Source organism: Pantoea sp. Cy-639 (assembly GCF_011752525.1).
In the GTDB taxonomy this organism is placed as follows: Bacteria; Pseudomonadota; Gammaproteobacteria; order Pseudomonadales; family Pseudomonadaceae; genus Aquipseudomonas.
The window spans coordinates 1-56,370 of record NZ_VWXI01000021.1; the positions used below are offsets into that span (position 1 = coordinate 1).

Genomic DNA, 56,370 nt, shown 5'->3' on the forward strand with positions numbered 1-56,370 from the left:
GACCATGACCTGGTCTTCGTGGCCTTCCTGGTAGGTGTTGCCCACCGAGTCGGCGGTGAAGGCGCCAGCGGTGATCAGACCTTGTTTTTCGCCGGTGACGGCCATGTAGGCGGGAGTTGCCATGTGTCGCTCTCCTTGCTTGAGAAATAGTCGCCGGGTGGCAGGAATTTGCCACCTCGGGGCGACTAGGTAATACAAAGGGCGTGCCAGTTTTTATTTATCAATTAAAAACAGATAGTTACAAAGCACGCACATCCATTTAGATGCTCTTTTCAACTTGAACCATTCAAAAGTTGCGCAACTTCTTGCGCAGTGGTGGCAAAAAGTTGCGCAGTTGGCTGTACATGACGATTACCAAGGGCTGCATCGAACTATCCACACACTTATCCACATTTGAGTGCGCAACTTCTTGCGCAGTTGACCCAAAGTTCAGGATTCCCGTCTTGCGCCAACGCGATCACCGTAGCCAGTCCCAGATCCCGTAGCGTTTCCACGTTACCGCCCGAACCTCGCCCAGAATCCGCGCGCAGCAAAGGCGTCGCGCAGTTGCCCGGCGCCGATGTCGCGCTGCCCAGGATCGAAGGCCAGGGCCTTGCGCAACGCCGACCAGGCCTTGCCCGGCATGCCCTCCGGCGTGCGCAGGCTGTGTTGCAGGCCTTGTTCACGCGCCTTGAGCGACAACACCCGGTCGAACGGATGACGCCCGGTAACCAGCTCGTACAGCACGCAAGCCACCGCATACAGGTCGCTGGCCGTACTCGGCGTGCCGCCCTCGAACAGCTCGGGCGCGGCATAGGCCGGGGTCCACGCCTCGAAACGGCCATGGCTCAGGTGCGGCAGGCCGGCCAACGGTCCTTCCAGGGCCATGCCCAGGCCGAAGTCGAACAGCCGCAGGCCATCGTCGGTGAGCATCACGTTGCTCGGCTTGAGGTCGCCATGCACCACACCTTGCCCATGCACGCAGGCCAGGGCATCGAGCAGCGGCACGGCGATCTCGCATACCTGGGGCCAGCCCAGCCCCAGCGGCTGGTCGCACAGCAGGCGGTCGAGCGAAGTACCGCGCATCAACTCCATGGTGATGAAGCCGCGCTCGGTCTCCGGGTCGACAGCAAAGCCCTGCAGGCGCACCAAGTTGGGATGACGCAGGCGGCTGGTCAGGGCGTACTCGTTGAACAGCAGCGCATTGGCATCCGGCGCCGTGGCCAGCTGGTCGCTCATCAGCTTCAGCGCCAGCAGCGGCTGCGGATCACCGAAACGCTCCTGCAGCAGGTCGCGGGCCCGGTATACCCGGCCCATGCCCCCCGCCCCGAGCAGACGCTCGAGGCGATAGCGGCCGGCCAGCACCTCGGGCAGTGGCGCCAGCGCGCGTACCGGAGGGCTCGCCGGCACCGCCACGGCAGGTTGCCCACGGCCCTTGCCCCGCCGCTTGCGGCGGGGCTTGCCGCTGCGCGCGGGCTCAGGCTCGCTGGCCTGGGTGAATGCGAAGTAGGTCGACTCGTTGTCCTGCTCGAGGGCTTCGAGCACATCCAGCGCATCGCCGCTGCCAGGGTTCATCGGTGGATCACCACTGCGGTCAGGTTGTCTTTCGCCGAACCGCCCAGGGCGGTATCGAACAGGCGTTGCAGGGCTTCGCCGGGCGAAGCCAGGTCCAGGGCGTGGCCGAGGCCGCCGCTTTCCAGGCCGTCGTAGAGGCCATCGCTGCACAGCAGGAACACATCGCCCGGTTGAGCCTCGAACTCCAGCACTTCCAAGGTCAGGCTGGGGCTGGCGCCCACGGCACGGGTCAGGGCCCGGGCCGAGGGATGTACACGGGCCTGCTCGGCGCTCATGCGCTCCTTGTCGATCAGTTGCTGCTGCAGCGAATGGTCGCGGGTCAGCTGGTACAGACGCTGGCCGCGCCACAGGTAGCAGCGGCTGTCGCCGGCCCACACGCAGGCGCCGCGGCGGCCTTCGAGCAACAGGGCGACCACGGTGCTGCCGATGATCCGCGCCTGGCCCTCGACGCTCACCGTCAGCTCCTGGCCAAGGCGCCGGTTGATCCAGTGCAGGCACTGGCGCACGGCGACCACGCGCTCGTCGAAGCTGCTGCTGGCCGGCAGTTCGGCCAGGCTCTCGACGATCATCTGGCTGGCGACATCGCCGGCCTCGTGCCCGCCCATGCCATCGGCGACCGCCCACAGCCCTTGCTGCGGACAATCGAGAAAAGCGTCCTCGTTGCGCGCCCGGACCTTGCCCGGGTCGGTACGCGCCGCGCTGCGCCAGGGGGTGGCGGCTGGCATCACAGCTCCCCTGGCAGGCGGAAGCCGCGCAGCACGCTCATGTCGAACGGGTTCGGCGCGCGCTGGCTGGTCAGCAGGTAATTGGCGCGCATGCCGCCGACATTGGCCTTGAGCACCATGGTGTCGCGGCCCTTGAGGTACTCGGTCTGCATCAGGTCGAGCAGGCGGAACAACGACCACGGGCCACCGTTCTTCTCCAGCGCCATCGGTCGGCCGCTGAGTTGCTCCAGGGTCAGGCTGCTGTTGCCGTCCTGGGCCTCGGTCGGCCACTTCAGGCTGGTCGAGACGATCGGGCCATGGCGATAGTCGATCACCGTGTCGCCGAAGCGGAACTCGGCGCGGCTCACCGACGGATCGAGGGTGTATGGCTCGAGCTTGAACTGCACCTGCGGCTCTTCCGGGTTCTGCGCGAAGAAGCTCTGGCGGATGGTCTGGGCGGTGCCCATCTGTTCGAGGAACGCCCGGGCCATCGGCAGGCTCTGGCCGTCGAGGCTGCGCAGGCGGTAGGTGCCGGCCTCACCGCTGACGAACGGACGCATGTAGGTGTCGAAGAAGCGATCCGCCACACCCTGGGCCTTGAAGAATTCGCGGAAATCGCTGATCGCCACATCGCTGGTGCCATGGGCGTTGAACGGATAGCGCGACTCGATGGCACGGCCGTAGAAGCTGTACAGCTCGTTCTGGTAGCGCTGGTTGAGGTAGCTGTAGGCGTCGTTGAGCACCATGCGCCAGATGTCGTCGGACAGCAGGTTGAACCAGCCGGCCACCGGACGCGGCAGGCGCGCGGTGCCGTTGCGCAGGCTGCTCAGGGCATCACGCTGCCCCGACATGCGTGCCTTGGCCATCTGGTACGAGGCTTCCTCGGCCTGGTTGGAACGGGCCAGGCTGGCCAACTGCTGCTGCAGGTCGTTGAGCGCCTGCAGCGTCGGCGCCAGGTCGGGGCCCGGGCCGTTGTTGTCGTCGAGCAGCCGGTGCAGCGGCTCGAAACGCCGTTGCAGGGCCATGCGCGCGGTGTCCGGCAGCGGCTTCTTGGCCAGGGCGTCGCGGGCCTTGCCGGCCACTGCGCCCGCCACGGCCGCACCGTTCTTGCCGAGCTTCTTGGTCGCGGCCTTGCCTGCGGCGGCCTGCGCCGCCTCGGTGCCCTCGTCCGGGGTTTCCGGCAGCACCGGGAAGCGGGTGTTCTCGCGTACCTCGGTGAGCAACAGCAACAACGGCGAGTTGGCGGCGGTCAGTGCCGACAGCTGGTCGGCGCCTTCGCCGGCATCGTTGAACGGGATCAGCCCGACCTGGTTGACCGCCTCGCCCCAGTAGTTGGCGTAGTCGCGGAAATACAACTGCTCCAGCTCGACCATCAGCCGGCGCATGTCCATGTCGCTGATGCCGCTGCCCTCGCCCAGTACCCAGTTGTCGCGCAGGATATCGTTGACCAGGTTGGCGCCCTGCACCGAGAAGTACTGCTGGTAGCCCTGGGAGGTATAGAAACCGGGGATCGGGTAGTCGATGCCGACGAACTGACTGGCCTGCGGGCCGAGCTGCTGGCTGAGGCGGTACTCCGGCAGGCTGCGGGCCTGCTCGCGCAATACGCGGTAGACCACGCTGGCCAGCGACTCGGCACGCAGCACCTGGCGTGCCTGGGCCACCAGGGCGTCGTTGAGCGGATAGGTGAACGGCTGCTCGAGCAGGCGCCCGAAGTGCGCGTTCAGGCCTTCCTGCACGGCGGTGTTGCCGGTATAGCGCTGCGACCAGCCGTTGGCCACCCAATCCTTGAGCCAGTCCTGGTCACGGCGCTCGGGCAGGCCGAGCATCAGGTAGGCGCGCAGGCTGTTGAGCAGGCGCTCGCGGTTCTTCAGGTTGCTGCGGATCTGCCCTTCGACCATCTGCGCCACCCGTGGCAGCAGGACGTTCTCCAGCTCGCGCTGGTAGGCCGGCTGCAGCACCGCGTTGGCCGGCTCGCCCTGGTACAGGCCATTGCGTTGCAGCAACGAGACATCGCCACTGGCAGGGAACACCTGGGCGGCCTGCCAGGCCGTGTCCAACGGCTTGAGCGCGGCCAGGGCGTCGTCGCGGGCATCCAGGCCCTGGTGCTGGCGCTGCCACTGGCGACCCAGCTCGCGCACCTGTTCGAGGCGCTCGTGGTTGCCAGAGAAACTGCCCGCCCAGAGCATGCCGAACAGCACCAGCGCACCCAGTGCGCCCAGGTAGACCGCACGCTGGCCCCAGTGGATGCGCCGGCGTTCACGCTGGTCGAGACCGGCCAGGTCGTATTCGGGGAAGATCACCCGGCTGAACAGTTGCAGGATGAAGCGCGAGCGCCCCTGGGGCGCGCCACGCCCAGGCTGGCCGGGGTTGAAGCCGTTGTCGCTGTCGACCCGCGGCGCCTGGTGTGGCGCGCTGGTCAGGTAGAAGCCGCGCAACTGGCTGGCGCGTTGGTAGCGGTTGCCGGTGAAGGCGGCGTCGACCAGCAGGCACAGCTGGTCGCCGATACGGCCCAGCTGGTGCGGGAAGTCGAGGATCCGCGCCCGGCGCAGGGTGTTGCGTTCGTGGTGCATGCGCTGGGTGACCTGGTCGCCCAGGCGCTGCAGCAGCCCCTGGAACTCCTTGGCCAGCAGCTCGGTGTCGGCGCCGTTCTGGCCCTTGCCGAAGGTGATGCCGAACACCTGCTCGTTCTCTTCCCGCGACTGCTGGTCGAAGAATGCGTCGAAGCCCTGCAGGCGGTCGGTCTTGCTCAGCACCAGGTATACCGGCACCTCGACGTGCAGACGCTGGCGCAGCTCCTGCAGACGCGAGCGTACCTTCTGCGCCAGATCGCTGACCGCCGCCTCGCCACCGAGCAAGGTGTCCAGCGGCACGGTGATCACCACGCCGTTGAGCGGACGGTTGCGCCGACGCAGGCGCAGCTGGTCGAGCAGCACGCGCCAGGCATGGCCGTCGATCTCGCTGTCGGACTGGTTGAGGAAGCGCCCGGCGGTATCCACCAGCACGGCCTGTTCGGCGAAGTAGAAGTCGCAGAAGTCGCCACTGGCCGGATCACGGGAGAGCTTGCGCTCCAGCGCGTTGATCGGGAACTCCAGCCCGGAATGGTCGATCAGGCTGGTCTTGCCGGCGCCCTGCGGGCCGAGCACCAGGTACCAGGGCAGGTCGCGGCGCCAGCGTTCGCTGCGGCCACCGTAGAGGCTCGAGTGCTTGAGGGTGGACAAGGCGTGCCTGAAGCGGGCCTTGATCTCCTTGCCCTCCTCTTCCTTGCGTTCCTCGCGCTCCAGGCGCTCGCGGCCGTCCTCGCTCTCCAGCTCGACCTGCTTGCGGTTGTTGGCGCGCCAGCTGGCGAACACCATCCACAGGCCCCAGACCAGGAACAGCACGCTGATGGTCAGCAACCGCGCGGCGGCCTCTTCCCAGAACTTGTTTTCGGCCACCGCCAGCAGCGGTCCGGCGAACCACACCAGCAGCGCCAGGGCCAGCACCAGCAGCAGGCTCCAGACCCAGGTGCGGGCGAGGAAGGCGCCGACTTTCTTGAAAAAATTCTTCATCACAGGTCCTTGTGTCACGGCCGCGGCTGGGCCGCACTCTGCTCAAGCGTCTGGAAGGGTTGCAGGACGGTCGCGCGCTGTTCCCCCAGCACCCAGGCGAAACCGGAATACATCACCACCAGGCAGACCAGGGTGAACAGCGCCACCGTCCACCACGGCACGATGCGCACCGGGCTGTTGCGCAACTGGTCGAGGCCTTCCCAGCGTGGCGACAGCTCGCGCGGCACATCGCCGCGCAGCTGACGGATCTGCCGGAACAGCGCGTCGCGGATGCCTTCAAGCTCGGACATGCCACGGTCGATGACCCGGTACTTGCCCTCGAAGCCCAGCGACAGGCACAGGTACATCAGCTCGAGCATCGGCAGGTGCTTGACCGGGTTCTTCGACATGCGATCGAGCAGCGCGAAGAACTTCTCGCCGCCGAAGGTCTCGTTGTGGAAGGCACTGAGCAGGCTCATCTGCGACCACTGGCTCTCGTTGCCCCACGGCGTGGTCACCACTGCTTCGTCGACCACGGTGCACAGCAGGTAACGGGCCACGGTGACCTGGCTGTTCTCCACGCCCTCGTAGTGGGTGCGTGCCTCGAAGGTGCGGATGCAGCCGCTCAGGCGCTCCTTGAGAAGCTGCAGGTCCTCGGCGGTCTCGCTGTGCTTGAGTCGCACCACCTCCGAAAGCAGCTCGCCGGCGGCGGCCACCAGCGGGTTGAGGCCGACGCTGAAGCTGCCACTGGACGGCAGGCGCGCCGAATAGACCACGCGCTGCTCCAGCGGCTCGGCCCGTGCCGAGCTGCCCAGGGCCGTCAGTGCCTGACCTTCCGGTGCCGAGCCATCCTGGTTGAACAGGACGGTCTTGTCGTCCTGGGAATGTTCCATGTCCTTGCTCATGCTCAGTTCCTGATGGCCCAGAATTTCAGTTCGAGATCGGAGAACTCACTGGTGACGTGGAAGGCGAAGCCGCCGGAGCCGTCCATCTTGGCGCGATCGGCGGCATCGAGTTCGACGATGAAGTAGGTCTTGTTGGCGTGGAACGGGATCTGTCGCGGTGCCACCGGCAGCGGTTTGACCTTGAGCCCCGGCAGGTGCAGGTTGACCAGCTGGCGGATGCGCTCCACCGGGCCGACCTTGAGGTGCGACGGCAGACGCTGGCGCAGCTCTTCGGACTCGCAGTTGGCGCTGGCGGCCAGCACGAACGAGGCGGTGGTGAGCAGGCCCGGGTCGTGCAGCGGCGAGACCAGAATGCCGTACTGGCGCTGCTGCAGTTCCAGCTCGATGGCGTGCTGCTCGAGCACCATCGACAGCACCTGGCGAATCGACTCCATCAGCTTGCGGAAGCTCGCGCCCTGGTCGCTGTGCTGGTAGCGCGCGTCCAGGCGCGGGCGCTTGGTATCGCTGGAGAAGGTCGACAGGTCGCCGAGCATGATCAGGAAGGTGCGGTACAGCTCCTCGGGGTGCACCTGCTCCAGGCTCAGGTAGTGACGCAGCAGCAGCTCGGTGCGGTTGATCAGTTGCAGCATCATGAAGTCGCCGACTTCGGCGCCGCCGACCTTGCCGTTGGAACGGATGCGCTCGGCCAGGGTGTCGCCGCGCAGCGCCAGCATGCTGATGACTTCCTTCAGGCACGACAGCAGATACACCGACGAATGGGTGCGGATGAAGGTCGGCACGAAGTCCGGGTCGAGGCTGATGACCCCGTCCGGCGAAGTGTCGAGGATCTCGCAGACCTTGAGCTTGACGTAGGCCTGGTCGGTCTGCTGCTCGCCGAGCAGCAGGCGGAAGTCGGGCCGCGCGCAGTTGATCTGGCTGCTGTTGTCGTCGCCGGCGTTGGAGTCGGACACGTCCAGCTCGTAGGTGGTGTAGCGGGTCAGCACATCGGACTGCTCGGGGCGACGCGCCTCGATGTGGTTGCCGGTGACCAGCGGCAGGGCCATGAAGATCGGCGTGGCGCCGGTGTTCGGCGGCACGTCCAGGGCCAGCGGCTCGCTGCTGCCGTCGAGCTCGAACAGGCTGCCGTCGGGCAGGATGCCGGCGGCACGGCTGATCACCAGCTTGCCCATGCTGAGGAACTGCAGGTCGATCTCCAGGTTGATGAAGCCCCAGGTGTAGGTGCCCAGCAACTGGGTGCGGGTCTTCATCTGGCTGTCGTAGTAGCGGTCGTTGTGCTGGAAATGCTGGGGACGCAGCAGCATCCCCTCCTGCCAGACTACCTTGTGCACATTCATCGACGATCACCCGCTTGTGCCACTGCCGGCACGCCATTGTGGATACCGGCCTGGTCCAGGTAGAGGTTCGCCGTCACCCGCTCGCCGGCGCGGATCACCTGCAACCGGCGCCATTGCGCCTGGTCGAGGTCACGGTAGGCGGCCATGACGCCGACGAAGCGGCTTTCAGGGTCGATGCTCAGCTTGAGGGTCAGGGTCTCGCCCGGACGCAATTCGTGCTCCTCACTGGCCACCATGTCCTGCGCCAGGATTTCCTTGGGCCGCTGGTAGAGACTGAAGAAGTCGGTGCTCTCGAAGGCCACCGGACGCTTGAGCTCGTACAGGCGCACCACCACCGGCGATGGCCGGCCGTTGATGTCCGGGTTGAGCTGGTCGGTGGCGACCAGGGTGAGGTCGAGCTTGGTCATGGTCGAATACGGCGACAGGGCGCTGCAGCCGGTCAGCCAGAACAGGGCAGCCAGGGCCCACGTCGCCCTGAGCATCGTGCGGGAGATGCGCGTCATGAAGATCATCCTTGCGAATCGTGATTGAGCGAGGCGATCAGGCGCACCTGCTCCTCGTAGGTTCGGGCGAAGTCCTTGGCCAGCAGGCGCTCGCTCCAGTCCCCGTTGCCGACCAGGGCCTGGTGGTAGCGCACGTAGGACTTCCAGCGGCTGGCGAACAGGCCCTTGCGGCCCTGGCGCTCGAACTGCAGCACCAGCTGTTCCGGGGCGAAGTGCTCCAGGGTGCTGCGCAGGGCGTGGCGGCTGGCACCGAGCATGGCCACCTGGTGCGCCTGCAGGTCACGGAACGCCTGGGACACCGCCTGCTCACCGGACAACTGCCCGCCACGGCGCGGCTTGAGCAGTTCGCCAAGCACCTGGTCGGCCTCCAGCGGCGCCTTGATCGGGTTGCGACTGGCGCCTTGCGGCGTGGTCAGCGACAGGCGCAGCTCGTTCTTCAACTCGCTGCGGGTACGCAGGCTCTGCTGCAGGCTGGCGACGCTGTGGCGCAACAGCCCGGCGGCCTGCACCGCGAGGTCTTCGCGGGCCTGCTCGTCGAGGTCGTCCAGGTCGATGCCCAGGGCTGCGCCGAAGCGCTGCCAGAAGGCGTCGTCACGGCGCTCGCGCGGCGCCGGAGCAGGTACCGGCTCGGGGGCCACGGCCGGCACCAGGGTCGGCACGATCAGGCTCTCGCGGTCGATCTGCGCGTAGTCGGCACGCTGGCGTGCCGGTGGCTCGGGCATGGCCATGGCGGCCAGCTCGTCCATCGGCTGCAGGCGTGTCTCTTCCTGGTCCAGCGCGGTGATCGGGTCGAGTTCGAGGAAGGCATCGTCGGGGATGATGTTGGCCCCCGGCATGCCCAGTCCGACGTCGACACCCGGCTCACTGTCGATCAGTCGCGCGCGCACCTCGATGTCGCCCATCCGATAGATCGCGCCCTGCTCGATGCGGTAGGCCTCGCCCTTGTGCAACTGGGCGCCGCTGCTGGCCAGGCGGATGCCGTTGCTGCTGGTGTCGGTCAGGAAGAACGCGCCGTTCTCGTAGGTGACCTGCGCGTGGTGGCTGGACAGGTGGCGCTTGTCGTCCTCGATGCACCAGTGGCAGTCCTTGGCCCGGCCGATCTGGCCACCGGCGCGGCTGAATGTCTTGTTCGGCGAGTCGGTGCGGCCGTGCTGGCGCCGGTCGAGCAGTTCGAAAACCAGTTCCATGGTCAGGGTTCCTTGTGCTCAGTTGTCACGTTCGAGGGCCTGGGGATCTCCCAGGGGGCGGTAGCTGTCGTCGTCGAACTTGTAGTTGCCAGCGCAACCTGCCAGGGCGAATGCGGTAACCAGGGCCAGCAACGTGACCCGCCAGTGACGGTGAAACATCGGAACGACTCCATGTACGGATGAGGCATGCGCCGCCATGGGCGCGCCTGGGGTGAAGTGGGTAGGTGTCGGGGTCATGCCGGTCATGCCTCGCAATCGCCGATCTGGATGTTCAGGCGCCCGAGCCGGTACAGCAGGGTGCGCCGGGGCAGCCCGAGCTCACGGGCGGCCAGGGTCTGGTTGCCGTCGTGCTTGCGCAGGCAATCGAGCAGCAGGCTGCGCTCGACCTTCTCCAGGCGCTCGCGCAGGTTCAGTTCGCTGTCGTCCGGCGGTGGTTCGGCCAGGCTCAGCGAGAAGTGGTCGATCCCCAGTTCGTCGCCCTCGCACAGCAACACCGCCCGCTCCACCAGGCCCTTGAGCTCGCGCACGTTGCCGGGGAAGGCGTAGCCCTCGAGGTGATCGAGGGCGGCCTGCGACCAGCCCACCGGGTTGCGCTGGAGGAAGGCACAGGCTTTGTCGCAGAAGTGCCGGGCCAGGGTGATGACGTCGCCGGCGCGCTGGCGCAGCGGCGGCAGCTCGATGGGGAACTGCGCCAGGCGGTAGTACAGGTCTTCGCGGAACAGGCCGTCGCTGACCATCTGCGCCAGGTCGCGGTGGGTGGCGGCAATGATGCGCACGTCGATCTTGTGGGTGACGTTGGAACCCAACGGACGGATCTCGCCCTCCTGCAGCACGCGCAGCAGCTTGGCCTGCAGCGCCAGGGGCATATCGCCGATCTCGTCGAGCAGCAAGGTGCCGCCATCGGCGGCGTCGAACAGCCCGGGGCGGTCGCGGTCGGCACCGGTGAAGGCGCCTTTGCGGTAACCGAACAGCTCGCTCTCCAGCAGGCTCTCGGGGAAAGCCGCGCAGTTCTGCACCACGAACGCGCCGGAACGGCGCGGGCCATAGTCGTGGATGGCGCGGGCCACCAGTTCCTTGCCGGTGCCGGTCTCGCCGCGCAGCAGCACGGTGTAGGGGCTGTGCAGGACCTTGCTGATCATCTGGCAGGTCTGGCGCATGGCCGGGCTCTGGCCGATCAGGCCGTAGCTGCTGGCGGCCACCGGGACGCTGCGGGAGGACTGGGGCTGTGGCTCAGGCTGGCGCAGGCGGCGCAGCAGTTGCACCTGGCCCATGGCGAAACTGCCCAGCTGGCCAAGGGAGTCGGCGAACGCCTCCAGCCCGCCACGGTTGCGGTTCACGCACAGCATCACCCCGGCCACGCGCTGCTGCGAGGTCACCAGCGGCACCGCCAGCAGCGCCTGCCAGGGGGTGGCCTCACACGGCAGGAAGCTGGTGTCGAACAGGCTGCCGGAGAGATCGGCGATGTTCACCACGCGGTTCTGGCACAGGGCGAACTGCAACAGCTGCTCGCCGTTGTAGTCGGCCGGCAGGCTGGAGCAATCGCGCGCCAGCAGGCGCCCGTCGAGCCAGCCGGCCTCGAACCCGAGCCGGGTATGGGTCGGGTCGAGCAGGTACACCTGCACCAGCGAGCAGCCGCTGAGCCCGGCCACCGCCGGTACCAGCGCCTGCAACAGCGCCTGCTCGTCAGTGGCCCGGGCCAGCTCGCTGAAGGTGTCCAGCAGCGACTCGGCATAGGCCAGCGGTTGCGGCACGTGCGTGAACATCACTCCCACCTCAGGCGAACTCGCAAGTCACGCCGGCGTCTGCGTCCAGGGTGGCATGCACACGGCTGACCGCTTCGCCGCTGGCCATGGCCTCGAGCAGGCGATCGGCCACCTTGGGCAGCACATGGGTGTCGATCAGGTGATCGATCAGGCGCGCGCCGCTTTCGCTCTGGCTGCAACGCTCGGCCAGGTGGTCGACCAGCGGCTGGCAGTGACTGAACGCCAACTGGCGACGCTGCAGACGCTCGCCCAGACGGCCCAGCTTGATCTCGATCAGCTCGCGCAGCACCGGGCCACCGACCGGGTAGTACGGCACCACGCGCATGCGCGCCAGCAGCGCCGGCTTGAAGTGGCGGCTGAGCACCGGGCGGATCTGCTGCTCGAGCAGCTCGGCGTCCGGGCGCTCGCCGTTTTCGCATAGCGCGCTGATCTGGTCGCTGGCCAGGTTCGAGGTCATCAGGATCAGGGTGTTGCGAAAATCGATCTGGCGCCCTTCGCCATCGTTGGCCACGCCCTTGTCGAAGATCTGGTAGAACAGGTTGAGCACGTCCGGGTCGGCCTTCTCCACCTCGTCCAGCAGCACCACCGAATAAGGCTTCTGGCGCACCGCCTCGGTGAGCATGCCGCCCTCGCCGTAGCCGACGTAGCCGGGCGGCGCGCCGATCAGGCGCGAGACGGTGTGCTTCTCCTGGAACTCGGACATGTTGATGGTGGTGATGAAGCGGTCGCCGCCGTACAGCAGGTCGGCCAGCGCCAGCGCGGTCTCGGTCTTGCCGACGCCGCTGGGGCCGACCAGGAGGAACACGCCGACCGGCGCATCGGGTTTGTTGAGGCCGGCGGCGGTGGCGCGCATGGCGCGGTTCAGCGCATGCACGGCCTGCTCCTGGCCACGGATACGGGCGCGCAGGTCGTCGGCGAAACTGATCACCTTGGCGTTGTGCTCGCGGGCCAGCTGGCTCAGCGGCACGCCGGTCCAGGCGCTGATCACCTCGGCCACCAGGCGCGGGCACACCTCGGCGCTGACCAGGCGCTCCTCGGCCTGGGCGTCGAGCAGGGCATGGTGGGTTTCGGCCAGGCGCTGTTGCAGTTGCGCGCGGGTTTCGACCGCGCCGCCCTCTTCACCTTCTTCGCCTTCTTCGATGACCGCCTCCAGCGGGGCATTGGCCACTTGCTGACGCAGCGCCAGCACTTGCTCGGCCAGCTCGCGCTGACGGCTCCAGCGGACGTTCAGCGCCTGCTCCTGTTCGGCCGCTTCGGCCAGCCGCGCAGTCAGACGTTCGAAGGCTTCCTGGTCGATTTCCAGGCCCGCTTCGGCGTCACGCTGCAGGGCGTTGCGCTGACGCTCGCCCTCGGCCAGCTCGGTGCGCAGGCGCTCGAGGCTGTCCGGCGCCGCGGCCAGGCTGATGCGCACTCGGGCGCAGGCGGTGTCGAGCACGTCGACGGCCTTGTCAGGCAACTGGCGACCGGTCAGGTAGCGCGCCGACAGCTCGGCGGCGGCGACCACCGCGTCGTCGCGCAGGTAGATGCCATGGCTCTTCTCGTACAGCTGGGCCAGGCCGCGCAGGATGGTCACCGCCTCGCCGACGGTCGGCTCATGCAGTTGCACCGGCTGGAAGCGCCGGGCCAGCGCCGGGTCCTTCTCGAAGTACTTCTTGTACTCGGCCCAAGTGGTGGCGGCGATGGTGCGCAGCTCGCCACGCGCCAGCGCCGGCTTGAGCAGGTTGGCAGCGTCGGAGCCACCGGCATTGCCACCCGCGCCGATCAGGGTGTGGGCTTCGTCGATGAACAGGATCACCGGCCGCGGCGCGGCCTTGACCTCGTCGATCACGCCCTTGAGACGACGCTCGAACTCACCCTTGACGCTGGCGCCGGCCTGCAACAGCCCCATGTCCAGCGCCAGCAGGTCGACGCCCAGCAGTGCCGGTGGCACCTCGCCGGCGACGATGCGCGCGGCCAGGCCCTCGACCACGGCCGTCTTGCCCACGCCGGCCTCGCCGACCACGATCGGGTTGTTCTTGCGACGGCGGGCGAGGATATCGATCATCTGGCGGATCGAGGTGTCGCGGCACAGCACTGGGTCGAGCTTGCCGTCGCGCGCCTGCTGGGTCAGGTTGTGGGTGAAGCGCTGCAGCATCGACTCGCCCTGGGGCGCGCCGGCGGCCTTCGGCGCGGCCGGTTGCTGGGCCAGGGCATAGCCCTTGAGGCGTTCGATATCCAGGCCGCCGAGCAGCTTGTGGTAACGGCTGCCGGCATAGCGCAGCGGGTTGCGCAGCAGGCCGAGGATCAGCGCGGCCTGGTCGACCTGGCTCTGGCCCAGTTCGAGGTTGGACACCAGCAACGCATCCTGCAGCCACTGCACCAGCTCCGGGGCAAACACCGGATTGCGCGTGGCGCTGTGCTCGACATTCGGCTGCAGCGCGGCGCTGAACTCGCCGACGTCCACCGCGGCGTCCTGCAACGCCCGTTGCAGCAGGCTGTCAGGGCGCTCGAGCAGGCCCAGCAGCAGGTCCTCGACGAGGATCTTGCTGCCGCCGCGGGCGACGCAGCGCTCGGCGCAGCGCTCCAGGTCGCGGCGGCTGTCGGCGTCCAGTGCCTGGACGAGTTGTTGCAGGTCTACGTTGATCATGGCCATTGGTCCTTAATGAATTTTGCTTCCCAGGGTCACCACGCCATCGGCGCGCTCGCGACCCAGCCAACTGGTCCAGCCCAGGTGGCAGACGTTCTGTTCGCCGATGCGCAGTTCGCGGATCTCCTCGCGGCGCAGCTCCAGGCGGATGTCGTAGTCCAGCGGGTCGCGCAGGGTGAAGCGGGTCAGCGCGCACAGTGGCTGGTAGCCGAAGCCGATCGGCAGGAACTCGTGAAAGCGCTGCCAGTCCAGCTGGGTGATATGGATGCGGAACTTGCCGCTGCGGTCGCGCACCCGCTCGCCAAGCACCGCGTCCTCGCCCAGCAGGCTGTTGGCCAGGCCCAGGCGGTTGCATTGCTCCTCGAGGATGTCCACGCGGCGCTCGAGGCACTGCTCGATGACCAGGTCGGCATGCTTGAAGTAGTAACGCAGCACCGCCTCGATCAGCGCCGCCGAGTGGGCGCGCAGGCTGAGCACGCCGAGGTACGGCAGCAGGCGTTTCCAGTTCAGCTCCTTGGCCCGGCGGATCTCCTCGCCACCCAGGCCGATCAGGGCGAACAGGTGCGACGAGAAGCCGTCCAGCGCGCCACTTTCGAAACTGGCGCGGTAGCGGTACTTGCGCCAGATCGGCAGCAGCAACCGCTGCAGGCGATGATGGAACAGGTCGAGGAACATCCGCGTCGGGTTGCCGTCCTCGTTGTCGCCCAGCGCCTGCTCGCCGTAGAACGCCGGCAGCGGCGAGCTGGAACCGACCAGGCCGATCAGGTTGAAGCGCATGCGCGCGCGCAGTTGTCCGTGCTCGTGGAAGAACTCGATACGGTCGACGTCGCTGCCGGGGAAACCCAGGCTGGGGTTGGCCTGGAACTCCACCAGGTCGTAGAGCGCCTCGTCCTCCAGGTACGGGTAGGCCTCGCGCAACTGCTCCATCACCAGCAGCACCGCCTGGAACAGCGAGTACTCGCGGATGCTCCGGCTCAGCCGGCTTACAGCAGCGGTTGCAGGCCCATGCGTGGTGTCCATTGGTACACCTCCCCCTGTGTGCTTTTCACCCGCAACTCGTGGTACGAGTTGAGGCTGGCGTAGAGCGCGAAGAATTCATTGAGCACCGAGGCGAAGACGAACAGGTCGCCCTCGCCGATGTAGCCCTCCGGGTCGATCGTCAGCTCGGTGCGCAGGCCGCGCAGCGGCAGGCCCCGGTGCAGGCGGTCAACATGCTGGTGGCGAATCGACTTGAGGCCGCCGAGCAGGCGCCGGCTGACCTTCTCGGCATGCTGGTCGTAGTAGCGCGGCAGGTCGTAGGTCTCGAGGATCACCTTGAGCGCGTCCACGTCTGCCAGCGACAGGTAGTTCAGCGACATGTTGCTGATCAGCTTCCACAGGAAGTCGCGGTTCAGCGGCGGCGCGTAGCTGGCGGTGACCGGGGTGATGTTGCGGAAGGTGAGGAACTCCGGGGTCTCCTCGCTGAGCATGCAGATGTCGCCAAGCTTCAGGCGCCGTGGCAGGTTCTGGTTGGTGCAGGTCAGCTCGATCGACAGGGTCTCGTGGGACTCGGCCTGGTGCACGCCGAAGCTCAGGTAGGTATCGAGACCGTCATGCAGCAGCGAGGAGCGCTGGCGGATGCTGTAGTGCGGGCGGTTCTCCGGCACGTCGAAACTGGCATCGTGCTCGAACGACTCGAACGGCACGTAGTTCTGGTAGCCCAGGCCACCGGGGCTCCAGCCGGTCACGCCGTCCACCGAGAACACCCCGCAGTGCTCGGGGTCGAGTTCGGCCGGCAGCAGCAGGTACTCGTCCTGCTTGCCGTCCAGGCGGATCGGCAGGGCATCGTGCTTGAACAGGTTGGCGATCGGCGTGCAGTACAGCTTGACGTTGTCCAGGGTCGGGCGCAGGCGCTGGGCCTCGCCGCGGCGGATGTCGAAGCGCAGTTCGACGCCGTGCACCTGCTTGAGGGTCTCCTCCGGCAGGCTCTGCAGCACGTCCAGGCCGGTGACGTCGACGAACAGGAACTTGTCCTGGAAGGCGAAGTACTCCTGCAGGAAGCGGTAGCCGCGGAAGGTGTTCAGCGGATAGGGAATCAGCGCCTCTTCCTCGGCGAAGCCCACCGGCTGCACCTTGGCCGCCGGCGCGCGCAGCAGCAGCGGTTCGCCCTTGGCGTTGAGCAGTGGCTTGCCGTGGCTGTCCAGCGGCATCAGCTCGACCCCGGCCAGGCTGCGCAGCAGGCTCAGGTAGAGCATCTGGCTGATGTAGCGCTCGCCAGCCAGGTGCAGGCGCAGCTTGCTCAGCTTCACGTCGCCCAGGTTGCCGTCGCAGTTCATCTCCAGACGCAGGCTGAGCAGCGCGCCCTGCCCGTTGAGCGAGTAGTTCAGCGCAGCCAGGCGCAGGGGCAGCACTTCGGTCGGGTAGCAGGTGCGGAAACGGCAGCTGACACCGTCGATCGGCCGCCCTTCCACCGGGGTATCGCGCTCGACGCGCAAGGCCGGGCCGGACTGGCGCAGGGGATCGAACTGCAGGATGCTGAAGGCCGGCAGCGGGCGCATGTAGTTCGGCCACAGCAGGTGCATCAGCGAGTGGGTCAGCTCGGGCAGTTCGTCATCGAGTTTCTGCCGCAGGCGGCCGGTGAGGAAGGCGAAACCTTCGAGCAGGCGCTCGACATCCGGATCGCGGCCGGCCTGGCCGAGAAACGGCGCCAGCGCCGGGCTGCGCTCGGCAAAGCGCCGCCCCAGCTGGCGCAGCGCCGTCAGCTCGCTTTGGTAGTAGTAGTTGAAGGACATCCGTCGTTCCGCCTGATTTCAGATCTCGATACCGCCCAAGGGGTCGGTTTGACACATGCGCCGTGCCTGGCCAGGCACTCGGTCGGGCAACTTGCCGCGCAGGGATTCGGGGATCTCAGGCTATGCGCACCGCAACATCGCTAGTCTCCTTGACTGACTCTGACTTGCCCGCTGCCATCCAGGCGCGCGGCAAAGCTGACGTGGCGCTTGATACCGTCCACCTCAAGCTGGCCTTCGATACTGAAAGCCAGCTTGAGCTGATCGTGATCACGCGGGCGGGATATCACCCGGACATCGGACATGCGCGGTTCGTAGGCCTCGATGAAGTACTCGATGGCCCGGCGCGCCTGGCTGAGCGCATCGTGCAGGCTCAGGCGCATGTCGTTGAGGTCCGGCAGCCCGTAGTCGGCGAGCGTCTGCACGCTGCCGGCCCGGGTGCTGAGCATCTTCGCCAGGTGAACGGCCACGGAAGCCATGGCAGCGTCTTCACGCCGCCAGTTGGCACGCTGGTCGGCTTCGCCGCTCAGGCGTTCGAACAGGCTTCCGTAGCCATCCCTCATCGACGCTTACTCCTTGTCCAGCTTGCCGACCAGCGACAAGGTGAAATCGGCGCCCATGTACTTGAAGTGCGGACGCACGTTCAGGCTCACGCGGTACCAGCCCGGCTCACCTTCCACGTCGCTGACGATCACCTGGGCGGCACGCAGCGGACGACGGCCACGGACTTCGGCGCTCGGGTTCTCCTGGTCGGCGACGTACTGGCGAATCCACTTGTTCAGTTCCAGCTCCAGGTCGGTGCGCTCCTTCCAGGAGCCCAGCTGCTCGCGCTGCAGGACCTTGATGTAGTGGGCCAGGCGGTTGACGATCATCATGTACGGCAGCTGGGTGCCCAGCTTGTAGTTCAGCTCGGCGGTCTTGCCTTCGGCGCTGATGCCGAAGAACTTCGGCTTCTGTGCCGAGTTGGCCGAGAAGAACGCCGCGTTGTCGCTGCCCTTGCGCATGGTCAGGGCGATGAAGCCCTCTTCGGCCAGCTCGTACTCGCGACGGTCGGAGACCAGCACTTCGGTCGGGATCTTGGTCTCGATCTCACCCATGCTCTCGAAGTGGTGCAGCGGCAGGTCTTCCACCGCGCCACCGCTCTGCGGGCCGATGATGTTCGGGCACCAGCGGAACTTGGCGAAGCTGTCGGTCAGCTTGGTGCCGAAGGCGTACGCGGTGTTGCCCCACAGGTAGTGCTCGTGGCTGTTGGCCACGTTCTCCTTGTAGACGAACGACTTGACCGGGTTCTCTTCCGGATCGTACGGGTTGCGCAGCAGGAAGCGCGGTACGGTCAGGCCGATGTAGCGCGCGTCCTCGGACTCGCGGAAGCTCTGCCACTTGGTGAACTGCGGGCCTTCGAAGTGATCCTTCAGGTCCTTCAGGTCAGGCAGGCCGGTGAAGCTTTCCAGGCCGAAGAACTTCGGACCGGCCGCGGCGATGAACGGCGCGTGGGACATGCAGGAGACGCTGGAGACGTACTGCATCAGCTTGACGTCGGGCGAGCTCGGCGACAGGAAGTAGTTGGCGATGACGGCGCCAACCGGCTGGCCACCGAACTGGCCGTACTCGGCGGTGTAGATGTGCTTGTACAGGCCAGCCTGCATGACTTCCGGCGAGTCCTCGAAGTCGTCCAGCAGGTCCTGCTTGGAGACGTTGAGGATCTCGATCTTGATGTTTTCGCGGAAGTTGGTGCGGTCGACCAGCAACTGCAGGCCACGCCAGGCCGACTCCATCGACTGGAAGTCCGGGTGGTGCAGGATCTCGTCCATCTGGCGGCTAAGCTTGGCATCGATCTCCGCGATCATGCGGTCGACCAGGGCCTTCTTGACCGGCTCACCGTCGTTCTGCGGCTTGAGCAGTTCTTCGATGAAGGCCGACACGCCGCGCTTGGCGATGTCGTAGGCTTCGTCGTCCGGAGTCAGGCGGGTTTCGGCGATGATGCTGTCGAGAATGCTGAATTCGCTGTTCTCGGCGCTCTGTTGTTGTGCGGCGGTGCTCATGACAATTGGCTTCCTTGACTAGGGGGATCAGGCGTCCGGCTTGGCGTTCAGGCCCAGCTCGCCGAGCACGCGCTCACGAGACTCATCGTCGGCGAGCACGCCTTCGATGGCCTTGCGGAAGGCCGGGGCGTTGCCCAGCGGGCCCTTCAGGGCGACCAGGGCTTCACGCAGTTCCATCAGCTTCTTCAGCTCCGGTACCTGCTCGACCAGGCTGGCCGGGTTGAAGTCCTTCATGGTGTTGACGCGCAGATTGACCGCCAGCTCGTCGCTTTCAGCACCTTCCTGCAGGCGGTTCGGCACGGCCAGGGTCATGCTCAGTTCCTGCTTGGCCAGCACTTCGTCGAAGTTCATCTTGTCGATGCTGATCGGCTTGCGGTCTTCGATCTTGCGATCGTCGGCACGCAGGGTGTAGTCACCGATCGCCAGCAGCTTCAACGGCAGCTCGATCTCTTCCTGAGCGCCACCGGTGGCAGGTTTGAAGGTGACGTTGATGCGTTCCTTGGGGGCTACCGAGCCTTCTTTGGCCATTGGTTTTCTCCTTGAGGGTTATGGCCCTTGGGCCTATTCGAGTACGACTTCGAGATCGAGATGGCACAGTCGGCGGTAGATCTCGTCCTTGCGTTCGCGCACCACATGATTCTGCGGCAGCAGCTCGCAACAGGTATGCAGCAGGTGCAGCACCTGCAGCGAGAGGTCGGGCTCCCAGGCATCCAGGCCGGATTGGCGCAGTTGCTCGTCGAGGGCTTCGAGTTGGGTTCTGGCCAGTTCGTACTTCTTGGCCGTGTAGCACAGACGCGCCTGGCTCAATTGCCAGAAGAAACGCTCGCGTCCGCCATGGACGCCCTGCATCTGTTGCTTGAGGGTTTGCACCGCGGTCTTCAGGCCTTCCTTGCGCAGCACCGGGAGCACCGCGTCCAGGGCCTCCTCCCAGGGTGCCTGGCGCAGGCCGGGCTCGGCCACGGTCTGGGTCACCGCGTCCTGCAGGTGCGACACCACATGACCGGCGATCCAGGCGCGGGTCTCGGGGTCGGCAAACGGGGTGCCATCGTGAAATTTCAGCTCGATCACACTGGGCAGGCGCTGCAGCAGCGAGGCGAAGTTCATCTCCACTTCGCGCATGCCGGCCTCGACGCCCAGCGCCTGGCAGCACTCCCACACCAGGCGTTGGCCATCGAACCAGAACGGCGCCTTGGCCACGCTGTTCTCCAGTTCCACCAGCAGGTCGGCGTACTGGCCCTGGTCGAAGCGTTCCTTGTAGCTCTTGAGCTTGTCGGCGGGCAGCCCGCGCAAGGCCGTGACGTTCTCGGCGTTGCGCTCGGGCATCGCCTCGATGGGCAACCACAGCAGCGTGCGGTTCAGGCGCAGGGCGCGCAGGTCGGTGGCCTTCTGCCGCTGCCACCAGACGCACAGCTGACGGCCCTGCTCCTGTTGCGAGCGCAAGGCCTTGGTGGCGTCCTTCTCGTTCTCGATCGGCTCGCCGGGGCTGAACAGCTGGGTGGCGGCCTGCTTGACCTGGGCGACGATGGCACCGACAGCGCCGGGCTGTGGCTCGTTGTCGGCGGAGCGCTGGACCTGGTTCTTCAGCGAACGGCAGATCGGCAGCAGCAGTGGCGCATCGTCCCCCAACCGGGCGGACAACACGGTCTCGAGCCCCGACAGATGCTCGACCATCTGCTGGAACAGTGGCAGTTGCTCCTTGATCGCAATGTCGCTGCCCAGGGCCTGTTCGAGGCGCGGCACCAGCCAACCGATGGCAGCCGAGCGCGTACGCGCCTTGGCCGGGTGCAGGTCGTCCCAATGGTGTTCGCAGAGCTCGCGCAACAGGCCAAGGCCAGCCAGCAGGCCGGCGTAGGATTCGCGCTGGTAGAGGGCCCAGGTCATCCATGCGGTGACACGCAGGTCCTTGGACTGGTCGCGCAGCAGCGCTTCGCTGTTCTCGAGGATCCTGAGCCAGTCTACCTGGCCACTGGCGTGGATCGACTGGGCCTTGGTCAGTTCGCTTTCGAGGGCTTCGAACTCGCCGGAAAAACGTACGTCCTCACCGCCGAACGAACCCGCGGTAATAGCGTTCTTGCCAAGTTCAAGATAGCGCGCAGCCAGCTTCGAAGAATACGACATCCATATCTCACAGTTAGAACTTGCAAATTAAAGCTGGAGACCTAGTCTTCCTAACTTAACGCGGGAAAGTTCTATTGAGTCAGTCCACACTCCGGTGGACAGTTGATCAAGCGGTTGGATAGCCTAATGCCATTAATGGCGCATTGCAACCACTCATAAGGATAGAAAACACAAGGACAAACAATCATCTAGGGGTTTCCCTGATGTCGCCTAATATATACCCCTAGATAAACAGCGAAGTTATAGTGGAAACAAAACAAACAATCGCCGATAAGATATTGAAAAATATAACGCCCATAAAAAACCGCCGCTTTCTGCAAAGCGGCGGTTTTTTTTGACGCGCGAAACGAAAAAATCGATCAGAACGGAATGTCGTCGTCGAAACTGTCGAAATCGGCGGCCGGTTGCGGTGCTGGCTGCTGCGGCGCCGGACGCTGAGGGGCCTGCTGCGGACGCGGCGCCTGTTGGCGAGGTGCCTGGTTGTACTGCTGCTGGCCACCACCCTGGTTGTAGTTGCCACCGCCCTGGTTGTAAGGATCACCGCCCTGCTGCTGGCCCTGCGGACGACCGCCGAGCAACTGCATGGTGCCGTTGATGTCGACGATGATCTCGGTGGTGTAGCGCTTAATGCCGTCCTTTTCCCATTCGCGGGTCTGCAGCTTGCCTTCGATGTAGCACTGCGAGCCCTTGCGCAGGTACTCGCCGGCGATCTCGGCAACCTTGCCGAACAGCGCCACACGGTGCCACTCGGTGCGCTCGACCTTCTGGCCGGACTGCTTGTCGGTCCACTGCTCGCTGGTGGCCAGGCTCAGGTTGGTCACGGCGTTACCGTTGGGCAGGTAGCGGACTTCGGGATCCTGACCGCAGGTGCCGACCAGAATGACTTTGTTAACCCCACGGGCCATAACGTTCTCCTAGGCTTCGCACGCCGAAGAGGCTGGGTTCACCAGACGCTCGAGGGTCGCACGGTCCAAAATTTTCGTATCCAGTTTGATATAGATGGCGGCCTCTTCTGCCACCACCACGGCGTCGGTCACACCCGGCACGGCCATCAGGCGCTCGGTCAGCCCGGCTTCCCGGACCGCCTCCGGCGTCAGCGGCATGCGCAGGCTGGTCACATAGGGCGGCTCGTTCATGCTCAATGCAGTGACCAGCCACAGGGCACACAGCCCCGCGCAACCCAGGAACACCATGCTCAGGCCACCGTGCTGGAACAACCAGCCACCGATGATTCCTCCCAGCGCGGCGCCAAGGAACTGGCTGGTGGAATACACCCCCATTGCCGTCCCCTTGCCGCCGGCGGGCGACACCTTGCTGACCAGCGAAGGCAAGGATGCCTCCAGCAGGTTGAAGGCAGTAAAGAATACCACGGTGCCGACCACCAGTCCGTGCAAGTTGTCAGCCCACTGCCAGAAGAACACCTCCACCAGCAGCAAGACACTGACCGCGCCGAGCAGGACGCGTTTCATCTTGCGCTTCTTTTCGCCGTAGATGATGAACGGGACCATTGCAAAAAATGAGACCAGCAGCGCGGTCAGGTACACCCACCAGTGCTGCTCCTTGGGCAGCCCGCCGCGCTCGACGAACGCCAGCGGCAATGCCACGAAGCTGGCCATGAGGATCGCATGGAGGATCAGGATGCCCACATCCAGGCGCAGAAGGTCCGGATGGCGCAGGGTCGGGCCGAGGGCCTGGCGCGCCACGCCGGATTCACGATGCTGCAGGGCACCGTGGGCGCTGGGCACGACAAAGGCAATCAGCAGGATGCCGACCAGGGCAAGTCCTGCAGTGGCAAGGAACAATCCTGACAGGCCGAAGGCGCGCGTCAGCAATGGCCCCACCACCATCGCCACGGCGAACGACAGGCCGATGCTCATGCCGATCATGGCCATGGCCTTGGTCCGGTGCTGCTCACGGGTGAGGTCGGAAAGCAGTGCCATGACCGCCGCAGAAATCGCCCCGGCCCCCTGCAGGATACGCCCGGCGATCACGCCCCAGATCGAGTCGGCCTGGGCCGCCAGCACGCTGCCGAGGGCGAAGATCAGCAGCCCCAGGTAAATGATCGGGCGACGGCCGATACGGTCGGAGATCATCCCGAACGGGATCTGCAGCACGGCCTGGGTCAGGCCGTAGGCTCCGATGGCCAGGCCGATCAGCGCCGGCGTGGCACCCGCCAGGTCCATGCCATAGGTGGCGAGCACTGGCAGGACCATGAACATGCCCAGCATACGAAAGGCAAAGACCAGAGCCAGGCCACTGGCGGCGCGGGTTTCGCTGCCACTCATGCGCTCGTTGTGGGTGTCGTGCATGGATTAACCTCGTGTGAACCGGCGGCGATTCTATCAGTCCGACGCCTTGACGGCATATACGCGACGCTTTGCCGCGTGGTGGTGGCGCGCCGTATACTCCTGGGTTTATGCCCGCCGAGCGAGGCTGCAGTGGACAAGATCCTGATCCGTGGGGCACGCACCCACAACCTGAAGAACATCGACCTGACCCTGCCGCGGGACAAGCTGATCGTGATCACCGGCCTGTCCGGTTCCGGCAAGTCGTCCCTGGCGTTCGATACCCTGTACGCCGAAGGCCAGCGCCGCTACGTGGAATCCCTGTCGGCCTATGCCCGGCAGTTCCTGTCGATGATGGAAAAACCCGACGTCGACACCATCGAAGGCCTGTCGCCGGCCATTTCCATCGAGCAGAAGTCGACCTCGCACAACCCCCGCTCGACCGTCGGCACCATCACCGAAATCTACGACTACCTGCGCCTGCTCTATGCCCGTGTCGGCACGCCACGCTGCCCGGACCACGACATCCCGCTGGAAGCGCAGACCATCAGCCAGATGGTCGACCTGGTGCTGGAAAAGCCCGAAGGCAGCAAGCTGATGCTGCTCGCCCCGGTGATCCGCGAACGCAAGGGCGAGCACCTGGCGGTGTTCGACGAACTGCGGGCCCAGGGCTTCGTCCGCGCCCGGGTCAACGGCAAGCTCTACGAGCTCGACGAACTGCCCAAGCTGGACAAGCAGAAAAAGCACAGCATCGATGTGGTGGTGGACCGTTTCAAGGTCCGTGCCGACCTGCAGCAACGCCTGGCCGAATCGTTCGAGACCGCGCTCAAGCTGGCCGACGGCATCGCCCTGGTCGCCCCGATGGATGGCGAGGAAGGCGAAGAGATGATCTTCTCCGCACGCTTCGCCTGCCCGATCTGCGGTCATGCCATCAGCGAGCTGGAGCCCAAGCTGTTCTCCTTCAACAACCCGGCCGGCGCCTGCCCTACCTGCGACGGCCTGGGAGTGAAGCAGTTCTTCGACACCAAGCGCCTGGTCAACAACGAACTGACGCTCGCCGAAGGCGCGATCCGTGGCTGGGATCGGCGCAACGTCTATTACTTCCAGATGCTCGGCTCACTCTCCGCGCACTACGGTTTCAGCCTCGAGGAGCCGTTCGGCCAGCTCTCGGCCGAACACCAGAAAGTCATCCTGCACGGCAGCGGCAAACAGAGCGTCGACTTCAAATACCTCAACGACCGCGGCGACATCGTCAAGCGCTCGCATCCGTTCGAGGGCATCGTGCCCAACCTCGAACGCCGCTACCGCGAGACCGAGTCGGCCACCGTGCGCGAAGAACTGGCCAAGCTGCTCGGCACCCAGCCCTGCCCCGATTGCCGCGGCACCCGCCTGCGCCGCGAGGCACGCCATGTATGGGTCGGCGAGAAGACCCTGCCGGCGGTCACCAACCTGCCGATCGGCGAGGCCAGCGACTACTTCGGCGCCCTTACCCTCAGCGGCCGACGTGGCGAGATCGCGGCGAAGATCCTCAAGGAGATCTGCGAGCGCCTGCAGTTCCTGGTCAACGTCGGTCTCGACTACCTCACCCTCGATCGCAGCGCCGATACCCTCTCCGGCGGCGAAGCCCAGCGCATCCGCCTGGCCAGCCAGATCGGTGCCGGCCTGGTGGGGGTGATGTACATCCTCGACGAACCGTCCATCGGTCTTCATCAACGCGATAACGACCGCCTGCTGGCAACCCTCAACCACCTGCGCGACCTGGGCAACACGGTGATCGTCGTCGAGCACGACGAGGACGCCATCCGCCTGGCCGACTACGTGGTCGATATCGGCCCCGGCGCTGGCGTTCACGGTGGGCAGATCGTCGCCGAGGGCACACCGCAGGAGGTCATGGCACACCCAGACTCGCTGACCGGCAAGTACCTGTCGGGGCGCAAGAAGATCGTCGTGCCTGCCAAGCGCACACCGCGCAACAAGAAATTGTCGCTCAAGCTCAAGGGCGCACGCGGCAACAACCTGCAAAACGTCGACCTGGAACTGCCGATCGGCCTGCTGACCTGCGTCACCGGCGTCTCCGGCTCGGGCAAATCGACCCTGGTCAACAACACCCTGTTCCCGCTGGCCGCCACCGCCCTGAACGGCGCAAGCAGCCTGGAAGCGGCGCCGCACAGCAGCATCGACGGCCTGCAGCACCTGGACAAGGTCGTCGACATCGACCAGAGCCCGATCGGCCGCACCCCACGCTCCAACCCAGCGACCTACACCGGCATCTTCACGCCGATCCGCGAGCTGTTCGCCGGCGTGCCAGAATCCCGCTCGCGCGGCTATGGCCCGGGACGTTTCTCGTTCAACGTCAAAGGCGGACGTTGCGAGGCCTGCCAGGGTGACGGCCTGATCAAGGTGGAAATGCACTTCCTGCCGGACATCTACGTGCCCTGCGACGTGTGCAAGAGCAAGCGCTACAACCGCGAGACCCTGGAGATCAAGTACAAGGGCAAAAACATCCACGAGGTGCTGGAGATGACCATCGAGGATGCCCGCGAATTCTTCGACGCGGTGCCTGCCCTGGCGCGCAAGCTGCAGACACTGATGGATGTGGGGCTGTCGTACATCAAGCTGGGGCAGTCGGCGACTACCTTGTCCGGCGGCGAGGCGCAGCGGGTCAAGCTGTCCCGCGAGCTGTCCAAGCGCGATACCGGCAAGACCCTGTACATCCTCGACGAACCGACCACCGGCCTGCACTTCGCCGATATCCAGCAACTGCTCGACGTACTGCACCGCCTGCGTGATCACGGCAACACCGTGGTGGTCATCGAGCACAACCTGGATGTGATCAAGACTGCCGACTGGCTGGTGGACCTGGGACCTGAGGGTGGTTCGAAAGGTGGGCAGATCATTGCCTGCGGTACGCCCGAGGAGCTGGCCGATAACCAGCGCTCCCACACCGGGCATTACCTCAAGCCGCTGCTGGAGCGGGACCGAGCGTAAGGCCATGGGGGCGCTTTGCGCCCCTTTCACGGCACAAGGCCGCTCCTACAGGCCTGACTTCGCGCAGTCCTGTAGGAGCGGCCTTGTGTGGCGACAGGGCTACAAAGCAGCCCCAGGCTTTTACATCTGCGATTGCAGGTAGTTTTCCAGGCCAATGGCCTTGATCAGCCCCTGCTGCTTCTCCAGCCAGTAGGTGTGATCTTCCTCGGTATCGGCCAACTGTGCACGCAGGATGTCGCGGCTGATATAGTCCTTGTGCAGCTCGCACAGCTCGATGCCCTTGCACAGCGCGGCGCGGACCTTGTACTCGAGCTTGAGATCGGCCTCGATCATCTCCGGCACGGTGCTGCCGACTTCCAGGTCGTCCGCACGCATGTCAGGGGTGCCTTCGAGCATGAGGATACGACGCATCAGCGCGTCGGCGTGCTGCGTCTCTTCTTCCATTTCATGGTTGATGCGCTCGTAGAGCTTGCCCAGGCCCCAGTCTTCGTACATCCGCGAATGGATGAAGTACTGGTCGCGCGCCGCCAGTTCGCCCTTCAGCAGCGTGACGAGGTAGTTGATTACGTCCGGGTGACCTTGCATCGCCCTGTTTCTCCCTGTGAAAACGTCAATGGGCATAGTGTGAACCAGCTTTTGCTCGTGGTCACTGAAAAACGCGCAATTCGATGCAAAAAATCGGCTAAACAGTAGTGATATTCATTGAAAAACCGCCCAAATGAGGGCGGTTCTTCTTATCACTTCGACTTAGGCGATATTCATGCCCAAGGCCTTGGCAATCCCTTCTCCGTAGGCCTGATCGGCCTTGAAGAAGTGCTGCAACTGACGCTGGATCACGTCCTCGCTGACACCCGACATGGTGCCGGCGATATTGCTGATGAGCAGTGCCTTCTGTTCATTGCTCATCAGTCGGAACAGCGCACCAGCGTGGCTGTAGTAGTCGTTGTCCTCGCGGTGATCGTAGCGATCTGCGACACCGCTGAGGGCCAGCGCAGGCTCCGCATGGCGTGGCGATTGCTTGGGCGCATCGGCGTAGCTGTTCGGCTCATAGTTTGGCGAGCCGCCATAGCTGCCAAGGGCCATCGAGCCATCGCGCTGGTAGCTGTTCACCGGGCTGCGCGGCGCGTTGACCGGCAGTTGCTGATGGTTGGTGCCCACACGGTAACGGTGAGCATCGGCGTAGGCAAAGACCCGACCTTGCAGCATACGGTCAGGTGAAAGGCCAACACCTGGAACCATGTTGCTCGGGCCGAAAGTGGCCTGCTCGACTTCAGCGAAGTAGTTGAGCGGGTTGCGGTTGAGTTCCAGGACACCAACCTCGATCAGCGGATGGTCCTTCTGCGACCAGGTCTTGGTTACATCGAAAGGGTTCTCTTCACGCGCTGCCGCTTCGGCCTCGCTCATCACCTGGATACACACCGTCCAACGTGGGAAGTCACCGCGCTCGATGGCCTCGAAGAGGTCACGCTGAGCATAGTCCGGATCACTGCCAGCCAGACGCGCCGCGTCGGCCGGAGCCAGGTTCTTGATGCCCTGCTGGGTCTTGAAGTGCCATTTGACCCAGGTACGCTCGCCATTGGCGTTGATCAGGCTGTAGGTATGGCTGCCGAAACCATGCATGTGCCGGTAGCCATCTGGAATCCCACGATCGGAGAACAGAATGGTGACCTGGTGCAAGGCCTCAGGCGAATGCGACCAGAAGTCCCACATCATCTGAGCATTCTTCAGATTGGTCTGCGGGTGGCGTTTCTGGGTGTGGATAAAGTCTGGGAACTTCAGCGGATCACGGATGAAGAACACCGGGGTGTTATTGCCAACGATGTCCCAGTTGCCTTCCTCGGTGTAGAACTTGACGGCAAAGCCACGTGGGTCACGTTCTGTATCGGCGGAGCCGCGCTCACCGCCAACCGTGGAGAAGCGCAGGAAGGTTTCGGTTTGCTTGCCGATGGCATCGAAAAGACGGGCGCTGCTCAAGGCAGTAATGTCCCGGGTGACCGTGAAAGTGCCGTAGGCCCCCGAGCCCTTGGCGTGCACACGACGCTCAGGGATGTTTTCACGGTTGAAGTGGGCCAGCTTCTCGACCAGATGGAAATCATCGAGCAGCAATGGGCCACGCGGGCCGGCGGAACGCGAGTTCTGGTTGTCGGCTACAGGTGCACCGCTGGCGGTGGTCAGGATCTTGCTCATGGGCTCTCCTTATCGGTCTCGAATGGCCGGCTAGACGGCATGGAGAGAGTATCGACGAAGCCTGTTACAAGATCTAATTCATTGAAAAACTAATTACGATAGATATTTTTAATTATTACAGGCACAAAAAACCGGGCACTAGGCCCGGTTCTTTGCAGCAGACAGAACGTCTTACTCGGCAGCTTCTACAGCACCACCGACCGGACGATCAACCAGCTCGACGTACGCCATAGGCGCGTTGTCGCCAGCGCGGAAACCGCACTTCAGGATACGCAGGTAGCCGCCCTGACGGGTGGCGTAGCGCTTGCCCAGGTCGTTGAACAGCTTGCCAACGGCAGCTTTCGAACGGGTACGGTCGAAAGCCAGACGACGGTTGGCGACGCTGTCTTCCTTGGCCAGGGTGATCAGCGGCTCGGCAACGCGGCGCAGTTCCTTGGCTTTCGGCAGGGTGGTTTTGATCAGCTCGTGCTCGATCAGCGACACTGCCATGTTCTGGAACATAGCCTTGCGGTGAGAGCTGGTACGGCTCAGGTGACGTCCACTTTTACGATGACGCATGATTCATTCCTTACCAAACACTACGTTCGGTGATTACGACGATCAGGCAGTCGCCTTGTCGTCTTTCTTAAGACTTGCAGGCGGCCAGTTGTCGAGGCGCATGCCGAGAGACAGACCACGGGAGGCCAGGACGTCCTTGATTTCAGTCAGGGACTTCTTGCCCAGGTTCGGAGTCTTCAACAGCTCTACTTCGGTACGCTGAATCAGGTCGCCGATGTAGTAGATGTTCTCCGCCTTGAGGCAGTTGGCCGAACGTACAGTCAGTTCCAGGTCGTCAACCGGGCGCAGCAGGATCGGATCGATCTCGTCTTCCTGCTCGACCACGACCGGCTCGCTGTCACCTTTGAGGTCGACGAACGCGGCCAGCTGCTGTTGCAGGATGGTCGCAGCGCGGCGAATGGCCTCTTCAGGATCCAGGGTGCCGTTGGTTTCCAGATCGATGACCAGCTTGTCCAGGTTGGTACGCTGCTCAACACGGGCGTTCTCGACCACATAGGCGATACGACGCACCGGGCTGAACGAAGCGTCCAGCTGAAGACGGCCAATGCTGCGGCTTTCGTCCTCGTCGGTCTGACGGGAGTCGGCCGGCTCGTAACCACGACCACGAGCTACAGTGAGCTTCATGTTCAGGGCGCCGTTGGACGCCAGGTTCGCGATTACGTGATCGGGGTTGACGATCTCGACATCGTGATCCAGCTGAATATCGGCAGCGGTAACCACCCCCGAACCCTTTTTCGACAAGGTCAGCGTAACTTCGTCACGACCGTGCAGTTTGATAGCCAGGCCTTTCAGGTTCAACAGGATTTCAATGACGTCTTCCTGTACACCTTCGATCGCGGAGTACTCATGGAGTACGCCATCGATCTCGGCCTCGACTACTGCACAGCCAGGCATGGAGGACAACAGGATGCGGCGCAGCGCGTTGCCCAGGGTATGGCCGAAGCCACGCTCGAGAGGCTCGAGCGTGATCTTGGCGCGGGTTGGACTGACAACCTGCACATCGATGTGGCGGGGTGTCAGAAACTCATTTACCGAAATCTGCATGGATGCACCTATTTTCTAGCCCTTACTTGGAGTAGAGCTCGACAATCAGGTTTTCGTTGATGTCGGCGGACAGGTCGCTGCGAGCAGGAACGTTCTTGAAAACGCCCGACTTTTTGGCAGCATCCACGTCAACCCACTCAACGCGGCCACGCTGGGCGCACAGTTCAAGGGCTTGAACAATGCGCAGCTGGTTCAGCGACTTCTCGCGAACCGCGACCACGTCACCCGGACGAACTTGGTAGGATGGAATGTTTACGGTCTTGCCGTTTACGCTGATCGCTTTGTGCGAAACCAGCTGACGGGACTCGGAACGGGTAGAACCGAAGCCCATACGGTAAACGACGTTGTCCAGACGGCTCTCGAGCATCTGCAGCAGGTTCTCACCGGTGGCGCCTTTCTTCGAGGCAGCCGCTTGGTAGTAACCGCGGAATTGACGCTCCAGTACACCGTAGATACGACGAACTTTTTGTTTCTCGCGCAGCTGGGTACCGTAGTCGGACTGACGGCCACGGCGCTGGCCGTGGATACCTGGGGCTGCTTCGATGTTGCACTTCGATTCCAGAGCGCGAACGCCGCTCTTCAGGAACAGGTCAGTGCCTTCACGGCGAGACAGTTTGCATTTTGGACCAATGTAACGTGCCATTTATCTGTCTCCTGATTACACGCGACGCTTCTTCGGCGGACGGCACCCGTTATGCGGGATTGGCGTCACGTCGGTGATGCTGGCGATCTTGTAGCCGCAGCTGTTCAGTGCACGAACGGCGGATTCACGACCTGGACCTGGACCCTTGACGTTGACGTCGAGGTTCTTCAGACCATATTCCAGCGCAGCTTGACCAGCACGCTCAGCAGCGATCTGAGCTGCGAACGGGGTGGATTTGCGCGAACCACGGAAACCCGAACCACCGGAAGTAGCCCAGGACAGTGCGTTGCCCTGACGGTCGGTGATGGTCACGATGGTGTTGTTGAAAGACGCATGGATGTGGGCGATGCCATCAACCACTGTCTTTTTGACTTTTTTACGAGGACGAGCAGCAGGTTTTGCCATGTCTATATTCCTGGGCGATTACTTGCGGATCGGCTTACGCGGGCCCTTACGGGTGCGTGCGTTGGTCTTGGTGCGCTGACCGCGAACCGGCAGACCTTTACGATGACGCAGGCCGCGGTAGCAACCCAGGTCCATCAAGCGCTTGATCTTCATGTTGATGTCACGACGCAGGTCACCTTCGGTGGTGAACTTCGCGACTTCGCCACGCAGGGTTTCGATTTGCTCGTCGCTCAGATCCTTGATCTTTGCGGCTGGGTTGACACCAGCGTCTGCACAGATTTTCTGTGCAGTAGTGCGACCGACACCATAGATGTAGGTCAGCGAGATAACAGTATGCTTGTTATCTGGAATGTTGACGCCTGCAATACGGGCCATTCAGTGGGACTCCAATTGACAGCTACCTACGCCCCGGAAGCCAAGAAATAGGGCGCGAGATAATATCGCTGTAGAAACGAATAATCAACCCAGCAGCACACTAGCTGCTGGGTTTGAAGCGCGGATCACACTCAGCCTTGGCGCTGCTTGTGACGCGGTTCCGCGCTGCAGATCACGCGCACGATACCTTCGCGACGAATGATCTTGCAGTTGCGGCACAGCTTTTTCACCGATGCACGAACTTTCATTACCGACTCCTCGAACCTTAAGGGGCTAGATCAGCGCAGCAGACCGCTGCCGCCGTAGCCTTTCAGGTTGGCTTTCTTCATCAGGGATTCGTACTGGTGCGAAACGAGGTGCGATTGTACTTGGGACATGAAGTCCATCACAACCACTACCACAATCAGCAACGAGGTCCCGCCAAGGTAGAACGGCACGTTTGCTGCCACCACCAGGAACTGGGGCAGAAGGCAGACGGCCATCATGTAAAGAGCACCGAACATGGTCAGACGAGTCAGAACGCCATCAATGTAGCGTGCCGACTGCTCACCAGGACGGATACCCGGAATAAAGGCACCGGACTTCTTCAGGTTTTCCGCTACGTCTTTCGGGTTGAACATCAACGCTGTGTAGAAGAAGCAGAAGAAAATGATCCCTGCACTAAACAGCAGAATGTTCAACGGCTGACCAGGAGCGATCGACTGCGAGATGTCCTGCAGCCAGCCCATACCTTCGGACTGACCGAACCAGGCACCCAGCGAAGCCGGGAACAGCAAGATGCTGCTCGCGAAAATGGCTGGGATTACCCCCGCCATATTCACCTTCAGCGGCAAGTGGCTGGTCTGCGCAGCGAAGACCTTGCGGCCCTGCTGACGCTTGGCGTAGTGAACGGCGATACGACGCTGACCACGCTCAATGAACACCACGAAACCGATGATCGCTACTGCCAGCAAACCGATAGCGACAAGGGCGAAAATGTTGATATCGCCTGTACGCGCAGACTCGAAAGACTGCCCGATTGCTCTCGGAAGACCGGCAACGATACCTGCGAAGATCAACATCGAGATACCGTTGCCCACACCGCGCTCGGTGATCTGTTCGCCGAGCCACATCATGAACATCGCGCCCGCCACGAAGGTGGAGACGGCGACGACATGGAAGCCCAGGCCAACAGAAAACGCCACGCCCTGGTTGGCCAGGCCAATGGACATGCCAATGGCTTGAACCAGCGCCAGGATAACGGTGCCGTAGCGGGTGTACTGGCTGATCTTGCGACGGCCAGCTTCACCTTCCTTCTTCAACTGCTCCAGCTGCGGGCTTACAGCAGTCATGAGCTGCATGATGATCGACGCCGAGATGTACGGCATGATCCCCAGTGCAAAGATGCTCATGCGCTCCAGCGCGCCGCCGGAAAACATGTTGAACAAGCTAAGAATGGTCCCCTCATTCTGCCGGAACAGATCCGCGAGACGGTCCGGGTTAATGCCTGGCACTGGGATGTGCGCGCCGATCCGGTAGACGATGATCGCCATGAACAGAAAGCGCAGACGAGCCCAGAGTTCCGACATCCCGCCCTTACCGAGCGAAGAGAGAGCACCTTGCTTAGCCATTTATTCCTCGAACTTGCCGCCAGCTGCTTCGATAGCCGCACGTGCACCTTTGGTGACGGCGATACCCTTGAGGGTGACTGCGCGAGTGACTTCGCCCGACAGCATGATTTTCACACGCTGTACGTGCTGGCCGATCACGTTGGCGTCCTTCAGGGACTGAACGGTGATCAGATCGCCTTCCACCTTGGCCAGCTCGGACAGACGCACTTCGGCGCGGTCCATGGCTTTCAGGGAAACGAAGCCGAACTTCGGCAGGCGACGGTGCAGCGGCTGTTGACCGCCTTCGAAGCCTGGAGCGATGGAGCCACCGGAGCGGGAGGTCTGACCTTTGTGACCACGGCCACCGGTCTTGCCCAGACCGCTACCGATACCACGGCCCGGACGGTGCTTCTCGCGACGGGAACCCGGCGCTGGACTCAGATCATTGAGTTTCATCGATTAACCCTCGACCTTCAGCATGTAGTAAGCCTTGTTGATCATCCCGCGGTTCTCGGGAGTGTCCAGGACTTCTACAGTGTGACCGATGCGACGCAGACCCAGGCCTTTAACACACAGTTTGTGGTTAGGCAGGCGGCCGGCGGTGCTCTTGATCAGCGTTACTTTTACGGTTGCCATGATCAGATGATCTCCTCAACAGTCTTGCCGCGCTTGGCAGCAATGGACTCAGGGGATTGCATGGCTTTCAGACCCTTGAAGGTGGCGTGAACCACGTTCACCGGGTTGGTCGAACCGTAGCACTTGGCCAGAACGTTCTGAACGCCAGCAACTTCCAGGACGGCACGCATTGCGCCACCGGCGATGATACCGGTACCTTCCGAGGCAGGCTGCATGTAAACCTTCGAGGCGCCGTGGGCGGCCTTGGTGGCGTACTGCAGAGTGGTGCCCTTCAGGTCAACCTGAATCATGTTGCGACGAGCAGCTTCCATGGCTTTCTGGATCGCAGCAGGTACTTCGCGCGATTTGCCACGGCCAAAGCCAACACGACCCTTGCCATCACCAACCACGGTCAGTGCGGTGAAGGTGAAGATACGGCCGCCTTTTACGGTTTTGGCTACGCGGTTAACTTGAACCAGCTTCTCGATGTAGCCTTCGTCGCGCTTTTGATCGTTATTTGCCATAACTTAGAACTCCAGCCCGCCTTCACGAGCAGCATCAGCCAGCGCTTTGACGCGGCCGTGGTACTTGAAGCCGGAACGGTCAAAGGCAACTTGAGATACACCGGCGGCTTTCGCACGCTCAGCTACCAGCTTGCCAACCTTAGTGGCCGCGTCGATGTTGCCAGTGGCGCCATCACGCAGTTCTTTGTCCAAGGTCGAGGCGCTTGCCAGAACCTTGCTGCCGTCGGCCGAAATGACCTGGGCGTAGATGTGCTGCGAGGAGCGGAACACGCACAGACGCACGGCTTCGAGCTCGTGCATTTTCAGGCGTGCTTTGCGAGCGCGACGCAGTCGAGTAACTTTTTTGTCGGTCATTTGCTAGGCCCTACTTCTTCTTGGCTTCTTTACGACGGACTACTTCGTCCGCGTAACGCACACCCTTGCCCTTGTAAGGCTCTGGCGGACGGAAACCGCGGACTTCAGCGGCCACCTGACCTACCAGCTGCTTGTCGATACCCTTGATCAGGATGTCGGTCTGGCTTGGGGTTTCAGCGGTGATACCGGCTGGCAGTTCGTAATCCACTGGGTGCGAGAAGCCCAGAGCCAGGTTCAGGACGGTGCCCTTGGCCTGTGCCTTGTAACCAACACCGACCAGCTGGAGCTTGCGCTCGAAGCCTTGGCTTACGCCCTGGACCATGTTGTTCACCAGAGCGCGGGTGGTACCGGCCATGGCGCGAGCTTGCTGGTCACCGTTGCGAGCGGAGAAACGCAGCTCACCAGCTTCTTCGGTAACTTCAACAGACGAGTGAACGTTCAGTTCGAGAGTGCCCTTGGCACCCTTCACCGAAAGCTGCTGGCCGGCGAATTTGACTTCGACGCCTGCTGGCAGCTTAACGGGGTTCTTAGCGACGCGAGACATGCCTATCTCCCCTTAGAACACTGTGCACAGAACTTCGCCGCCGACACCGGCAGCGCGCGCAGCGCGGTCAGTCATCACACCTTTGTTGGTGGAGACGATAGACACGCCCAGGCCGCCACGTACTTTCGGCAGCTCGGTAACGGCCTTGTACTGGCGCAGGCCAGGACGGCTGGTACGCTTCAGCTCTTCGATGACCGGACGGCCTTCGAAGTACTTCAGCTCGATCGACAGGGAAGGCTTGGCTTCGCCGGTCACTTCGTAGCTGGCGATGTAACCTTCGTCTTTCAGTACTTTGGCAACCGCGACCTTCAGGGTGGAAGAAGGCATGCTTACGACAGACTTTTCAGCCATCTGGGCATTACGGATGCGAGTTAGCATGTCCGCTAACGGGTCCTGCATACTCATGGGCTAGATGCTCCTGATACAAGAATTATTAGCCTTGCGGCTATCAAAACCACCCGAGCAGGCAGGGCAAAAAACCCAGGCTCAGGTGAGCCGGTCATTCTAGACACAAGGCAGAAACGAAACAAGCCCCATATAGGGGCTTGTTTCGTTGCGAGGTCACCGGCGGTCGGAAGATTTCTCCCCTTCCGCCGGCGGTCACGCCAACCGGGATTACCAGCTGGCCTTGACCAGACCTGGCACGTCACCACGCATGGCGGCTTCGCGCAGCTTGTTACGGCCGAGGCCGAACTTGCGGTACACACCGTGCGGACGACCGGTCAGACGGCAACGGTTACGCATGCGCGAGGCGCTGGCGTCACGTGGTTGCTTCTGCAGGGCGACAACGGCGGCGAAGCGCTCTTCAGGAGAGGCGTTCAGGTTGACGATGGTCGCTTTCAGCTCGGCACGCTTTTTAGCGTACTTGGCTACCGTGAGCTGACGCTTCAGCTCGCGGTTTTTCATGCTCTTCTTGGCCATTTTCCTACTCCAATCAGTTGCGGAACGGGAACTTGAAAGCACGCAGCAGAGCGCGGCCTTCGTCGTCCGAACGAGCAGTGGTGGTCAGGGTGATGTCCAAACCGCGCAGAGCATCGATCTTGTCGTAGTCGATTTCCGGGAAGATGATCTGCTCTTTCACGCCCATGCTGTAGTTGCCACGACCGTCGAAGGACTTGGCATTCAGGCCGCGGAAGTCGCGAACCCGTGGCAGGGAGATCGCCAGCAGGCGGTCCAGGAACTCGTACATTTTTTCGCGACGCAGGGTCACCTTGACGCCGATCGGCCATCCTTCACGGACTTTGAAGCCCGCGATGGATTTACGAGCGAAAGTCACAACTGGCTTTTGGCCAGTGATCTTTTCCAGGTCGGCAACAGCGTGCTCGATGACCTTCTTGTCGCCGATCGCTTCGCCCAGACCCATGTTCAGGGTGATCTTGGTAACGCGCGGAACTTCCATCACGTTCGACAGCTTAAGTTCTTCCTTAAGCTTAGGAGCGATTTCGTTCCGGTAAATCTCTTTCAGTCGTGCCATGGTCTTCTACCTAGCAGTGTTCAAGCATCAACCGCTTTTTGGGTCGACTTGAAGACACGAATTTTTTTACCTTCTTCTACTTTGAAACCAACGCGGTCAGCCTTGTTGGTCTCGCTGTTGAAGATGGCAACGTTGGAAGCGTGCAGAGGCGCTTCTTTCTCGACGATACCGCCCTGGACGCCCGCCATCGGGTTAGGCTTGGTGTGACGCTTGACCAGGTTGACACCACCGATGACCAGACGGTCGTCAGCGAGAACCTTCAGCACCTTACCGCGCTTACCTTTGTCTTTGCCGGCGATCACGATGATCTCGTCGTCACGACGAATCTTTTGCATGTCGGATCTCCTTAGAGCACTTCAGGGGCGAGCGAGACGATCTTCATGAACTTCTCGGTACGAAGTTCACGGGTCACTGGCCCGAAGATGCGAGTGCCGATCGGCTCTTGCTTGGTGTTCAGCAGAACAGCAGCGTTGCCGTCGAAACGAATGATGGAACCGTCAGCGCGACGTACACCGTGACGGGTACGGACGACAACAGCGGTCATCACCTGGCCTTTTTTGACCTTACCGCGCGGAATTGCTTCCTTGACGGTTACTTTGATGATGTCACCGATACCGGCGTAACGGCGGTGGGAACCGCCGAGCACCTTGATGCACATGACGCGACGAGCGCCGCTGTTATCGGCCACATCGAGCATGGATTGAGTCTGAATCATAAAATTTCTCCGACCCTTAGCCCTTAGACTTCAACAGCGCGTTCGAGGACTTCAACCAGTGCCCAGGACTTGGTCTTGGCCAGCGGACGGGTTTCACGGATGGAAACCTTGTCGCCGATCTTGCACTGGTTGGATTCGTCGTGCGCGTGCAGCTTAGTCGAACGCTTAACGTATTTACCGTAGATCGGGTGCTTAACGCGACGCTCGATCAGAACGGTGATGGTCTTGTCCATTTTGTCGCTGACGACACGGCCAGTCAGCGTACGGACGGTTTTTTCAGCTTCAGCCATGATCACTTACCTGCCTGCTGGTTGAGCACAGTTTTCACGCGAGCGATGTCACGCTTAACTTGCGAGAGCAGGTGCGACTGCCCCAACTGGCCAGTTGCTTTCTGCATGCGCAGATTGAACTGGTCGCGCAGCAAGCCGAGCAGTTGCTCATTCAGTTGCTGTGCCGATTTTTCACGAAGTTCATTCGCTTTCATCACATCACCGTCCGCTTAACAAAGGAGGTGGCGAGAGGCAGCTTTGCAGCAGCCAGGGCGAAAGCTTCGCGCGCCAGCTCTTCAGAAACACCCTCGATCTCGTACAGGACTTTGCCTGGCTGGATCTGGGCAACCCAGTATTCCACGGAACCCTTACCTTTACCCATACGAACCTCGAGAGGCTTCTTGGTAACCGGCTTGTCCGGGAAGACACGGATCCAGATCTTACCGCCACGTTTTACGTGACGGGTCAGGGCACGACGTGCCGACTCGATCTGGCGGGCGGTGAGACGACCGCGAGCTACAGCTTTCAGAGCGAACTCGCCGAAGCTGACCTTGCTACCGCGCAGTGCCAGACCACGGTTGTGGCCGGTCATCTGCTTGCGGAATTTCGTACGCTTTGGTTGCAACATTTGGCGTACCCCTTACTTAGCAGCTTTTTTACGAGGCGCTGGTGCTTGAGGCTTCAGCTCTTCCTGGCGACCACCAATTACTTCGCCTTTGAAGATCCAAACCTTCACACCGATCACACCGTAGGTGGTGTGAGCTTCGTAGGTGTTGTAGTCGATATCGGCACGCAGGGTGTGCAGAGGCACACGACCTTCGCGATACCACTCGGTACGTGCGATCTCGGCACCGCCGAGACGACCGCTCACCTGGATCTTGATGCCCTTGGCACCAATACGCATGGCGTTCTGCACGGCGCGCTTCATGGCGCGACGGAACATAACGCGGCGCTCCAGCTGCTGGGCAACGCTCTGAGCAACCAGCATGGCGTCGAGTTCCGGCTTGCGGATCTCTTCGATGTTGATGTGCACAGGCACACCCATCTGCTTGGTCAGGTCCTGACGCAGCTTCTCAACGTCCTCACCTTTCTTGCCGATAACGATACCGGGACGAGCAGTGTGGATGGTGATGCGTGCAGTTTGAGCCGGACGATGAATATCGATACGGCTTACGGACGCGCTTTTTAGTTTGTCTTGGAGGTACTCACGCGTTTTCAGATCCTTCAACAGGTAATCTGCGTAAGTAGCGCCGTCTGCATACCAGACGGAGGTGTGCTCCTTGACGATTCCCAGGCGAATGCCAGTGGGATGTACTTTCTGACCCATCTGATCGACTCCGTTACTTGTCCGCAACCTTGACAGTGATATGGCAAGACCGCTTGACGATGCGATCAGCGCGGCCTTTGGCACGCGGCATGATGCGCTTCAGCGAACGCCCTTCGTTGACGAAGACGGTGGAGACCTTCAGGTCATCAACGTCAGCGCCTTCGTTGTGTTCGGCGTTGGCTACGGCCGACTCGAGGACTTTCTTCATGATTTCAGCGGCTTTTTTGCTGCTGAAGGCCAACAGGTTGAGCGCTTCGCCCACCTTCTTCCCGCGGATCTGGTCGGCGACCAAGCGGGCTTTCTGGGCGGAGATGCGAGCGCCCGACAACTTAGCGGCTACTTCCATTTCCTTACCCCTTAACGCTTGGCTTTCTTGTCAGCCACGTGCCCGCGGTAGGTGCGGGTACCGGCAAACTCGCCCAGTTTGTGGCCGACCATGTCTTCGTTCACGAGAACTGGGACGTGTTGGCGACCGTTGTGTACCGCGATGGTCAGACCGACCATTTGTGGCAGGATCATCGAACGGCGCGACCAGGTTTTAACTGGCTTGCGATCATTCTTCTCCACCGCCACTTCGACCTTCTTCAGCAGGTGAAGATCGATAAAAGGACCTTTTTTCAGAGAACGTGGCACTGTCGTATCCCTCTAGTTACTTGCGACGACGGACGATCATGTTGTCGGTACGCTTATTACCACGGGTTTTAGCACCCTTGGTTGGGAAGCCCCATGGCGATACCGGATGACGACCACCGGAGGTACGACCTTCACCACCACCGTGTGGGTGGTCGACCGGGTTCATGGCAACACCACGAACGGTCGGGCGAACGCCGCGCCAGCGTTTGGCACCAGCTTTACCCAGCGAACGCAGGCTGTGCTCGGAGTTCGAGACTTCGCCCAGGGTCGCACGGCACTCGGCCAGTACTTTACGCATTTCGCCAGAGCGAAGACGCAGAGTCACGTAGACGCCTTCACGCGCGATCAGCTGAGCGGAAGCACCAGCGGAACGAGCGATCTGAGCACCTTTACCCGGCTTCAGTTCGATGCCGTGAACGGTGCTACCTACTGGGATGTTGCGCAGCTGCAGGGAGTTACCGGCCTTGATTGGGGCCAGTGCACCTGCGATCAGCTGATCGCCAGCGCTCACGCCCTTAGGGGCGATGATGTAGCGACGCTCACCGTCTGCGTAGCACAGCAGGGCGATGTGAGCAGTACGGTTCGGGTCGTATTCGATACGCTCGACGGTGGCTGGAATGCCATCCTTGTCGTTGCGACGGAAGTCGACCAGACGGTAATGCTGCTTGTGGCCACCACCAACGTGACGAGTGGTGATGCGGCCATTGTTGTTACGACCACCAGACTTCGATTTTTTCTCGATCAGCGGTGCGTGAGGAGCGCCTTTGTGCAGCTCCTTGTTGACCACCTTGACCACAAAACGGCGGCCAGGGGAAGTCGGTTTGCATTTAACGATTGCCATGATGCACCCCTTCCTTACTCAGCACTGCTGCTGAAATCGAGATCTTGGCCTGGCTGAAGGGAGACGATCGCCTTCTTCCAGTCATTACGCTTGCCCAGACCACGTGCGGTACGCTTGGTTTTACCCAGAACGTTAACAGTCGACACGTTTTCAACTTTTACGTTGAACAGGCCTTCGACAGCTTTCTTGATTTCCAGCTTGGTTGCATCGGTAGCAACCTTGAATACGAACTGGCCTTTTTTCTCAGCCAGAACGGTAGCCTTCTCGGAAACGTGCGGGCCAAGGAGGACTTTGAATACGCGTTCCTGGTTCATCCCAGCAGCTCCTCGAATTTCTTCACGGCCGAGACAGTGATCAACACTTTCTCGTATGCGATCAGACTGACCGGGTCGGAACCTTGAACGTCACGTACATCGACGTGCGGCAGGTTGCGAGCAGCCAGGTACAGGTTCTGATCAACAGCGTCCGAAACGATCAGAACATCGCTCAGACCCATGCCGTTCAGCTTGTTCAGCAGGTCTTTGGTTTTCGGGGCTTCAACAGCGAAGTCCTGAACCACAACCAGACGGTCGCTACGCACCAGCTCAGCGAGGATGGAGCGCAGAGCTGCGCGATACATCTTCTTGTTGAGCTTCTGCGAGTGATCCTGAGGACGAGCTGCGAAGGTTACACCACCGCCACGCCAGATCGGACCACGGGTAGTACCAGCACGAGCACGGCCAGTACCTTTCTGACGCCATGGGCGCTTACCGCCACCGGCCACGTCAGAACGGGTCTTCTGCTGCTTGGTGCCCTGACGGCCGCCGGCCATGTAGGCCACGACTGCTTGGTGTACCAGCGTCTCGTTGAATTCGCCACCGAAGGTCAGTTCGGAAACTTCGATCGCCTGAGCGTCATTTACATTGAGTTGCATGTCAGTTTCCCCTTAACCGCGAGCCTTGACAGCCGGACGCACGACCACGTCGCCGCCAGTAGCGCCTGGGACGGCACCCTTGATCAGCAGCAGGTTGCGTTCAGCGTCTACGCGTACTACTTCCAGGGACTGAACAGTCACGCGCTCGGCGCCCATGTGACCGGACATCTTCTTGCCCTTGAATACACGACCAGGAGTCTGGCACTGGCCGATGGAGCCAGGGACACGGTGCGATACGGAGTTACCGTGGGTGTTGTCTTGACCACGGAAGTTCCAACGCTTGATGGTACCGGCGAAGCCTTTACCCTTGGACTGACCGGTTACGTCTACCAGCTGGCCTGCAGTGAAGAGTTCAGCTTTGATCAGATCGCCAGCCTGGAAATCGCCTTCTTCAAGACGGAACTCCCAAACACCGCGACCAGCGGCAACGTTAGCCTTGGCAAAGTGGCCTGCCTGAGCGGCGGTCACACGCGAAGCACGACGCTCGCCGACAGTGACTTGCACTGCACGGTAGCCATCAGTTTCTTCGGTTTTGAACTGGGTGACGCGATTCGGCTCGATCTCGATGACCGTGACCGGAATGGAGACACCTTCTTCGGTGAAAATACGGGTCATACCCGCTTTTCGACCGACTACACCAATAGTCATGTTGTAAACCTCATGAGTGTACGGGGCTTTCACCCGCTATGGCCGCCCATTTCAGAGCGTTACACGACCAGACCGAAGTCTTAGCCGAGGCTGATCTGCACTTCCACGCCGGCCGCCAGATCAAGCTTCATCAGCGCGTCAACGGTTTTATCCGTAGGCTGGACGATGTCCAGAACACGCTTATGAGTGCGAATCTCGTACTGGTCACGCGCGTCTTTGTTGACGTGCGGGGAGACCAGAACGGTGAAACGCTCTTTGCGGGTAGGCAGTGGAATTGGACCACGCACTTGTGCACCAGTACGTTTCGCGGTTTCCACGATTTCCTGGGTGGATTGGTCGATCAGGCGATGGTCGAAAGCCTTCAACCTGATACGGATTTGCTGATTTTGCATTGGATTTCAGACTCCAGGCTGTTCCCATCGGGCGCACTACGCCCGTTAAAAGGAGGCGTGATTCTATAGACGCCCCAATTTAGTGTCAACCCAATAAAAAAAACCCCCGCTGAGCGGGGGTTTTTTCAACCGATCGAGTGATTACTCGATGATTTTGGCCACGACGCCGGCGCCGACGGTACGACCGCCTTCACGGATGGCGAAACGCAGACCGTCTTCCATTGCGATGGTCTTGATCAGGGTGACAACCATTTGGATGTTGTCGCCTGGCATTACCATTTCAACGCCTTCCGGCAGCTCGCAGTTACCGGTCACGTCAGTGGTACGGAAGTAGAACTGAGGACGGTAGCCTTTGAAGAACGGAGTGTGACGGCCGCCTTCTTCCTTCGACAGGACGTAGACTTCTGCGGTGAACTTGGTGTGCGGCTTGACCGAACCTGGCTTGACCAGAACCTGGCCACGCTCAACTTCGTCACGCTTGGTGCCGCGCAGCAGCACGCCGCAGTTCTCGCCAGCACGACCTTCGTCCAGCAGCTTGCGGAACATCTCAACGCCGGTGCAGGTGGTGGTGGTGGTGTCACGCAGACCAACGATTTCCAGCGGATCCTGAACGCGGACGATACCACGCTCGATACGGCCGGTAACAACGGTACCACGACCCGAGATCGAGAATACGTCTTCGATCGGCATCAGGAACGGCTGGTCGATGGCACGAACTGGCTCAGGGATGTAGGCATCCAGAGTCTCTACCAGCTTCTTGACAGCGGTAGTGCCCATTTCGTTGTCGTCTTTGCCTTCCAGGGCCATACGAGCGGAACCGATGATGATCGGAGTGTCGTCGCCTGGGAAGTCGTAGGTGGACAGCAGGTCGCGAACTTCCATCTCGACCAGTTCCAGCAGCTCGGCGTCGTCTACCAGGTCAGCCTTGTTCAGGAAGACCACGATGTACGGAACGCCAACCTGGCGGGACAGCAGGATGTGCTCACGGGTTTGTGGCATCGGACCATCGGCGGCCGAGCAAACCAGGATCGCGCCGTCCATCTGGGCAGCACCGGTGATCATGTTCTTCACGTAGTCAGCGTGACCTGGGCAGTCAACGTGAGCGTAGTGACGAATGTTCGAGTTGTACTCGACGTGAGCGGTGTTGATGGTGATACCGCGCGCTTTTTCTTCCGGAGCCGAGTCGATCTTGTCGAACTCAACGACGGCCGAACCGAAAACTTCGGAGCAGACGCGAGTCAGAGCTGCGGTCAGAGTGGTCTTACCGTGGTCAACGTGGCCGATGGTGCCGACGTTAACGTGGGGAAGGGAACGATCAAATTTTTCTTTAGCCACGACAGTGAACCTCTTGCCTAAAGGGGATTAGCCTTGTTTTTTAACGAGTGCTTCGACGATGTTCGACGGAGCTTCGGCGTATTTGGAGAATTCCATGGAGTAGCTTGCGCGACCCTGAGACATGGAACGAACGTCGGTTGCGTAACCGAACATCTCTCCGAGCGGAACTTCAGCGCGGACGACGCGGCCAGAGACCGACTCATCCATACCCTGTACCAGACCACGACGACGGTTCAGGTCACCCATCACGTCACCCAGGTAGTCTTCCGGGGTTACAACTTCGACCTTCATGATCGGCTCGAGAACCACGCCACCGCCCTTCTGGGCCAGTTGCTTGGTTGCCATCGATGCAGCGATCTTGAACGCCATTTCGTTGGAGTCGACGTCGTGGTACGAACCGTCGAATACCGCAGCCTTCAGGCCGATCAGCGGATAGCCGGCAACAACGCCGTTCTTCATCTGCTCTTCGATGCCTTTCTGGATCGCAGGGATGTATTCCTTCGGAATCACACCACCAACGACTTCGTTGGCGAACACCAGACCTTCGGTGATGTTGCCTTTTTCGTCCTGGTCCGGCTCCGAGAAGCGGATCCAGCAGTGACCGAACTGACCACGACCACCCGACTGACGAACGAACTTGCCTTCGATTTCGACGTTGGACTTGGTGATCTTCTCGCGGTACGAAACCTGCGGCTTGCCGATGTTGGCTTCGACGTTGAACTCGCGCTTCATGCGGTCAACGAGGATGTCCAGGTGCAGCTCGCCCATACCCGAGATGATGGTCTGACCGGTTTCTTCATCGGTCTTGACGCGGAACGACGGGTCTTCCTGAGCCAGCTTGCCCAGTGCGATACCCATCTTTTCCTGGTCCTGCTTGGTTTTCGGCTCTACGGAGAGCGAAATCACAGGCTCAGGGAAGTCCATACGCTCGAGGATGATCGGCTTGTCGGCGTTGCACAGGGTGTCACCAGTGGTGACGTCCTTCATGCCGATCAGAGCAGCGATGTCACCAGCGCGTACTTCTTTGATCTCTTCACGCTGGTTAGCGTGCATCTGGACCATACGACCAACGCGCTCTTTCTTGCCCTTGACCGAGTTGATGACGGAGTCACCGGAGGTCAGGAAGCCCGAGTAAACGCGAACGAAGGTCAGAGTACCAACGAACGGGTCGGTGGCGATCTTGAAGGCCAGGGCCGAGAACGGCTCGTCGTCGTCAGCGTGACGCTCGTCGAACTGCTCAGGCTTGACTTCGTCCTTCGGCACGTCGATCAGGTCAGGGTGGATACCCTTGATCGCCGGGATCTCGGTCGGAGCAGGCAGGAAGTCGATGACGGCGTCGAGAACCAGGGGAACACCCTTGTTCTTGAACGAGGAACCGCAGACAGCAGGAACGATCTCGCTCGCCAGGGTACGGGCGCGCAGACCAGCCTTGATGTCTTCGATGGACAGGTCACCTTCTTCAAGGTACTTGTTCATCAGCTCTTCGTTGGCTTCGGCGGCGGCTTCAACCATGTTGTTGCGCCACTCATTGGCCAGCTCGACCATATCCGCAGGAATTTCTTCCTCACGGTAGGTGGTGCCCTTGTCGTCGTCGTTCCAGTAGATAGCCTTCATCTTGATCAGGTCGACCTGACCCTGGAAGTTATCTTCCGAACCGATGGCCAGCTGAACAGGAACCGGGGTGTGACCCAGGCGGTTCTTGATCTGACCTACGACGCGCAGGAAGTTGGCACCGGCACGGTCCATCTTGTTCACGTAGACAACACGTGGAACGCCGTACTTGTTGGCCTGACGCCATACGGTTTCGGACTGCGGCTCAACACCGGAGGTACCGCAGAACACAACGACCGCGCCGTCGAGTACACGCAGCGAACGCTCTACTTCAATGGTGAAGTCAACGTGGCCGGGAGTATCGATGACGTTTACGCGGTAGTTGTCGTACTGACCACGGGAACCTTTCCAGAAGGTGGTAACGGCAGCGGAGGTAATGGTGATACCGCGCTCCTGCTCCTGCACCATCCAGTCGGTAGTCGCGGCGCCGTCGTGCACCTCGCCCATCTTGTGGCTCAGACCTGTGTAGAACAGGATCCGCTCGGTAGTGGTAGTCTTGCCCGCGTCAACGTGCGCGCAGATACCAATGTTACGGTAGCGGTTAATTGCTGTAGTACGAGCCATAAAGCCCTCGCAAAAAAATTGATGCTTGAATTAGAAGCGGTAGTGCGAGAACGCTTTGTTGGCCTCGGCCATACGGTGCACGTCTTCACGCTTCTTGACTGCAGCACCCTTGCCTTCGGCAGCATCCAGCAGTTCGCCGGCCAGACGCAGAGCCATCGACTTCTCGCCGCGCTTGCGGGCGTAGTCTACGAGCCAGCGCATTGCCAGAGCGTTACGACGGGATGGACGAACTTCAACCGGAACCTGGTAAGTAGCACCGCCGACACGACGGGACTTAACTTCGACCAGCGGAGCGATGGCGTCGAGAGCTTTCTCGAAGATTTCCAGGGGGTCGCTGTTCTTGCGTGCTTTGACGGTATCCAGGGCACCGTAAACGATGCGCTCGGCTACGGCCTTCTTGCCGCTTTCCATCACGTGGTTCATGAACTTGGCGAGGATCTGGGATCCGTACTTCGGATCGTCCAGGATCTCACGTTTTGCTGCTACACGACGTCTTGGCATGATAAGCCCTCAAACGGTCTTCAGGTTAGCCCGGGACGCGGGTCTTCGACCCCTGCCCGACCTTACTCTTATCGACTCAAATAAATGGATGTCTGCAAACGGCCGATTACTTCGGACGCTTGGTACCGTACTTCGAACGACCCTGGTTACGGCCTTTGACGCCCGAAGTATCCAGAGAGCCGCGAACGGTGTGGTAACGAACACCTGGCAAGTCTTTTACACGGCCGCCACGGATCAGGACGACGCTGTGCTCTTGCAGGTTGTGGCCTTCACCACCGATGTACGAGGAAACCTCGAAACCGTTGGTCAGACGCACACGGCATACTTTACGCAGTGCCGAGTTAGGTTTTTTCGGCGTGGTGGTGTACACACGGGTGCACACGCCACGACGCTGCGGGCAGTTCTGCAGCGCAGGAACGTCGGACTTCTCGACCGAACGCTTACGCGGCTGACGTACCAGCTGGTTGATAGTTGCCATCTACTAGCTCCACTGATTGTCTTGCGACTCTATTGTCTTGCAAGAAAGCCAAAAATTGGCGAGACGGAGCCTCACCAAATTTAAGGGTACAAAAGTCTAAAGAGGATCTTGCACCCAGTCAAGACGAGGCCCCGGCCCTCCCCGTCCGGTCATCGGCAACAATTCATGTCGTCGATGACCGCACGTGGCGTGCCGGGGCCCTGCCCTGGACTCAATTACCGCTGGAGTTCAGCGCTTCGGTCAGTGCGGCTTCCACCTCACTGGCGCTCACACGCAGCGGTTTGTCGGCATCACGGCGACGCTTGCGCTCGCTGTGATAGGCCAGACCGGTACCCGCCGGGATCAGACGACCCACGACCACGTTCTCTTTCAGGCCGCGCAGGTAATCGCGCTTGCCGGTTACCGCCGCCTCGGTCAGTACGCGGGTGGTTTCCTGGAAGGAAGCCGCCGAGATGAACGATTCGGTCGACAGCGAGGCCTTGGTGATACCCAGCAGCACACGGGTGAACTTCGAGATGAACTTGTCCTCGCCGGCGAGACGCTCGTTCTCTACCAGTACCTGGGTCAGTTCCATCTGGTCGCCCTTGATGAAGCTGGAATCGCCCGACTCGGAGATCTCGACCTTGCGCAGCATCTGACGCAGGATGGTCTCGATGTGCTTGTCGTTGATCTTCACGCCTTGCAGACGGTAAACGTCCTGGATCTCGTTGACGATGTACTTCGCCAGCGCGCTCACACCCAGCAGACGCAGGATGTCGTGCGGATCGCTCGGGCCGTCGGAGATAACTTCGCCGCGGTTTACCTGTTCGCCTTCGAAGACGTTCAGGTGACGCCACTTCGGAATCAGCTCTTCATACGGATCGCTACCGTCGGTCGGGGTAATGACCAGACGACGCTTGCCCTTGGTCTCCTTGCCGAACGCGATGGTGCCGCTGACTTCAGCCAGAATCGAGGCTTCTTTCGGACGACGCGCTTCGAACAGGTCGGCAACGCGTGGCAGACCACCGGTGATGTCACGGGTCTTCGACGTTTCTTGCGGGATACGCGCGATAACGTCACCAACACCGATCTGGGCACCGTCAGCCACACCGACGAGGGCGTTGGCCGGCAGGAAGTACTGGGCCGGTACGTCGGTACCAGGCAGGTACAGGTCCTTGCCAGCAGCATCGACCATCTTGATCGCCGGACGGATTTCCTTGCCAGCGGCAGGGCGATCCTTGACGTCCAGGACTTCAATGTTGGTCAAACCGGTCAGTTCGTCGGTCTGACGCTTGATGGTGATGTTTTCTTCCATGCCCACGAAGGTCACGGTACCTTTCAGCTCGGTAACGATCGGGTGGGTGTGCGGGTCCCACTTGGCGACGATGGCGCCAGCTTCGACCTTTTCACCTTCCTTGACCGAAATCACCGCACCGTAAGGCAGCTTGTAGCGCTCACGCTCACGACCGAACTCGTCGGCAATGGCCAGCTCGCCGGAACGCGACACGGCAACCAGGTTGCCATCGGCACGCTCGACCTGCTTAAGGTTATGCAGACGCACCATACCGCCGTTCTTCACCTGGACGCTGTCGGCAGCCGAGGTACGGCTTGCAGCACCACCGATGTGGAACGTACGCATGGTCAGCTGGGTACCAGGCTCACCGATCGACTGTGCAGCGATAACGCCGACAGCTTCACCGATGTTCACCTGGTGACCACGGGCCAGGTCACGACCGTAGCACTTGGCGCAGATACCGTAGCGGGTTTCGCAGTTGATCGGCGAACGCACGATCACTTCGTCGATGCTGTTCAGCTCGATGAACTCGACCCACTTCTCGTCGACCAGGGTACCGGCCGGAACGATGACGTCCTCGGTGCCTGGCTTGAACACGTCACGGGCGATGACACGACCCAGTACACGCTCACCCAGCGGCTCGACAACGTCGCCGCCTTCGATGTGCGGGGTCATCAGCAGGCCCTGCTCGGTACCACAGTCGATCTCGGTCACGACCAGATCCTGGGCCACGTCGACCAGACGACGGGTCAGGTAACCGGAGTTCGCGGTCTTCAACGCGGTATCCGCCAGACCCTTACGAGCACCGTGGGTCGAGATGAAGTACTGCAGTACGCTCAGACCCTCACGGAAGTTCGCGGTGATCGGCGTCTCGATGATGGAGCCGTCCGGCTTGGCCATCAGACCACGCATACCGGCCAGCTGACGGATCTGGGCCGCGGAACCACGAGCACCGGAGTCAGCCATCATGTACATCGAGTTGAACGATTCCTGCTCGACTTCCTTGCCCTCACGGTCGATGACCTTCTCTTTCGAGAGGTTGGCCATCATCGCCTTGGACACTTCGTCGTTGGCCTTCGACCACAAGTCGATGACCTTGTTGTACTTCTCGCCCTGGGTTACCAGGCCGGAGGCGTACTGGCTCTCGATTTCCTTCACTTCGTCGGTAGCAGTACCGATGATGCGGGCCTTCTCGTCCGGGATAACGAAGTCGTTAACACCGATCGAGACACCGGAAATGGTCGAGTAGGCGAAGCCGGTGTACATCAGCTGGTCGGCGAAGATCACGGTCTCTTTCAGACCAACCACGCGGTAGCACTGGTTGATCAGCTTGGAGATCGCCTTCTTCTTCATCGACTGGTTGACGACGTCGAACGGCAGGCCTGCCGGTACTACCTGGAACAGCAGCGCACGGCCGACAGTGGTGTCGACGATACGGGTGTTCTTGACGATGCTGCCGTCACGCTCTTTCACGGTCTCGTTGATACGGACCTTGATCTTGGCGTGCAGCGCGGCCTCGCCAGCGCGGAAGACGCGGTCGACTTCCTGCAGGTCGGCGAACACACGACCTTCGCCCTTGGCGTTGATGGCTTCACGGGTCATGTAGTACAGACCCAGAACCACGTCCTGCGACGGAACGATGATTGGCTCACCGTTGGCTGGCGACAGGATGTTGTTGGTCGACATCATCAGCGCACGCGCTTCGAGCTGGGCTTCCAGCGTCAGCGGCACGTGAACGGCCATCTGGTCACCGTCGAAGTCGGCGTTGTACGCGGCGCAGACCAGCGGGTGCAGCTGGATAGCCTTACCTTCGATCAGAACCGGTTCAAAGGCCTGGATACCCAGACGGTGCAGGGTCGGTGCACGGTTGAGCAGGACGGGGTGTTCGCGGATCACCTCGGCGAGAACGTCCCACACCTCCGGCAGCTCGCGCTCGACCATCTTCTTGGCTGCCTTGATGGTGGTCGCCAGACCACGCATTTCCAGCTTGCCGAAAATGAACGGCTTGAACAGCTCGAGGGCCATCTTCTTCGGCAGACCGCACTGGTGCAGACGCAGGGTCGGACCTACGGTAATTACCGAACGGCCGGAGTAGTCGACACGCTTACCGAGCAAGTTCTGACGGAAGCGACCTTGCTTACCTTTGATCATGTCGGCCAGCGACTTCAGCGGACGCTTGTTCGAGCCAGTGATGGCGCGACCGCGACGGCCGTTGTCAAGCAGGGCGTCGACCGCTTCCTGCAGCATGCGCTTTTCGTTGCGCACGATGATGTCCGGCGCCGACAGATCAAGCAGGCGCTTCAGACGGTTGTTACGGTTGATCACCCGACGATACAGGTCGTTCAGGTCGGAGGTCGCGAAGCGGCCGCCATCCAGCGGTACCAGCGGACGCAGGTCCGGCGGCAGTACTGGCAGGACAGTCAGGACCATCCACTCAGGCAGGTTGCCCGAGCCCTGGAAAGCTTCCATCAGCTTCAGGCGCTTGGACAGCTTCTTGATCTTGGTTTCCGAGTTGGTCTGCGGAATCTCTTCGCGCAGGCGACCGATCTCGTGCTCCAGGTCGATAGCGTGCAGCAGTTCGCGGACAGCCTCGGCACCCATGCGGGCGTCGAAGTCGTCACCGAACTCTTCCAGCGCTTCGAAGTACTGCTCGTCGTTCAGCAACTGACCCTTCTCGAGGGTAGTCATGCCCGGATCGATCACCACGTAGCTCTCGAAGTAGAGCACGCGCTCGATGTCACGCAGGGTCATGTCCATCAGCAGGCCGATACGGGACGGCAGCGACTTCAGGAACCAGATGTGGGCAACCGGCGAGGCCAGCTCGATGTGCGCCATGCGCTCACGACGAACTTTTGCCAGGGCAACTTCAACGCCGCACTTCTCGCAGATTACGCCGCGGTGCTTGAGGCGCTTGTACTTGCCGCACAGGCACTCGTAGTCCTTGACTGGGCCAAAGATCTTGGCGCAGAACAGGCCGTCACGCTCAGGCTTGAACGTACGGTAGTTGATGGTTTCCGGCTTTTTGACTTCACCGAACGACCACGAACGGATCATTTCAGGCGACGCCAGACCGATGCGGATGGCGTCGAACTCTTCGACTTGACCCTGGTTTTTCAGCAAATTCAGTAGGTCTTTCAAGGCCTTTCCTCCTGGCGGAGCAGGGAGCGGGCATTACCTGCCCCACTCCCCTTCGCGTCACGTGTTATTCGGTTTCCAGATCGATATCGATACCGAGCGAACGGATCTCTTTGATCAACACGTTGAAGGACTCGGGCATGCCCGGCTCCATACGGTGATCGCCATCCACGATGTTCTTGTACATCTTGGTACGGCCGTTCACGTCGTCCGACTTCACTGTGAGCATTTCTTGCAGGGTGTATGCCGCGCCGTATGCTTCCAGCGCCCACACTTCCATCTCCCCGAAACGCTGACCACCGAACTGCGCCTTACCACCCAGCGGCTGCTGGGTAACCAGGCTGTAGGAACCAGTGGAACGCGCGTGCATCTTGTCGTCCACCAAGTGGTTCAGCTTGAGCATGTACATGTAACCAACGGTCACCGGACGCTCGAACTTGTTGCCGGTACGGCCATCGAACAGCACCATCTGGCCGCTTTCTGGCAGGTCCGCCAGTTTCAGCATGGCCTTGATCTCACGCTCCTTGGCACCGTCGAAGACAGGAGTAGCCATCGGCACGCCTTTCTTCAGGTTGTTCGCCAGGGCGATGATCTCTTCGTCGGTGAACTCTTCCAGGTTCTCCTGACGACCACCGATCTCGTTGTAGATCTCGGTGAGGAAGGTGCGCAGCTCGGCAGCTTTACGCTGCTCTTCGATCATGCGGTCGATCTTCTCGCCCAGGCCCTTGGCCGCGAGGCCCAGGTGGGTTTCGAGAATCTGACCGACGTTCATACGCGAAGGTACGCCCAGCGGGTTCAGTACGACGTCGACCGGAGTACCGTTGGCGTCGTGCGGCATGTCTTCGACCGGCATGATCACCGAGACGACACCCTTGTTACCGTGACGACCGGCCATCTTGTCACCCGGCTGGATGCGACGGCGGATTGCCAGGTAGACCTTGACGATCTTCAGTACGCCCGGAGCCAGGTCATCGCCCTGCTGCAGCTTGCGCTTCTTGTCTTCGAACTTGTCGTCCAGCAGGCGACGGCGATCGACGATGTACTGCTGAGCCTTTTCCAACTGCTCGTTCAGTGCATCTTCGGCCATGCGCAGCTTGAACCACTGGCCGTGCTCAAGACCGTTCAGGACTTCGTCGGTGATCACGGTGCCTTTCTTCAGGCCCGCGCCACCGTCGACCACCTGGCCGTTCAGGGCAGCACGCAGACGTTCGAAGGTCGCACCTTCGACGATGCGGAACTCTTCGTTGAGGTCCTTGCGGATCTCGTCCAGCTGCATCTTCTCGATGGCCAGGGCGCGGCTGTCGCGCTCGACGCCGTCACGGGTGAAGACCTGAACGTCGATGACGGTACCCTTGGTGCCGGTCGGCACACGCAGGGAGGTGTCCTTAACGTCGCTGGCCTTCTCACCGAAGATCGCGCGCAGCAGTTTTTCTTCCGGCGTCAGCTGAGTCTCGCCTTTCGGAGTGACCTTGCCGACCAGGATGTCGCCAGCGCCGACTTCGGCACCCACGTAGACGATACCGGCTTCGTCCAGCTTGTTCAGCGCGGCTTCACCGACGTTCGGGATGTCCGCGGTGATTTCCTCTGGGCCAAGCTTGGTGTCACGGGCCACACAGGTCAGTTCCTGGATGTGGATCGTGGTGAAGCGGTCTTCCTGAACCACACGCTCGGACAGGCAGATGGAGTCTTCGAAGTTGAAGCCGTTCCATGCCATGAACGCGATGCGCATGTTCTGACCCAGAGCCAGCTCACCCATGTCGGTGGACGGGCCGTCGGCCATGATATCGCCACGCTGAACCTTGTCACCCTTGCTCACCAGCGGACGCTGGTTGATGCAGGTGTTCTGGTTCGAACGGGTGTACTTGGTCAGGTTGTAGATGTCCACACCGGCTTCACCGGTCTCGACTTCGTCGTCAGCAACACGAACAACGATACGGCTGGCGTCGACCGAGTCGATCACGCCACCGCGGCGAGCAACCACGCAGACACCGGAGTCACGGGCGACGTTGCGCTCCATGCCGGTACCTACCAGCGGCTTGTCGGCGCGCAGGGTCGGTACAGCCTGACGCTGCATGTTCGAACCCATCAATGCACGGTTGGCGTCGTCGTGCTCGAGGAACGGAATCAGCGAGGCAGCGACGGAAACAACCTGCTTCGGCGAAACGTCCATCAGGGTGACGTCTTCCGGCGCCTTGACGGTGAATTCGTTCAGGTGACGAACAGCTACCAGCTCGTCGATCAGTTGCTTCTTCTCGTTCATCGCGGCCGAGGCCTGAGCGATGACGTGATCGGCTTCTTCGATAGCGGACAGGAACACGATGTCGTCGCTGACGACGCCTTCCTTCACCACGCGGTACGGGCTTTCCAGGAAGCCGTACTGGTTGGTGCGGGCATAGGCTGCCAGGGAGTTGATCAGACCGATGTTCGGACCTTCAGGAGTCTCGATCGGGCACACGCGGCCGTAGTGGGTCGGGTGTACGTCACGGACTTCGAAGCCAGCACGCTCACGGGTCAGACCACCTGGGCCGAGCGCGGAAACGCGGCGCTTGTGGGTGATCTCGGAGAGCGGGTTGTTCTGGTCCATGAACTGCGAGAGCTGGCTGGAACCGAAGAACTCCTTCACCGCCGCCGCGACCGGCTTGGCGTTGATCAGGTCCTGCGGCATCAGGCCTTCGCTTTCGGCCATCGACAGGCGTTCCTTGACTGCGCGCTCAACACGCACCAGGCCAACGCGGAACTGGTTCTCGGCCATCTCGCCAACGCAACGGACACGACGGTTACCCAGGTGGTCGATGTCGTCGACGATGCCTTTGCCGTTACGGATATCGACCAGGGTCTTCAGGACCTCGACGATGTCTTCCTTGCTCAGCACGCCCGAACCTTCGATCTCGGTACGACCGATACGACGGTTGAACTTCATGCGACCAACGGCGGACAGGTCGTAACGCTCGGCGCTGAAGAACAGGTTGTTGAACAGGGTCTCGGCGGCATCCTTGGTCGGCGGCTCGCCTGGACGCATCATGCGATAGATCTCGACCAGGGCTTCCAGCTGGTTGCTGGTGGTGTCGATCTTCAGGGTATCCGAGATAAACGGACCGCAGTCGATGTCGTTGGTGTACAGGGTCTCGATGCGGACAACCTGAGCCTTGGCGATCTTGATCAGCAGCTCGGTGGTCAGCTCGGTGTTGCACTCGGCCAGGATCTCGCCGGTAGCCGGATGCACGATCGCCTTGGCGGTGGTGCGGCCAAGCACGTACTCCATCGGCACGTCCAGCTCTTTCACGCCAGCCTTTTCCAGCTGGTTGATGTGGCGCGCGGTGATACGGCGACCTTGCTCGACGATGACCTTGCCGCTGCCGTCATGGATGTCCATGACCGCGACTTCACCACGCAGACGCTGCGGCACCAGCTCCAGGCTCAGTTTCTCGCCAGAGATGTGGAAGACGTTGGTGGTGTAGAAGGTGTTGAGCACCTCTTCGGTGCTGTAGCCCAGCGCACGCAGCAATACCGAGGCCGGCAGTTTGCGGCGACGGTCGATACGGACGAACACGCAGTCTTTCGGGTCGAACTCGAAGTCCAACCAGGAACCGCGGTAAGGGATGATGCGTGCGGAGTAAAGCAGCTTGCCCGAACTGTGAGTCTTGCCACGGTCGTGGTCGAAGAACACACCCGGCGAACGGTGCAACTGGGACACGATCACACGCTCGGTACCGTTGATAACGAAGGTACCGTTCTCAGTCATCAGGGGGATTTCACCCATGTAGACTTCTTGCTCTTTGATGTCCTTGATCGCTTTATTCGACGATTCCTTGTCGAAGATGATCAGGCGCACCTTCACACGCAGCGGAACCGCGAAGGTCACACCGCGCAGGACACATTCCTTCACATCGAAAGCCGGCTCGCCCAGGCGATAGCCGACGTACTCCAGGGCAGCATTGCCGGAGTAGCTGATGATCGGGAATACCGATTTGAAGGCCGCATGCAGACCGACGTCGCGGAACTGATCCTTGGATGCTCCCGCCTGCAGGAATTCGCGATACGAATCCAGCTGGATAGCCAGGAGGTAAGGCACATCCATGACGTCCGGCAACTTGCTAAAGTCCTTGCGGATACGTTTTTTCTCAGTGTATGAGTAAGCCATCAGCATTCCCCAGCTTGGTCACCTGCTTGTTTGGCATCTCCCGGCGGGAGCAGCCAGAAAATCGTGCAAACCCCTTGGTTTGCGCCACCCTCTTGGGTGTCTTGCAGCTCGTTATCGGGGCCGACCTGATCGGCCACCAATAACGGAAAAAGGCCGGTGGCATAAGCCACCAGCCATCAGCCCTTCGCTCAACGCTCGGACTGGAGTCGCAAGGTCGAGATTACTTCAGCTCGACTTTAGCGCCAGCTTCTTCCAGCTTCTTCTTCGCGTCTTCAGCGGCTTCTTTCGAAACGCCTTCAGCGATGACAGCAGGAGCGCCGTCGACTTTCTCTTTGGCTTCTTTCAGGCCCAGACCGGTCAGTTCACGAACTGCCTTGATCACGTTGACCTTCTTGTCGCCAGCTTCGGTCAGAACGACGTTGAACTCGGTCTGCTCTTCAGCAGCGGCAGCAGCAACAGCTGGGCCAGCGGCAACAGCGGCAGCAGCGGTAACGCCGAAGGTTTCTTCCATCGCTTTGATCAGTTCAACAATTTCCAGAACAGTTTTCTGGCCGATCGCTTCGATGATTTGCTCGTTAGTCAGAGACATGACTATGTATTCCTGTATTGGGGTGACAGCCTACGCGGCCATCAAATTAAACGTTTGATTTCGAAAGAGACTACGCGGCCTTAGGCAGCGGCGGCTTCTTTCTGGTCGCGCAGAGCAGCCAGGGTACGAGCCAGCTTGCTGGTTGCACCTTGGATCACGCTCATCAGCTGTGCGATAGCCTCGTCGCGAGTTGGCAGGGTTGCCAGCACGTCGATCTGGTTAGCGGCAAGGAACTTGCCGTCGAACGCAGCTGCCTTGATCTCGAACTTGTCCTGACCCTTGGCGAACTCTTTGAACAGACGAGCGGCGGCGCCCGGGTGTTCGTTGGAGAAAGCGATCAGGGTCGGGCCTTTGAACGCGTCGTTGAGGATCGAGTACTCGGTGCCCTC

At 61.6% G+C, this 56,370-nt stretch carries 58 protein-coding genes (1 of these 58 only partly in view); 1 reads left to right on the forward strand and 57 read right to left on the reverse strand.

Annotated features, from left to right (window positions below):
• The 19 genes from tssD to F3J43_RS21400 all read right to left on the reverse strand — a co-directional run.
• The coding region (gene tssD / locus F3J43_RS24190; protein WP_166891659.1) for a type VI secretion system tube protein TssD at positions 1-123 on the reverse strand (123 nt) is incomplete at its 3' end.
• A gap of 372 nt (positions 124-495) precedes the next feature.
• On the reverse strand, positions 496-1,554 hold the full coding sequence (locus F3J43_RS21315; RefSeq protein WP_166891663.1) for a serine/threonine-protein kinase: 1,059 nt from the start codon (positions 1,552-1,554) through the stop codon (positions 496-498).
• Entirely contained in the window at positions 1,551-2,279 is a 729-nt protein-coding gene (locus tag F3J43_RS21320) for a PP2C family protein-serine/threonine phosphatase (protein WP_166891666.1), read from the reverse strand. Before F3J43_RS21320 ends, F3J43_RS21315 begins: the two co-directional genes overlap by 4 nt.
• A complete protein-coding gene (tssM, locus tag F3J43_RS21325; RefSeq protein ID WP_166891684.1) occupies positions 2,279-5,806 on the reverse strand; it encodes a type VI secretion system membrane subunit TssM in 3,528 nt (1,175 codons plus the stop codon). Before tssM ends, F3J43_RS21320 begins: the two co-directional genes overlap by 1 nt.
• A 14-nt stretch (positions 5,807-5,820) precedes the next feature.
• Complete coding sequence (gene icmH, locus F3J43_RS21330; RefSeq protein ID WP_166891687.1) at positions 5,821-6,690, reverse strand: type IVB secretion system protein IcmH/DotU; 870 nt, start codon at positions 6,688-6,690, stop codon at positions 5,821-5,823.
• Between the two features lie 2 nt (positions 6,691-6,692).
• Positions 6,693-8,024: a type VI secretion system baseplate subunit TssK gene (gene tssK, locus F3J43_RS21335; RefSeq protein ID WP_166891706.1), complete on the reverse strand. Its 1,332-nt coding sequence runs from the start codon at positions 8,022-8,024 to the stop codon at positions 6,693-6,695.
• The gene (gene tssJ, locus F3J43_RS21340) at positions 8,021-8,527 is read right to left on the reverse strand and encodes a type VI secretion system lipoprotein TssJ (RefSeq protein WP_166891710.1); all 507 of its coding nucleotides are present in this window, start codon (positions 8,525-8,527) and stop codon (positions 8,021-8,023) included. Before tssJ ends, tssK begins: the two co-directional genes overlap by 4 nt.
• A gap of 5 nt (positions 8,528-8,532) precedes the next feature.
• Positions 8,533-9,714, reverse strand: coding sequence for a type VI secretion system-associated FHA domain protein TagH (gene tagH, locus F3J43_RS21345; RefSeq protein ID WP_166891713.1), 1,182 nt, complete (start codon positions 9,712-9,714; stop codon positions 8,533-8,535).
• 18 nt (positions 9,715-9,732) lie between these two features.
• Positions 9,733-9,873 carry a type VI secretion protein gene (locus tag F3J43_RS21350; protein WP_166891716.1) on the reverse strand — a complete coding sequence of 47 codons (141 nt, stop codon included), beginning with the start codon at positions 9,871-9,873 and terminating at the stop codon, positions 9,733-9,735.
• Between the two features lie 83 nt (positions 9,874-9,956).
• A complete protein-coding gene (locus tag F3J43_RS21355) occupies positions 9,957-11,477 on the reverse strand; it encodes a sigma 54-interacting transcriptional regulator (RefSeq protein WP_166891719.1) in 1,521 nt (506 codons plus the stop codon).
• A gap of 10 nt (positions 11,478-11,487) precedes the next feature.
• Positions 11,488-14,103: a type VI secretion system ATPase TssH gene (gene tssH, locus F3J43_RS21360; RefSeq protein WP_205298021.1), complete on the reverse strand. Its 2,616-nt coding sequence runs from the start codon at positions 14,101-14,103 to the stop codon at positions 11,488-11,490.
• Positions 14,104-14,115: 12 nt separating this feature from the next.
• Positions 14,116-15,123, reverse strand: coding sequence for a type VI secretion system baseplate subunit TssG (gene tssG / locus F3J43_RS21365; RefSeq protein ID WP_166891725.1), 1,008 nt, complete (start codon positions 15,121-15,123; stop codon positions 14,116-14,118).
• Positions 15,087-16,874, reverse strand: a complete 1,788-nt coding sequence (gene tssF / locus F3J43_RS21370; RefSeq protein ID WP_166891728.1) for a type VI secretion system baseplate subunit TssF — start codon at positions 16,872-16,874, stop codon at positions 15,087-15,089. Before tssF ends, tssG begins: the two co-directional genes overlap by 37 nt.
• A gap of 140 nt (positions 16,875-17,014) precedes the next feature.
• The gene (gene tssE, locus F3J43_RS21375) at positions 17,015-17,434 is read right to left on the reverse strand and encodes a type VI secretion system baseplate subunit TssE (protein WP_166891731.1); all 420 of its coding nucleotides are present in this window, start codon (positions 17,432-17,434) and stop codon (positions 17,015-17,017) included.
• Between the two features lie 6 nt (positions 17,435-17,440).
• Positions 17,441-18,913, reverse strand: a complete 1,473-nt coding sequence (tssC, locus tag F3J43_RS21380) for a type VI secretion system contractile sheath large subunit (RefSeq protein WP_166891734.1) — start codon at positions 18,911-18,913, stop codon at positions 17,441-17,443.
• 27 nt (positions 18,914-18,940) lie between these two features.
• Positions 18,941-19,441, reverse strand: a complete 501-nt coding sequence (gene tssB, locus F3J43_RS21385; protein WP_166891751.1) for a type VI secretion system contractile sheath small subunit — start codon at positions 19,439-19,441, stop codon at positions 18,941-18,943.
• A 33-nt stretch (positions 19,442-19,474) separates the two neighbouring features.
• Positions 19,475-21,031, reverse strand: a complete 1,557-nt coding sequence (gene tssA, locus F3J43_RS21390; RefSeq protein WP_166891768.1) for a type VI secretion system protein TssA — start codon at positions 21,029-21,031, stop codon at positions 19,475-19,477.
• Between the two features lie 359 nt (positions 21,032-21,390).
• Positions 21,391-21,936 (reverse strand): single-stranded DNA-binding protein, encoded by a 546-nt coding sequence (locus F3J43_RS21395; RefSeq protein ID WP_166891771.1) that lies wholly within the window; start codon positions 21,934-21,936, stop codon positions 21,391-21,393.
• A gap of 9 nt (positions 21,937-21,945) precedes the next feature.
• Positions 21,946-23,340 carry an MFS transporter gene (locus F3J43_RS21400; protein ID WP_166891774.1) on the reverse strand — a complete coding sequence of 465 codons (1,395 nt, stop codon included), beginning with the start codon at positions 23,338-23,340 and terminating at the stop codon, positions 21,946-21,948.
• A 129-nt stretch (positions 23,341-23,469) separates the two neighbouring features.
• Between F3J43_RS21400 and uvrA the strand changes: the two genes are divergently transcribed.
• Positions 23,470-26,304, forward strand: a complete 2,835-nt coding sequence (gene uvrA, locus F3J43_RS21405) for an excinuclease ABC subunit UvrA (RefSeq protein ID WP_166891777.1) — start codon at positions 23,470-23,472, stop codon at positions 26,302-26,304.
• Positions 26,305-26,424: 120 nt separating this feature from the next.
• Here uvrA and bfr read toward each other — a convergent pair whose 3' ends face one another.
• From bfr to rplJ, 38 genes are all read right to left on the reverse strand, one after another.
• The gene (bfr, locus tag F3J43_RS21410) at positions 26,425-26,889 is read right to left on the reverse strand and encodes a bacterioferritin (protein ID WP_166891780.1); all 465 of its coding nucleotides are present in this window, start codon (positions 26,887-26,889) and stop codon (positions 26,425-26,427) included.
• Positions 26,890-27,051: 162 nt separating this feature from the next.
• Complete coding sequence (locus F3J43_RS21415; protein WP_166891784.1) at positions 27,052-28,491, reverse strand: catalase; 1,440 nt, start codon at positions 28,489-28,491, stop codon at positions 27,052-27,054.
• Between the two features lie 171 nt (positions 28,492-28,662).
• Positions 28,663-29,049 (reverse strand): 50S ribosomal protein L17, encoded by a 387-nt coding sequence (rplQ, locus tag F3J43_RS21420; RefSeq protein ID WP_043210290.1) that lies wholly within the window; start codon positions 29,047-29,049, stop codon positions 28,663-28,665.
• Between the two features lie 42 nt (positions 29,050-29,091).
• Entirely contained in the window at positions 29,092-30,093 is a 1,002-nt protein-coding gene (locus tag F3J43_RS21425) for a DNA-directed RNA polymerase subunit alpha (protein WP_003255452.1), read from the reverse strand.
• Between the two features lie 22 nt (positions 30,094-30,115).
• Positions 30,116-30,736, reverse strand: a complete 621-nt coding sequence (gene rpsD / locus F3J43_RS21430; protein ID WP_166891801.1) for a 30S ribosomal protein S4 — start codon at positions 30,734-30,736, stop codon at positions 30,116-30,118.
• Between the two features lie 15 nt (positions 30,737-30,751).
• Positions 30,752-31,141: a 30S ribosomal protein S11 gene (rpsK, locus tag F3J43_RS21435; RefSeq protein WP_003255454.1), complete on the reverse strand. Its 390-nt coding sequence runs from the start codon at positions 31,139-31,141 to the stop codon at positions 30,752-30,754.
• Positions 31,142-31,159: 18 nt separating this feature from the next.
• Positions 31,160-31,516, reverse strand: coding sequence for a 30S ribosomal protein S13 (gene rpsM / locus F3J43_RS21440; RefSeq protein WP_003255457.1), 357 nt, complete (start codon positions 31,514-31,516; stop codon positions 31,160-31,162).
• Positions 31,517-31,647: 131 nt separating this feature from the next.
• Positions 31,648-31,764, reverse strand: coding sequence for a 50S ribosomal protein L36 (gene rpmJ / locus F3J43_RS21445; RefSeq protein WP_011531897.1), 117 nt, complete (start codon positions 31,762-31,764; stop codon positions 31,648-31,650).
• A gap of 30 nt (positions 31,765-31,794) precedes the next feature.
• Complete coding sequence (gene secY, locus F3J43_RS21450; RefSeq protein ID WP_003257108.1) at positions 31,795-33,126, reverse strand: preprotein translocase subunit SecY; 1,332 nt, start codon at positions 33,124-33,126, stop codon at positions 31,795-31,797.
• A complete protein-coding gene (gene rplO, locus F3J43_RS21455) occupies positions 33,127-33,561 on the reverse strand; it encodes a 50S ribosomal protein L15 (protein ID WP_011531896.1) in 435 nt (144 codons plus the stop codon).
• A 3-nt stretch (positions 33,562-33,564) separates the two neighbouring features.
• Complete coding sequence (gene rpmD / locus F3J43_RS21460; protein ID WP_353618275.1) at positions 33,565-33,744, reverse strand: 50S ribosomal protein L30; 180 nt, start codon at positions 33,742-33,744, stop codon at positions 33,565-33,567.
• Positions 33,744-34,244 (reverse strand): 30S ribosomal protein S5, encoded by a 501-nt coding sequence (gene rpsE, locus F3J43_RS21465; protein ID WP_023629184.1) that lies wholly within the window; start codon positions 34,242-34,244, stop codon positions 33,744-33,746. Before rpsE ends, rpmD begins: the two co-directional genes overlap by 1 nt.
• 3 nt (positions 34,245-34,247) lie before the next feature.
• Positions 34,248-34,598 (reverse strand): 50S ribosomal protein L18, encoded by a 351-nt coding sequence (gene rplR / locus F3J43_RS21470; protein WP_011531893.1) that lies wholly within the window; start codon positions 34,596-34,598, stop codon positions 34,248-34,250.
• A 10-nt stretch (positions 34,599-34,608) separates the two neighbouring features.
• A complete protein-coding gene (gene rplF, locus F3J43_RS21475) occupies positions 34,609-35,142 on the reverse strand; it encodes a 50S ribosomal protein L6 (RefSeq protein ID WP_011531892.1) in 534 nt (177 codons plus the stop codon).
• Between the two features lie 12 nt (positions 35,143-35,154).
• Positions 35,155-35,547, reverse strand: a complete 393-nt coding sequence (gene rpsH, locus F3J43_RS21480) for a 30S ribosomal protein S8 (RefSeq protein WP_028690236.1) — start codon at positions 35,545-35,547, stop codon at positions 35,155-35,157.
• Positions 35,548-35,757: 210 nt separating this feature from the next.
• Positions 35,758-36,063 carry a 30S ribosomal protein S14 gene (rpsN, locus tag F3J43_RS21485; RefSeq protein WP_166891807.1) on the reverse strand — a complete coding sequence of 102 codons (306 nt, stop codon included), beginning with the start codon at positions 36,061-36,063 and terminating at the stop codon, positions 35,758-35,760.
• Between the two features lie 13 nt (positions 36,064-36,076).
• Positions 36,077-36,616 carry a 50S ribosomal protein L5 gene (rplE, locus tag F3J43_RS21490; RefSeq protein ID WP_012316517.1) on the reverse strand — a complete coding sequence of 180 codons (540 nt, stop codon included), beginning with the start codon at positions 36,614-36,616 and terminating at the stop codon, positions 36,077-36,079.
• Positions 36,617-36,636: 20 nt separating this feature from the next.
• On the reverse strand, positions 36,637-36,951 hold the full coding sequence (gene rplX / locus F3J43_RS21495) for a 50S ribosomal protein L24 (RefSeq protein ID WP_023629180.1): 315 nt from the start codon (positions 36,949-36,951) through the stop codon (positions 36,637-36,639).
• 11 nt (positions 36,952-36,962) lie between these two features.
• Positions 36,963-37,331: a 50S ribosomal protein L14 gene (gene rplN, locus F3J43_RS21500; RefSeq protein ID WP_008089810.1), complete on the reverse strand. Its 369-nt coding sequence runs from the start codon at positions 37,329-37,331 to the stop codon at positions 36,963-36,965.
• A 23-nt stretch (positions 37,332-37,354) separates the two neighbouring features.
• Positions 37,355-37,621 carry a 30S ribosomal protein S17 gene (gene rpsQ, locus F3J43_RS21505; protein ID WP_008089812.1) on the reverse strand — a complete coding sequence of 89 codons (267 nt, stop codon included), beginning with the start codon at positions 37,619-37,621 and terminating at the stop codon, positions 37,355-37,357.
• Positions 37,622-37,623: 2 nt separating this feature from the next.
• Positions 37,624-37,815: a 50S ribosomal protein L29 gene (gene rpmC / locus F3J43_RS21510; RefSeq protein ID WP_002555481.1), complete on the reverse strand. Its 192-nt coding sequence runs from the start codon at positions 37,813-37,815 to the stop codon at positions 37,624-37,626.
• Positions 37,815-38,228 carry a 50S ribosomal protein L16 gene (rplP, locus tag F3J43_RS21515; protein WP_009397508.1) on the reverse strand — a complete coding sequence of 138 codons (414 nt, stop codon included), beginning with the start codon at positions 38,226-38,228 and terminating at the stop codon, positions 37,815-37,817. Before rplP ends, rpmC begins: the two co-directional genes overlap by 1 nt.
• 12 nt (positions 38,229-38,240) lie before the next feature.
• Positions 38,241-38,927 carry a 30S ribosomal protein S3 gene (gene rpsC, locus F3J43_RS21520; protein WP_003255481.1) on the reverse strand — a complete coding sequence of 229 codons (687 nt, stop codon included), beginning with the start codon at positions 38,925-38,927 and terminating at the stop codon, positions 38,241-38,243.
• Between the two features lie 13 nt (positions 38,928-38,940).
• Positions 38,941-39,273 (reverse strand): 50S ribosomal protein L22, encoded by a 333-nt coding sequence (gene rplV, locus F3J43_RS21525; RefSeq protein ID WP_003103908.1) that lies wholly within the window; start codon positions 39,271-39,273, stop codon positions 38,941-38,943.
• An 11-nt stretch (positions 39,274-39,284) separates the two neighbouring features.
• Complete coding sequence (gene rpsS / locus F3J43_RS21530) at positions 39,285-39,560, reverse strand: 30S ribosomal protein S19 (protein ID WP_003255482.1); 276 nt, start codon at positions 39,558-39,560, stop codon at positions 39,285-39,287.
• Positions 39,561-39,576: 16 nt separating this feature from the next.
• Positions 39,577-40,401 (reverse strand): 50S ribosomal protein L2, encoded by an 825-nt coding sequence (gene rplB, locus F3J43_RS21535; protein ID WP_011531888.1) that lies wholly within the window; start codon positions 40,399-40,401, stop codon positions 39,577-39,579.
• A 14-nt stretch (positions 40,402-40,415) separates the two neighbouring features.
• Positions 40,416-40,715, reverse strand: coding sequence for a 50S ribosomal protein L23 (rplW, locus tag F3J43_RS21540; protein WP_003255484.1), 300 nt, complete (start codon positions 40,713-40,715; stop codon positions 40,416-40,418).
• Positions 40,712-41,314, reverse strand: a complete 603-nt coding sequence (gene rplD, locus F3J43_RS21545) for a 50S ribosomal protein L4 (RefSeq protein WP_003255485.1) — start codon at positions 41,312-41,314, stop codon at positions 40,712-40,714. The genes rplW and rplD overlap by 4 nt, the downstream gene beginning before the upstream one ends.
• Before the next feature lie 12 nt (positions 41,315-41,326).
• The gene (gene rplC / locus F3J43_RS21550) at positions 41,327-41,962 is read right to left on the reverse strand and encodes a 50S ribosomal protein L3 (RefSeq protein WP_011531887.1); all 636 of its coding nucleotides are present in this window, start codon (positions 41,960-41,962) and stop codon (positions 41,327-41,329) included.
• Positions 41,963-42,042: 80 nt separating this feature from the next.
• The gene (rpsJ, locus tag F3J43_RS21555; protein WP_003186070.1) at positions 42,043-42,354 is read right to left on the reverse strand and encodes a 30S ribosomal protein S10; all 312 of its coding nucleotides are present in this window, start codon (positions 42,352-42,354) and stop codon (positions 42,043-42,045) included.
• A 141-nt stretch (positions 42,355-42,495) separates the two neighbouring features.
• Positions 42,496-43,689: an elongation factor Tu gene (gene tuf, locus F3J43_RS21560; protein WP_166891810.1), complete on the reverse strand. Its 1,194-nt coding sequence runs from the start codon at positions 43,687-43,689 to the stop codon at positions 42,496-42,498.
• Positions 43,690-43,716: 27 nt separating this feature from the next.
• Complete coding sequence (fusA, locus tag F3J43_RS21565) at positions 43,717-45,864, reverse strand: elongation factor G (protein ID WP_166891813.1); 2,148 nt, start codon at positions 45,862-45,864, stop codon at positions 43,717-43,719.
• A 30-nt stretch (positions 45,865-45,894) separates the two neighbouring features.
• Complete coding sequence (rpsG, locus tag F3J43_RS21570) at positions 45,895-46,365, reverse strand: 30S ribosomal protein S7 (RefSeq protein ID WP_003246741.1); 471 nt, start codon at positions 46,363-46,365, stop codon at positions 45,895-45,897.
• 106 nt (positions 46,366-46,471) lie between these two features.
• Positions 46,472-46,843, reverse strand: a complete 372-nt coding sequence (gene rpsL, locus F3J43_RS21575) for a 30S ribosomal protein S12 (RefSeq protein ID WP_003255492.1) — start codon at positions 46,841-46,843, stop codon at positions 46,472-46,474.
• Between the two features lie 211 nt (positions 46,844-47,054).
• Entirely contained in the window at positions 47,055-51,254 is a 4,200-nt protein-coding gene (gene rpoC / locus F3J43_RS21580; RefSeq protein WP_166891816.1) for a DNA-directed RNA polymerase subunit beta', read from the reverse strand.
• A 64-nt stretch (positions 51,255-51,318) separates the two neighbouring features.
• The gene (gene rpoB / locus F3J43_RS21585; protein ID WP_166891820.1) at positions 51,319-55,392 is read right to left on the reverse strand and encodes a DNA-directed RNA polymerase subunit beta; all 4,074 of its coding nucleotides are present in this window, start codon (positions 55,390-55,392) and stop codon (positions 51,319-51,321) included.
• Between the two features lie 220 nt (positions 55,393-55,612).
• A complete protein-coding gene (rplL, locus tag F3J43_RS21590) occupies positions 55,613-55,981 on the reverse strand; it encodes a 50S ribosomal protein L7/L12 (RefSeq protein WP_166891823.1) in 369 nt (122 codons plus the stop codon).
• Positions 55,982-56,061: 80 nt separating this feature from the next.
• Positions 56,062-56,370, reverse strand: partial view of a 50S ribosomal protein L10 gene (gene rplJ / locus F3J43_RS21595; protein WP_043215352.1) — the 3' portion only. The gene runs 192 nt beyond the window's last position; 309 of the gene's 501 nt are visible here — the last part of the coding sequence; its start codon lies off the right edge, out of view; the stop codon is at positions 56,062-56,064.

Excerpts from the sequence above, each read along its gene's own strand:
- F3J43_RS21315 (WP_166891663.1), bottom strand. The coding sequence starts at position 1,554 with ATGAACCCTGGCAGCGGCGATGCGCTGGATGTGCTCGAAGCCCTCGAG.
- F3J43_RS21320 (WP_166891666.1), bottom strand. The coding sequence starts at position 2,279 with ATGCCAGCCGCCACCCCCTGGCGCAGCGCGGCGCGTACCGACCCGGGC.
- tssM (WP_166891684.1), bottom strand. The coding sequence starts at position 5,806 with ATGAAGAATTTTTTCAAGAAAGTCGGCGCCTTCCTCGCCCGCACCTGG.
- icmH (WP_166891687.1), bottom strand. The coding sequence starts at position 6,690 with ATGAGCAAGGACATGGAACATTCCCAGGACGACAAGACCGTCCTGTTC.
- tssK (WP_166891706.1), bottom strand. The coding sequence starts at position 8,024 with ATGAATGTGCACAAGGTAGTCTGGCAGGAGGGGATGCTGCTGCGTCCC.
- tssJ (WP_166891710.1), bottom strand. The coding sequence starts at position 8,527 with ATGACGCGCATCTCCCGCACGATGCTCAGGGCGACGTGGGCCCTGGCT.
- tagH (WP_166891713.1), bottom strand. The coding sequence starts at position 9,714 with ATGGAACTGGTTTTCGAACTGCTCGACCGGCGCCAGCACGGCCGCACC.
- F3J43_RS21350 (WP_166891716.1), bottom strand. The coding sequence starts at position 9,873 with ATGTTTCACCGTCACTGGCGGGTCACGTTGCTGGCCCTGGTTACCGCA.
- F3J43_RS21355 (WP_166891719.1), bottom strand. The coding sequence starts at position 11,477 with ATGTTCACGCACGTGCCGCAACCGCTGGCCTATGCCGAGTCGCTGCTG.
- tssH (WP_205298021.1), bottom strand. The coding sequence starts at position 14,103 with ATGATCAACGTAGACCTGCAACAACTCGTCCAGGCACTGGACGCCGAC.
- tssG (WP_166891725.1), bottom strand. The coding sequence starts at position 15,123 with ATGGACACCACGCATGGGCCTGCAACCGCTGCTGTAAGCCGGCTGAGC.
- tssF (WP_166891728.1), bottom strand. The coding sequence starts at position 16,874 with ATGTCCTTCAACTACTACTACCAAAGCGAGCTGACGGCGCTGCGCCAG.
- tssE (WP_166891731.1), bottom strand. The coding sequence starts at position 17,434 with ATGAGGGATGGCTACGGAAGCCTGTTCGAACGCCTGAGCGGCGAAGCC.
- tssC (WP_166891734.1), bottom strand. The coding sequence starts at position 18,913 with ATGAGCACCGCCGCACAACAACAGAGCGCCGAGAACAGCGAATTCAGC.
- tssB (WP_166891751.1), bottom strand. The coding sequence starts at position 19,441 with ATGGCCAAAGAAGGCTCGGTAGCCCCCAAGGAACGCATCAACGTCACC.
- tssA (WP_166891768.1), bottom strand. The coding sequence starts at position 21,031 with ATGTCGTATTCTTCGAAGCTGGCTGCGCGCTATCTTGAACTTGGCAAG.
- F3J43_RS21395 (WP_166891771.1), bottom strand. The coding sequence starts at position 21,936 with ATGGCCCGTGGGGTTAACAAAGTCATTCTGGTCGGCACCTGCGGTCAG.
- F3J43_RS21400 (WP_166891774.1), bottom strand. The coding sequence starts at position 23,340 with ATGCACGACACCCACAACGAGCGCATGAGTGGCAGCGAAACCCGCGCC.
- bfr (WP_166891780.1), bottom strand. The coding sequence starts at position 26,889 with ATGCAAGGTCACCCGGACGTAATCAACTACCTCGTCACGCTGCTGAAG.
- F3J43_RS21415 (WP_166891784.1), bottom strand. The coding sequence starts at position 28,491 with ATGAGCAAGATCCTGACCACCGCCAGCGGTGCACCTGTAGCCGACAAC.
- rplQ (WP_043210290.1), bottom strand. The coding sequence starts at position 29,049 with ATGCGTCATCGTAAAAGTGGACGTCACCTGAGCCGTACCAGCTCTCAC.
- F3J43_RS21425 (WP_003255452.1), bottom strand. The coding sequence starts at position 30,093 with ATGCAGATTTCGGTAAATGAGTTTCTGACACCCCGCCACATCGATGTG.
- rpsD (WP_166891801.1), bottom strand. The coding sequence starts at position 30,736 with ATGGCACGTTACATTGGTCCAAAATGCAAACTGTCTCGCCGTGAAGGC.
- rpsK (WP_003255454.1), bottom strand. The coding sequence starts at position 31,141 with ATGGCAAAACCTGCTGCTCGTCCTCGTAAAAAAGTCAAAAAGACAGTG.
- rpsM (WP_003255457.1), bottom strand. The coding sequence starts at position 31,516 with ATGGCCCGTATTGCAGGCGTCAACATTCCAGATAACAAGCATACTGTT.
- rpmJ (WP_011531897.1), bottom strand. The coding sequence starts at position 31,764 with ATGAAAGTTCGTGCATCGGTGAAAAAGCTGTGCCGCAACTGCAAGATC.
- secY (WP_003257108.1), bottom strand. The coding sequence starts at position 33,126 with ATGGCTAAGCAAGGTGCTCTCTCTTCGCTCGGTAAGGGCGGGATGTCG.
- rplO (WP_011531896.1), bottom strand. The coding sequence starts at position 33,561 with ATGAAACTCAATGATCTGAGTCCAGCGCCGGGTTCCCGTCGCGAGAAG.
- rpsE (WP_023629184.1), bottom strand. The coding sequence starts at position 34,244 with ATGGCAAATAACGATCAAAAGCGCGACGAAGGCTACATCGAGAAGCTG.
- rplR (WP_011531893.1), bottom strand. The coding sequence starts at position 34,598 with ATGACCGACAAAAAAGTTACTCGACTGCGTCGCGCTCGCAAAGCACGC.
- rplF (WP_011531892.1), bottom strand. The coding sequence starts at position 35,142 with ATGTCTCGCGTCGCTAAGAACCCCGTTAAGCTGCCAGCAGGCGTCGAA.
- rpsH (WP_028690236.1), bottom strand. The coding sequence starts at position 35,547 with ATGAGTATGCAGGACCCGTTAGCGGACATGCTAACTCGCATCCGTAAT.
- rpsN (WP_166891807.1), bottom strand. The coding sequence starts at position 36,063 with ATGGCCAAGAAGAGCATGAAAAACCGCGAGCTGAAGCGTCAGCTCACG.
- rplE (WP_012316517.1), bottom strand. The coding sequence starts at position 36,616 with ATGGCACGACTGAAAGAGATTTACCGGAACGAAATCGCTCCTAAGCTT.
- rplX (WP_023629180.1), bottom strand. The coding sequence starts at position 36,951 with ATGCAAAAGATTCGTCGTGACGACGAGATCATCGTGATCGCCGGCAAA.
- rplN (WP_008089810.1), bottom strand. The coding sequence starts at position 37,331 with ATGATTCAGACTCAATCCATGCTCGATGTGGCCGATAACAGCGGCGCT.
- rpsQ (WP_008089812.1), bottom strand. The coding sequence starts at position 37,621 with ATGGCTGAAGCTGAAAAAACCGTCCGTACGCTGACTGGCCGTGTCGTC.
- rpmC (WP_002555481.1), bottom strand. The coding sequence starts at position 37,815 with ATGAAAGCGAATGAACTTCGTGAAAAATCGGCACAGCAACTGAATGAG.
- rplP (WP_009397508.1), bottom strand. The coding sequence starts at position 38,228 with ATGTTGCAACCAAAGCGTACGAAATTCCGCAAGCAGATGACCGGCCAC.
- rpsC (WP_003255481.1), bottom strand. The coding sequence starts at position 38,927 with ATGGGTCAGAAAGTACATCCCACTGGCATTCGCCTGGGAATCGTCAAG.
- rplV (WP_003103908.1), bottom strand. The coding sequence starts at position 39,273 with ATGGAAGTAGCCGCTAAGTTGTCGGGCGCTCGCATCTCCGCCCAGAAA.
- rplB (WP_011531888.1), bottom strand. The coding sequence starts at position 40,401 with ATGGCAATCGTTAAATGCAAACCGACTTCCCCTGGCCGCCGTTTTGTG.
- rplW (WP_003255484.1), bottom strand. The coding sequence starts at position 40,715 with ATGAACCAGGAACGCGTATTCAAAGTCCTCCTTGGCCCGCACGTTTCC.
- rplD (WP_003255485.1), bottom strand. The coding sequence starts at position 41,314 with ATGCAACTCAATGTAAATGACGCTCAGGCGATCGAAGTTTCCGAACTG.
- rplC (WP_011531887.1), bottom strand. The coding sequence starts at position 41,962 with ATGACTATTGGTGTAGTCGGTCGAAAAGCGGGTATGACCCGTATTTTC.
- rpsJ (WP_003186070.1), bottom strand. The coding sequence starts at position 42,354 with ATGCAAAATCAGCAAATCCGTATCAGGTTGAAGGCTTTCGACCATCGC.
- fusA (WP_166891813.1), bottom strand. The coding sequence starts at position 45,864 with ATGGCTCGTACTACAGCAATTAACCGCTACCGTAACATTGGTATCTGC.
- rpsG (WP_003246741.1), bottom strand. The coding sequence starts at position 46,365 with ATGCCAAGACGTCGTGTAGCAGCAAAACGTGAGATCCTGGACGATCCG.
- rpsL (WP_003255492.1), bottom strand. The coding sequence starts at position 46,843 with ATGGCAACTATCAACCAGCTGGTACGTCAGCCGCGTAAGCGTTCGGTC.
- rpoB (WP_166891820.1), bottom strand. The coding sequence starts at position 55,392 with ATGGCTTACTCATACACTGAGAAAAAACGTATCCGCAAGGACTTTAGC.
- rplL (WP_166891823.1), bottom strand. The coding sequence starts at position 55,981 with ATGTCTCTGACTAACGAGCAAATCATCGAAGCGATCGGCCAGAAAACT.